Here is a 57671-nt window from a genome sequence, read left to right on the forward strand (position 1 = left end):
CAAAACCATCAAAATTCCTAAAGATAAGATTCGAGAAGTGATCGGTACAGGTGGAAAAGTAATTCGCGATATCTGCGAAACAACCGGGGTTAAGATCGATATCGAGGACGATGGAACGGTCCGTGTTGCGGCTCTTGATGGACAATCCATTGAGTTGGCTTTAAAGCGCATCTATGATATTACAGCTGAAGCTGAAGTAGGGAAAATCTACACAGGAAAAGTCGTAAAAATCGTAGAATTTGGGGCTTTCATTGATTTCTTGAATACTTCTGGACTTGTCCATATTAGTGAAATAGACTCGAAAAGAATTGAAAAAGTAGAAGATGTTTTGTCTCTTGGAGATGAAGTTCAGGTGAAGGTTATTGGTATTGATGATCGTGGAAAAGTAAGATTAAGTATAAAAGCCACTCAGCAAGGAAACAACGACCAAGAATAATCCTTTAAGGGGAATTGAGGAGGATATATGAAATCTTTAAACCCCATTATGTTGGGGGAGAAAGAAGTTCTTCCTCTGATTGAGGGGGGAAAGGGAATCTCTGTATCTAATGGGGAGAGTTCGGGTGCTTGGGCCGCCGCTGGCGGGGTGGGGACTTTTTCTGCTGTTAATGCGGATGCTTATGATGAAAATGGAAATCTAATCCCTATTATCTATCATGGACGTACCCGCAGGGAACGTCACGAAGAGCTCATTGCCTATGCGATCAAAGGAGGAATTGCTCAAGCTCGCATTGCCCATGATCTTCGGAAAGGTCAAGGACTCCTTAATATGAATGTCTTGTGGGAAATGGGCGCAGTAGAACCTATTTTGCACGGTATTTTGGATAAGGTTGGCGGTCTTGTAAATGGGATTACGTGTGGGGCAGGTATGCCCTATAAAATAGCGGAAATTTCTTCTCAATATAAAATTTATTATTACCCAATCGTTTCTTCGGCTCGAGCTTTCTGGGTGCTTTGGCGTCGGGCCTACCATAAATTTCAAGATTGGCTTGGGGCCGTTGTCTATGAAGATCCGTGGCTGGCGGGTGGACATAATGGACTAAGCCGTGCAGAAGATGCTGAAAAGCCCGAACCCCCCTTCGAACGTGTTTTGGCTTTGCGAAACACCATGCGAGAATTTGGATTAGGACATGTTCCCATTATTATGGCAGGAGGGGTATGGTTTTTAAGAGAATGGGTGGATTGGATTAATAATCCAGATCTTGGACCTATCGGGTTTCAGTTTGGAACAAGGCCCTTGCTGACCAAGGAAAGTCCCATTTCCGATGCATGGAAGAAAAAGTTGGTGACTCTTAAAAAGGGAGACATTTTTTTAAATAAGTTTAGCCCCACTGGGTTTTATTCTTCAGCGGTTAATAATAAATTTTTACATAATTTAAAAGCACGATCTGATCGGCAAGTGGCCTATTCCACAGCACCTGTAAGTGATCATGATCAGCCATTTCCCATTGGTCCTAGGCAACGGTTGGTTTACCTTACAAAGCAATGCGTAGAGAAGGCCCGCACATGGATTGAGGCCGGATTTAAAGAGGCATTGCGGACACCAGATTCTACTCTTGTTTTTGTGACGTCAGAGGAAGCGCACCAAATTCATGAGGATCAAGTTAATTGTATGGGGTGTCTCAGTGCCTGTCTCTTTAGTAATTGGTCCCAGAGTCCTGAAGGAACAACGGGCCGCAAAGCAGATCCCCGGTCTTTTTGTATTCAGAAAACGCTTCAAACCATTTCTCATTCAAGCGATGTGGAAGATCAATTGATGTTTTCCGGGCACAATGGGTATAGATTTGCCTTAGATCCTTTTTATAAAAATGGGTTTATTCCTTCAGTAAAAGAGCTCTTGGAGCGAATTCAAACAGGAGATTAAAGTGAAATTCTGGAGTGGGGTCATTGTTTTATTTCTCATTTTCGTGGGATATGGGCGAGAGGCTCCTCCGGTTCTTTTTTATAATCTTAAACAGGAAGAAACAAATGTACGCTTTGGTCCTAGCAACCAATTCCCTGTCAAATTTTCCTTAAAGTGTCGACGATTACCTGTCGAAATCAAACAAGCTCATGAGGAATGGTATAAAATCCAAGATTCCGAGGGAGAAGAGGGTTGGGTTCATAAGAGGATGGTATTTCCAGGGGCGATCGTTTTGGTTACAAAGAAGATCCCTTTAACAAAAGAAAAAAAAACAAGCTCAGCAGTTCTAGCTCATCTTTCTAAAGGGGTGTTGGTTAAACTAAAAGAGTGTCATAACCAGCTTTGTCGAGTAGAACTTAAGATTGGCAAGAAATCCCTCACGGGGTGGGTGCCAGAAAAAAATCTTTGGGGAATTAGTGCTCCTCTCCCTTAAAAATATGCCTATTTTTTGAGCAAAACGACAAAGGCTTAACAGGGTAGTTTCTATTTTTTCAAAAAAGAAGTCTTACTCTCAAACTTATCCACAGAAAGTGTGGATGATTCTTTCATTTAAAAAAAACAAATAATTATTTAAAAATCAGATAATTCAATAGAAAATGTTGCGATAAAAGTAAGTTTACACAAAAAACATGGGGATACGAATATCCCTTATTACTTCTATGTTTTCTATGGTTTCTTTCTTCTCATGGAAAGCATCTTGGTATGATATCTTAAGCAGAGTACAACATAAAAACTATTCAATCAAAAATAGGAGATATTTAATATGTCTGTTGGCGATCGTATCCAAAGCTTAGAGAATCGTCATGAGCGATTGGATGCAAGGATAAGCAGAGAACAAAGACGTCCTCTGCCTGATGTAGACCTCTTAAGAGAGATGAAGATCCGCAAGCTTCGCCTCAAGGAAGAGTTGTTCAGTCTTTTATCTAGATAGTTTTTGTACTCTCCCTAAATTATTCAACCTTGCCGTTTACTTTTAGTAAACGGTTTTTTTCTTAATAATTCCATAAAAAATTTGATCCCGTCAAGAGAAAAGTCTAAGATGACTTTGAATTTATAAGGCATTTTATGAAGATTTTGATGTGCGGAGATATCGTTGGGCGAGCAGGACGGGATGCCATCCTTAAGTATATTCCCTCTCTGAGAAAGCAATGGTCTTTAGATATAGTTGTGGCTAACGGAGAAAATGCAGCCCATGGGTTTGGTATTACGGAAGCGATTTGTGAAAGCCTTTATAAGGCAGGTGTAGACGTTATTACCACAGGGAATCATATTTGGGATCAAAAAGAAATTCTGCCCATTCTTGATAAGGACAAACGTCTTTTAAGACCTCTCAATTATCCCGAAAAATCGCCGGGTCATGGGATGGTGACTGTTGAAGTGCCAGGAGAAAAAAAAGTTGTCGTTATCAATGTGATGGGGCGCCTTTTCATGGATCCTTTGGATGACCCCTTTGCTGCGTTAGACAAGGCACTTTCTACCCATACACTGGGAGGGAGCGTGTCTGCTATTTTGATTGATTTTCATGGAGAAGCATCCTCTGAAAAGATGGCAGCTGGTTATTATGTGGTAAATCGAGCGACAGCTCTCGTGGGGACCCATACGCATGTGCCTACCTCTGACACTCGTATAATGCCAGGTGGATTGGCGTATCAAACAGACTTAGGGATGACAGGAGATTATGATTCCGTGGTGGGGATGCAGAAAACTGTTCCTATTCAACGATTTACAAAAAAGTATTCCGTAGATCGGCTTGTTCCAGCAGAGGGGGAAGCGACTCTTTGTGGTCTTTATATAGAAACAGACGATAAGACGGGCAAAGCTATTCTAGCTCGTCCGGTAAGAGTGGGGGGTCTTTTATCCCAAACTGATGATATTGAGATATAGCAAACGTAAAAGGAAGATTAAATGGCTGGTCATTCCCAATTTAAAAACATTATGTACCGTAAGGGTGCACAGGATGCTAAAAAAGCAAAGACTTTTACCAAGCTCATTCGAGAGCTTACAGTCTCAGCCCGTCAAGGCCCTGATCCTGAATCAAATCCAAGATTGCGTGCAGCGATTATTGCGGCTCGTCAAGCGAATATGCCTAAAGATACAATGGATCGTGCCATTGCACGCGGTGCTGGCCCAGCAGACACAGATAATTATGAGGCCGTTCGATATGAGGGGTATGGCCCAGGCGGGGTTGCTCTTATTGTGGAGGCGCTAACGGACAACCGTAATCGAACAGCGCCAGAAGTTCGAACAGCTTTTTCTAAATTTGGGGGAAGTCTAGGAGAAACAAACAGCGTCAGTTTTCAGTTTCAACATGTGGGGCAAATCGAATATACGGATATCCCTCTTTCTGTTGAAGCCCTCTTTGATCTGGCCATCGAAGCAGGGGCTGACGATGTAGTTCAAGAAGAGGGGGGCCATCAAATTTTTTCCGCTGTAAATGACCTTCATAAAGTCAGAGATTTTTTGTCTACAAAACTGGGGGATCCATCCTCTTGCAAGCTGGTGTGGCGTCCTTTGAATCTGGTAAAGGTAGAAGGAGAGACAGCTCGTTCTCTTTTAAAGTTGATTGACTTATTGGAAGATAACGATGATGTGCAGGCTGTGTTCTCGAATTTTGACATTGATCCATCTGCAGTGGAGGGGCTGTTTTCATAGATATACTCAGAGTTATTGGGATTGATCCTGGCTTAAGAATAACAGGATGGGGTATTATTGATCTCAAAGGATCTCATCTAACCCATATTGCTCATGGCATCGTTTGCTCTAAAGAGACCTCCTCTCTAGGAGATCGATTAAATCAGATTTATGAGCAGTTGAGTAGAATCATTGATACCTATAAGCCTCAAGAGGCTGCGATTGAGGAGGTTTTTGTTAATAAAAATCCTGAATCGACCTTAAAGTTGGGAATGGCACGAGGAGTATGCATGCTGGCCCCTTCTCATCAGGGGTTATCTGTGTCAGAATACAGTGCAAATAAAGTAAAAAAAGCTGTGGTGGGTGTAGGTCATGCCGACAAGAATCAAATGAAGGCGATGATCAATATCCTTCTCCCAGGCTGTTTAGCTGAAAAGGATGCAGCAGATGCCCTGGGGGTTGCCATTTGTCATAGCCATTTAAGGAACATGAGAGAGTTAAGTGCCCACCATGATCGCAAAGTTAACTGGAAGCCTTGATAGTCGATATGATACGTCCGTTGTGATTGATGTAAACGGTGTAGGATATGCTCTACTCTGTTCACAAAACACTTTACAGGATCTCCCAGGAGAGGGCGCCGCATGCGTTCTATTTGTAGAACCATTAATTAGATCCGAATCCATCACTTTATTTGGCTTTTCCAGCGAAACTGAACGTTCTGCTTTTAGACTTCTTCTCACCGTTCAGGGGGTAGGAGGAAAGGTTTGTCTGGCGATTCTGTCGGTCTTGACACCGCTACAGATACAAAACAATATTTTATCTCAAGATCATGTTCCTTTTACCCAAGCGGATGGTGTGGGTCCTAAGTTGGCCCAGAGAATTGTGCGAGAACTAAAAGATAAGGCGAATTTTTCTGGAGAAAAAAGCAGCTTAAATTCTGCCCTAAACACTCCCTCTTCTTTACATCCGGAGGCAGTGTCAGCCCTTATTAATTTAGGGTATAAAAAACAAGATGTTTTGGAAGCGATTCATCGGGTTATGGAAGGGAAAGATCAATCTTTCTCTTTAGCTCAGATTATTCCTCTGGCTCTTAAACAGTTAGCGGGTACCTAAATGGATCGATTGATTTCCCCGGAAAGCCTTTTTGAAGAAGAAAAGATACCCTCCCCTTCTTTGCGCCCTTTAAGGCTGGTTGATTTTGTGGGACAACTTCAATTACGCCAAAATTTGGAAATTTTTATTAAAGCAGCACGGGGACGTTCGGAAGCTTTAGATCATATCTTGTTTTATGGACCGCCAGGGTTGGGCAAGACGACGCTGGCTCAAATTGTGGCGTGTGAATTGGGGGTTGGATTCCGGGCAACGTCAGGTGCTATCATTGCACGCGCGGGAGATCTGGCCGCTATTCTGACAAATCTGCAGCCTTATGATGTGTTGTTTATTGACGAAATTCATAGACTGAACCCTGCTGTGGAAGAAATTCTTTATCCTGCGATGGAGGATGGAAAATTAGACCTCATGATTGGAGAGGGACCTTCTGCAAGATCTATCCAGATTGATCTTCCCCCTTTTACTTTGGTTGGAGCAACAACCCGCTCAGGTCTTCTCACGCGCCCTCTGCGGGAACGGTTTGGTATCCCTCTTGCTCTGTCTTTTTATGAACCGGAGGAACTTGCACAGATTATCCTAAAAGCTTCCACGAAAATGGAGTTTCTCATTGGACAGGAGGAAGCTGAAGAAATTGGGTGTCGAGCGCGAGGGACTCCTCGAGTTGCCTTGCGGCTTTTAAAGAGGGTTCGCGATATCACCTCTGTTTGGGATATAGGCATTGATCGAGAAAAAATAGGAAAAGCTTTGTGTCAATTAGAGATTGATGAAGAAGGATTTGATGCCTCGGATCGACGGTACATGCAAGTGATCGCAGATCATTACCAGGGGGGGCCTGCAGGGGTAGAGACTTTGTGTGCGATTCTTTCCGAGCAGAGAGATGTCCTAGAAGAAGTTGTGGAGCCCTACTTGATTCAAAAGGGATTTATCCAACGTACTCCCCGGGGCAGATTATTAACCAAGACAGCTTTTTCTTTTTTGGGTATCACACCTCCTGCGTCTTTTCAGAACCGGTTAAGTCTGCTGGCAGAAGAAACCATAGAAGAATGATGTCTGATTCAGGCTGTATTCAAGAAAATATTCACTACTTTGAAGTCCGTGTGTATTATGAGAATACGGATGCAGGAGGTGTGGTCTACCATCCCAATTATCTTAATTTTGCTGAACGTGCACGGACAGAATTATTAAGATACTGTGGAATCTCTCAAGAGGAATTAAAGCGTCTTTATGCTTGTGTGTTGGTGGTAGCGCAGTTAAATATTAAATATGAAAAAGCAGCTCGTCTAGATGACATTATTCAAGTTCGTACAGTGCTTGAGGGGGAGTCGAAGGCGTTGTTTGACCTCCATCAATCTCTTTGGGTGGGGGATAAACGGATCGCGGATATGAACGTAAGTGTGGTAGCTGTAGATTCAGAATTATGGCATGTTAAGAGGTTGCCGGAGGAAGTAATCAGAAAAATAAAGGAAAATTTAAATGGTTGATACAAGTTCAGGAAAAGTTTTAGCATCCGGGATAGAGATGACTCAGCATACACACGGCGTTTGGGATTTGTTTTGGCAAGCGGATCTCTTTGTAAAGTTGATCATGCTGGTTCTTTTGGTTAGCTCTTTTATGAGTTGGGCGATTATTATTTCTAAAACAAAACAGTTACTCCCTTTGTTGAAGTCCTCAAAATTTTTGGGTCAGTTGATTCATGAGGCCACCACTCTTGGCCATCTTTCAGAGGGAATTAAAAAGATGAAAAATGAGCCCCTAAATCGTATTTTTGAAGCCGTTGTTAAAGAAATGAGGCAGGGAGGCTCAAAAGAAGACAAGCTTTCTCAAGCGGATCGATTGATGCAATCTGGTATTAGAAATGAGATGGATTCTTTAGAAAGAAACGTCGGATTCTTGGCGACAATGGGATCGGTTACGCCTTTCATTGGGCTTTTGGGGACGGTATGGGGGATTATGAATAGCTTTCAATCCATTGCTATGTCTAAGAACACAAGTTTGGACGTGGTGGCTCCTGGCATTGCTGAGGCTTTAGCCGCTACAGCGTTAGGGCTGTTAGCGGCGATTCCCGCGGTGATTGCCTATAATAAACTTTCCATTTCGTTGGGACACTATGCGGTTCAATTAGAAACTTTTTGTGACCGTCTTTACATTATCTGTGCGCGAGGAGGTAGGTAATGCAAGGAGGGTTTCGTCCTAGAAGAGCCGGACGCTATCATGGAACCTATCGTCCGGTCAGTGAGATTAATGTGACGCCCCTCGTGGACGTTATGTTGGTTTTGCTGATTGTTTTTATGATCTCTGCTCCTTTGTTGACGGTGGGGGTACAAGTGGACTTACCAAAGACTAAGGCCACCAGCCTTAAAGCCAAAGCGGATCCTCTCGTGTTAACGATTACGGGAAAAAAAGAAGTTTATCTCCAAGAGTCTCCCATTCGACTTGGCCAACTTATTGTAAGGCTCAATGCCATTACTCGGCGTAATTATGAAGCTCCTGTCTATATCCGGGCCGACCAAAAACTCTCTTATGGACATGTTATGGAAATCATGGGCTTGCTTAATGAAGCGGGATATACAAAAGTGTCTCTTGTCTCAAATTCATGGCGCAAGGGCGGTTCCCTTCAATGATTGATCGTCAATCTTTTTTGATTTCAGGCGGGATCCACCTTTTTTTTATCATTTTGTTACTGATAGGGTTACCCAGCTTTAGGAAAGAGATCTCTCCCACACGTGTGATTGCTGTTTCCATGGTGCCCATTGATAGCATTACCCAGTCTCCTCAGAAAATGCAAAAAAAAGCCCCGATTCTTAGTGCCTATAAAAAGCCTACGTATAATATGGGAAAGCCTTTGGTTCAAAAAAAAATGCCTGTAGTGAAACCAGAGCCGGCCAAAAAAATCACGCAACTTACCCCCCTGCCCCCAAAGCCTATTCCATTGAAGACATCAAAGCCAGAATCTGAACCCAAGAAATCTCCTAAAGTCTTAGAAGAAAAACCGAAACCAGTAGAAAAAGAAGTAGCGCAAGCGCCTAAGAAGTCAAGTGACCCATTTGAATCGGTTTTGCAATCAGTTCAAGAATTTGACAAACAACCAAGTCCGCAAGAAAAAACAATGGATAACAGAGCCTTTGATGCGGATTTAATTTCAAACAAAATCAGCTTGTCAGAATTGGATGCCCTGAGGCAACAGATTCAACAATGTTGGCTTGTTCCCCCGACAGTAATGGCGGAAAAAGATTTGATGGTAGAGGCGGCCATTGATTTGGACGTACGAGGTACGGTAACAGAGATTAAAATTTTGAACCAGAAAGATGCCAAAAAATTTCGGTCTTTTCAAGAGGCGGTCCAGAGCGTGCGGCATGCTTTACGGGCGCCAGAGTGCTCCCCTTTAAAGCTGCCTCCAGATAAGTATCACCAATGGAAAAAATGTGTTTTACGATTTAGCCCAAGAGGAATTGTCTAAATGAAAAAAATTCTATTTCTTTTATGGTGTGCCTGGATGCCTCTTCTGTTGTATAGCGAGGTGGTGGTTGATATTGATCAGGGGCAGGTAAAACCTTTTCCTCTCGCCGTTCTTCCCTTTCAAGGGAACACCAAGATATCAGAGCAAATTCGGTCTGTGGTGATAGAAGATTTAGAGCGATCTGGTTTTGTTGAGGTATTGGATCCAAATTCTTACATACAGACCAATCTCGACTTGCAGACGACCCCTAGATTTGAAGATTGGAAACTGATCAACAGTCGTGGGTTGGTCGTAGGAGAAGTCTTGGAACGTGGAAAAATTCTAACCGTGCGGTTTAAGTTTTGGGATGTGTATGAACAGTCTCTTTCAGTTGAATTTGAATTCAAGACAGACATGAAACATTGGAGACGTATTGCTCACCTAACGGCTAATAAAATTTACAAGGTGATTACGGGGGAAGAAGGGTACTTTGATACGCGTATTATCTATGTATCAGAAAGGGGGCCACAGAAAAAACGCATCAAACGTCTTGCTATTATGGATCAGGATGGGGCGAATCATAAGTATTTAACCAATGGGGACGCTTCTGTTATTACGCCCCGTTTTTCTCCCAATTCTCAGAAAATAGTCTATATGTCGTATGAGACTCACTTAAGACAAGCAAAAGTTCATCAGCTTGATTTAGAAACGGGAAAAACGTCTTTGGTGGGAATTTTTGAGGGTATTACCTATGCGCCCCGTTTTTCTCCAGATGGGTCTAAAGTCATTATGAGCCAGGCCTATAAAGGATCGTCAAGTCTATATGAAGTGGACTTAGCAACACAGAAAGCTAAGCGTCTGACAACTGATGATGTGATTGATACGTCCCCTTGCTACTCTCCGGATGGGACTGAAATAATTTTCAACTCAGATCGAGGGGGAACAAAACAACTTTATGTGATGAGTTCGACGGGGCAAAATATCCGACGCATTAGCTTTGGCGGGGGGGTATATGCAACCCCTGTTTGGTCGCCAGATGGAGAATGGATTGCTTTTACAAAAGTAGAAAATGGGCAGTTTTTTATCGGCTTAATGAAGCCAGATGGTTCAGAGGAACGATTAATCTCCACAGGATTTTTAGTCGAAGGTCCGACGTGGGCTCCCAACAGCCGATTATTAGTCTTTTATAATCAAGAGCGCTGGGGAAAAAATGGGACAGGTGGAAAAGCCAGTCTTTATACAATTCACGTGAGTGGACGCAACAAAAAAATAATTCAGACACCTGAAGATGCTACAGATCCTGCTTGGTCTCCACCCCTTCCTTTCGACCAAATTTAAATTCCTGCTTGTCTAAGTTCCAAAATCGTATGATCATAAAATTATGAATGAATTATTTTATAAACTTCCTGAGTATTTTATTTACTTTAACGATGAAATATTGTGGGGATATGTTGGCATATCTTTAATATTCTTTTCAATTATTTATTTATCGTTCAAATCCAGATTTCTTCAAGTTGTTCAGTTTCCAAAAATATTGAGTTATTTTTTTCAGTCATCTAAAGAAACCATCACAGATGAACCAGGCACCTCTTCTTTAAAAGTTTTTTTCGCTTCTCTTGGGGGATGTATCGGTATTGGAAATTTGGCTACCGTTGCTGTTGCCATAAAAGTAGGCGGACCAGGCGCTCTGTTTTGGGTGTGTGTTGTATCTTTTTTAGGATCTATTATTAAATATAGTGAAATTTTCCTGGGCCTAAAATTTAGGGTTCGAAACGCCTACAAAGGGTATGATGGTGGTCCCATGTACTATTTGCAAAAAGCCTTTCCCACTCAAAGATGGCTTCCGATTCTCTGTTGCATTTTTTTAGGTATCTACGGAGTAGACATTTATATGTTCACCGTCATCAAAACGTCTTTTGTTGCTAATTTCAATTTAGAAACGACACCCACCATGGTGGTGTTATTGTCTCTTATCATACTCAGTGTTGTGGGGGGTATTCGACGTGTGGGGGCTATTGCTATGTTTTTTCTTCCCGCCTTTATGATCGTTTACGCTAGTATGAGTGTTTGGGTTTTTGTTGAAAATTCTGCCATCTTTCCTGCCATGTTAAAAACAATTTTTATTTCTGCTTTTACCGGTCATGCCGCCATGGGCGGGTTTATGGGCAGCACCGTTCTTCTGACCATGTCTAAGGGAATGTCCAGTGCGGCGTATGCAAGTGATTTGGGATCAGGTCTCGCCTCTGTTTTGCAAAGCGAAGTATCAAGCCAAGATATTCAAAAACAGGCGAGCCTTTCTGTTTTTGTGGTCTTTTTAAATACATTTGTTGTGTGTTTGTGTAGCATGTTGTTGGTATTGGTGACAGGAGCCTGGACATCCCCGATTATGGATGGAGGCCTCTTAATCCAAGAGGCCCTTAATCGTAGTTTTTCTAATATGAACTACTTTATGCCCTTTTTTTTATTTGCTGTAGGATATCCCAGTTTGATTTCGAGTTTATTGGTTGGCGTAAAGGCGGCACGATTCATTCACCCTGTGTGGGGGGCCTGCGTATACTATATTTATGCGGTGTGTGTGTTCATTATCTTTTCTTATTTTAATTCTTACTACGCTCTGATTTTTTTAATCTTGGCCGGGGGATTCCTAAATGCTATGAATATTTTAGGTATCTTGAAACTGCGAAAACATATCGACTTTACTTTGTAGGCCCTCATGAAAAAAAAACTTGGATTTTGGTCTGTTCTCTCTTTAGTGGTGGGAAACATGGTAGGTGTGGGCATCTTTATCATGCCGTCTATATTGGCTCCCTATGGGAGCCTTAGCCTGTTAGGCTGGGTGTTAACCTTAGGTGGGGCCTTGTTTATCGCCCTTGTTTTTTCTAAGCTTTCTTCCGTCTTGCCCTCCGTTGGGGGCCCCTATGCGTATGCACGTGCTGGGTTTGGAGATTTTATTGGGTTTCAAACGGCGTGGACTTATTGGATTTCTCTATGGGTGGGTAGCACAGCTACCATCGTGAGTACGTTAGGATATATATCTATTTTGTGGCCTAAAATTGCCACTGATCCCATCTTTAGTTTTGGGACTGGATTAGGCATTATTTGGGTCTTAACGCTCATTAACTTAATCAGTATTTCCTTTGCGGGACGGTTCCAACTTATTATAACGATCGTTAAATTATTGCCGTTGGCTTTAGTGTTTTTCTTTGCGATTCCCCATGTCAACCTTGAGAATTTTGCACTGATTAATCCCAGTGGAAAACCACCACTGATGGGGCTCATTGAGGTTGGGGCTCTGACCATGTGGGGGTTTATCGGATTAGAATCTGCAACCATTCCAGCTGACTATGTGGAAAACCCTAAAAAAACAATTTCTCGGGCCACTATTTTGGGTGTCCTGATTGTTGGATTTCTGTATATTTCCATCTCTTCCTTGATCATTGGATTGGTGCCCAATGATGTGTTACAGAAATCGCCCGCCTCTTTTGCCTTAGCGGCAGGCACTATTTTTGGAAAGGGGGGAGCTCTCTTTGTGGCTTGTGCTGCGGTATTGGGGGGAGTGGGTTCACTAAACGGATGGTTTTTGATCCAGGCTCAAATCCCCTTGGCGGCAGCACGAGACAGATTATTTCCTAAAAGATTTCAAAAAATAACATCAAATGGAACGCCCATTTTTAGTTTACTATCGACAGCGATCTTGATGTCCGCTTTGCTTTTTATGAATTATAATAAAAACCTAATTCAGACCTTTCACTTTATGGTGACTCTGGCAACTCTTTCTATTTTGATCACCTATCTCTTTTCTGTCTTGTCTGAGCTTATGTTGTTCTTAGAGAAACCTCAGAAATTTCGGAAAAGGGATTTGGCAAAAGCGTTGGCTCTTACTGTTCCCGCAACGGCCTATATTTTGGTTGCCTTGATTGGAGCGGGACAAGAGATTATGATGTGGGGCAGCTTCATGTTCTTTGCCAGCGCGCCTATTTATATTCTGGTGAAATGGCAGAATAGATCTTATCCTTTAACGCCTTGAACAAGAACATGGTTCTTCTTTCCAGCTGATAGACGGAGCGTATGATGACTCTGAAGATGAGTTTCATTGATTATGAAATCTTCTTGGGTAATCTTCTGTCCATTAATAGCGCAGCCATTCCCGCGAATCAAGCGGCGGGCCTCTCCGTTGCTTTGGGCAAGGTGTGCTTGAACAAGCAACGTAACAATGGGGATACCCTCTTCCAAATCCGTTTCTTTTATCTGGATGATAGGCAGTGAGGATTTGAGAACACTGTTCCCTTGAGCATCGACGCCGTCTATTTCTATTTCGAACTGATCCGCTTCAAATAGTGTTTGAATGGTGGCATGGATGGCAGGCAGGGCGTCTCTCCCATGGGCCAAGATTGTGGCTTCATCAGCGAGGCGTATTTTGAGTTTATTCAATTCTGTGCCGGAGAGGTTGGTATGGGCATCGATTTCGGCAACAGAAATATCTGTATAAATCTTAAGAAATTTGAGAACATTCTCATCTTCCACATTCCGCCAAAACTGCCAGTAATCGTAAGGGGATAAATTTTCGGCATTGAGCCAAACAGCGCCCTTTTCTGTTTTCCCCATCTTTTGTCCGCTAGCTGTAGTCAGTAGAGGGCAGGTGAGACCAAAGGCTTCTTTTTGGGCCATGCGACGAACTAAATCTACGCCGCTCACGATATTACCCCATTGATCTGATCCTCCGCATTCCAACATACAATCGTACTGTTTATTGAGGTAAAAAAAGTCATAGGCTTGTAGTACCATGTAGTTAAATTCGAGGAAGGTGAGGGCCTGTTCACGCTCGAGTCGCAGGCGAACACTATCGAAGGTCAACATACGGTTGACAGAAATAAAACGACCCACATCCCGGAGGAGATCAAGATATTTGATTTGTCCAAGCCAGGTATCGTTGTTTAATAGAATGGCCTTATGGGGACCCGAATCAAAATCCAGATACTTTGTGAAGACGCCTTTGATAGTGGAGATATTCTGTGTGATCGTTTCTTCTGTCAAAAGGGGACGTGCTGTGTCTTTCCATGTGGGGTCCCCGAGGCGTGTGGTGGCTCCCCCCATAATAACAATAGGACGATGACCATGACGTTGCGCAATGCGCATGATCATGATTAGCATTAGGTTGCCCACGTGCAAGCTAGGAGCTGATGCATCATAGCCAATATAAAAAGTAATGGATTTTTCAGCAGTTAGAGCATCAAGCCCTTCCAGGTTGGTACCCTGGTGAATCAGTCCGCGGCTTTCAAGCTCTTGTAGAAAAGGAGATGTAAATCTCATAGAGTTCCTTTCAAAGAATCATTTTATATGTATCTAAAATGAGGCGGAGAATCAAGGATTAAGGGTTCAAGTACCAAGAAAGACCCAGCTTGAATTCATTATTAATGAGATTAATTTTTTCGGTTACATTGCCATTGCTTTGATCTTTTATTTTCAAGCCAGGTATGTAATCTAAGATGTAATCACTGCGGAGCGCCAAGTGTCTGGTAATAAAGGTTTCAAGTCCTGCGCCCACCCGTATACCGATTCCGTAAACTTTTTCAGATCCCCCTGCTGTAAAGGAGTGTTGAGTACCGCTGTGTTGGGAAGAATGAGAAAAACTCCCTCCTATCATGCCTATACGACCATAACCGATAGTCCCGTGGTTGAAAATATACCCAGGGCGCGCTGTTAGGGCCCATAACCATTGAAGTTTATTCGAGTATGATTCTGTGGTAGTTCCCCCATTGAGAATGGACTCTGAAATGATAGGCTTCGTCAAATCAAGTTGCAATTCTCCCGCCATAAAAAATTTATCTTGATGGTCGCTATACCCAACAAAGAGACCCCACGCCGGGTCCACTGTTGATCCTTCCCCATCATAGGTAGTGGTGGCACTAGACCCATTAACCCCCGTTACATTGCGATGATTTACGAAGGTAGAAAGACCACTATCAGCTCCAAAATAGAATCCGGTTCCAACACTTTCTTCATAAATGTCTCCCATGGCAGGCCCTGACATGGGATTTAATTTGTATCCTATGCCTAAATTAATTTCATTTAAGAGGGGGCGGTCTTTCTTATAATCTGTACCAGATTTATAATAGAAGGGCTGATAAGTCACCTGAGCTCCTTCCACTCGAACGGACAAGCGATCATTTAAAGCAGACTCAAGACCTAAACCATAAAGGAATCCTGTTCGATTAGTGCGTTGATAAGAGGTGGGGAAAATAATTTCCCCGGTACCTCCTGAACTACTATAAGAAAAATTAGAGCTGTTAGCGCCAAGGCGTGCGTATAATAAACTGGATGGGGAGACGTAATATCCAAGACGTCCTATGATTCCCCAAGTGGTTCTTATTTCAGCAGATGAATCTGTGCTTGCTCCAGAAACAGTGTAGCTTGTTTTACTGTCAGCCCCATAGATTCCAACATTAAATTCAGCTCCTGCGTAAATTTTGTTAATGTCTATTCCATACCCTGCCAACAAGTGAATCCCTCCACCAAAGTTGGAAGTGGAAAGATCGTTTGTGAACGTTGAGTAGGTTGAATGAGAAGCTGTTTGCCCTGCTAGCGAGGCAGCTTTAAGACCAACATAGAATCCGTCCCCAACATTCGTATAAGGAGCAATACCTCCTCGGTAGACAAGGCGGGATACTTCTCCCTCTTCTTTCTCTAAATCATCATAAGAAAGCTCTGACGCAGAAGCATCAATGAGCCAGGTAGGAGTTTTCTTTTCTTTTTGATTCAGATAAACAACAAACCGACCATTCCCTTTGGTTCCAAAAGATTTCTTACCAATAACAGAGGTTCCTTTATCAACTTTAAAAATAAGACTCGTATGTTCCGGATCTGTTTGGTCTAGTTTAAATCCTTCTACAAGACCTGCTTTTTGTTCTGTAACGTTTACGTTATCCCATATCATCTTGGGAAGATGGATGCTGACTTCATTCGTTGTTTTGTTTTCTTGAACATCGAAATTTTTTACCTCAGTCGTCATGAGGCGAATAATCGTATCGTTATTTTGAACTAAAATATTCATGCTTTTAACAAGGTCATTTTCTGGAAACACAGAAAACGAATCTCCCCGATTTAAGAGGGCATTGTTTTGGGTCTTCATAGAGGTATATGTTTCGTTAACTTTGTTCGAATTTGAGATAGTATTGACCGTGGGAACAAAAGATTGATGAGCCAGATCAATTACTAATTTGGGATCAGGCGTTTTTTCACCGATAATGGATGCTTGAACAATGCGTGTCCCTTTCTGTACAGACACTTCTATGCCCACATCTTTGTTCATTGTTATCAGTTTATAGCCTTTAAAAAAACCGAAAGATTCAGAAGAAGAGGGGGCCGGCACCCACTGCGTGATTTCTGTGGGAAGAATATAAATGGTAGAAAAGTCATCATTTTCTTTGATAATGAATTTTGTTTGGCGACTAAGATCCAGAACAAGTCGTGTGTTTTGATTTTTGAATCCTGCTCGGATCCCTTTTATGGTCAGAGGTCCATTGACAGGAGCAGGAGATGGATTCATGGGCGCTTCTGCTACAGGATTTTGAGGAATTGGGGCTTCAGGTGGAAGGGGGGGATTTTGGGAATCTGGCTGTGCATAAAAAGAAAGACTATATTGATTATGTTGATTTTGCACCAATTTACCTGTCACAAGACGTTTGTCCTTTTTAATGACTAAATCTCCTGCTCCATCTTGATAGGGTACGTAAGTATAGCTCAACCCAAGGTTTGATTCCTTTGAAAGAGGAGGAGTCCACTGAGTGTCTTCGGGGAATTCGATGAGAAGAGTTTCATCATCTTCTTGGTCGGGCTCTAGGGAAAAAGCTTCATCAAAGGTAAAAGAAAGGGTGGGGGTCCCTTGGTGGTCAATGATCTTCATATCCTGCACAACAAGGGCACATGCTTCTTCTAAATTGGTAAGGAATACCAATAAAAAAGAAAAATATAAAATAGATTTTATTCTCATTCCCCGCCTGTCTTAATTACATTTTATAGAAAAAAGTCAGTCTGAGCTACAGAAACTTCTGTATACTTCAGAGGAAGAGATATTTGAATTTAGAAAGAGAGAATTTTATGAAAATAAGGAGGCCTATAAAGGCCATCACTCTGTTTCTTTTCGGCCTACTTTTCTGATAATACATGGTTTTTTATTTGGTGATGTAATCTTCTAGAGAGCCGCTGTGTTTTATGATATCAGTAGAGTGTGTCACCATTGCGTCATTCAAATAAAGAAACTTTGTTTCTCATTGATGGATCTGGGTTTATTTTCCGGGCCTATCATGCATTGCCTCCTTTGACACGCCCAGATGGAATGCCTGTGGGAGCTGTTCTAGGATTTACCAACATGTTGGTAAAGATTCTAACAGAAATGAACGCGCCTTATGTGGCGGTTATTTTTGACGCAGGAAGGCGCACATTTCGCAATGAAATCTGCCCAAACTATAAGGCAAACCGTCGCGAAACCCCGGAAGATCTTATTCCTCAATTCCCTCTTATTCGTCAGGCATGCACAGCTTTTGGAGTGCCCTTGGTTGAAAAAGAAGGGTTTGAGGCTGATGATATTATAGCGACTTATGCTGTGGGGGAAAAAGATCGTGACATTATGATCGTATCATCTGATAAAGATTTGATGCAGCTGGTATCAGAGAGGGTAAAGCTCTATGACCCCCTTAAAAATAAAATCATTGATCAAGAGGGGGTGCACGAGAAATTTGACGTAGGACCCAAGCAGGTCATAGATGTTCAAGCCCTCGCAGGAGACAGCTCAGATAACATTCCTGGTGTGCCTGGGATCGGCATTAAGACAGCGTCTTCTTTGATTCAAGAATTTGGCACCCTCGAAAACTTACTTGATAAAGCGCGCACTATTAAACAAGAAAAGCGCCGAGAAGCCCTGATAAACTTTGCAGATCAGGCGCGTTTGTCAAAACAATTGGTGACGCTACATACAACTGTGCCCGATCTTTTACCTGTCGACCGTCTAAAAATAACAGAAATTCATCCAGAAACTGTTCTTCCTTTCCTAGAAGAGCAAGGGTTTCGGAGTTTGAAAAAAAGATTGTTTAACGAAGAGAAAATAGAGAAAAAACCACAGGCGCTACAAAAAGCAACACACTCTTACGACCTTATTTTAACCGCTTCTCAACTTGAGGGATGGATCGGCAAGATCAAAGAAGCAGGGGTTGTTGCCGTTGATACAGAGACTAATTCTTTGGATGCAAAATCTGCTCGTTTAGTGGGTGTTTCATTTGCCATTAGAGCTGGTGTCGCCTGCTATATCCCTGTTTCTTTTAACCCCCCTGTGTCTCTCTTAGATCCACAAATGCTGCACTTAGAGATGGGTCTCAATTTGGTTTTAGAAAAAATATCCCCTCTCCTAGCTGACCCCAAAATCATTAAAATAGGGCACAACCTGAAATACGATAAATTAGTTTTAAGGCAATACGGTGTAGAGATCATCAATTATGAAGACACCATGCTTCTGTCGTACTTACAGCAAGGGGGTAGGCATGGATTGGATTACCTTACAGAGCTTCATTTTGGGCATCGTATGGCTTCCTTCAGTGAGGTCGTGGGTGTGGGGAGAAAAGCAGTTACCTTTGATCAAGTGCCTTTGGATAAAGCCTTAGATTATGCTGCATCTGACGCAGATTATACCTATCGACTCTATGACCTTCTGAAACCGCAATTGCGTTCAGAGCATCTAAAAAAACTCTATGAACAGATTGATCTGCCGCTTGTGGATGTCCTGGTGGATATGGAAGATAGGGGAGTGAAAATCGATCCTTCTGTCTTAAACATTTTGACTCGAGAATTAGATAGACGTCTCAGAGATCTGGAAAGAGAAATTCATCATCTTGCGGGTAAGCAATTTAATATAGCCTCTCCGAAGCAATTAGGGGATATCTTATTTGAAACGCTGCATTTGCCCGGGGGGAAAAAAGGTAAAATGGGGGCTTATATGACAGGCTCCGATATTCTAGAGGGTTTAGCAGAACATCATCCTTTACCAGGAAAATTATTAGAATGGCGACAACTTTCAAAACTGAAAAGCACCTATACTGCCACGTTGATAGCACAAATTAACCCTAAAACTAAAAGAGTTCATACGTCTTACGCCATGGCTATCACTTCTACGAGTCGTCTTGCGTCTTCGGATCCTAATTTGCAAAATATCCCCATTCGTACAGAAGAAGGTCGTGAAATTCGAAAGGCGTTTATTGCGAGTGAGGGATGTCGTCTGGTTTCATTTGATTACTCTCAAATCGAGCTTCGATTGTTAGCACACATGGCGGATATCACAACGTTGCAACAAGCTTTTATTCAGAACAAGGATATTCATGCCTTAACGGCAAGTCAGGTCTTTGGTGTTCCCTTGGGACAAGTCTCTTCCGAACTGAGAGGGAGGGCAAAAGCCATCAATTTTGGCATTATCTATGGTATCAGTGCCTTTGGTCTAGCGAAACAATTAAAGATAGATCGGTCGGAAGCTGCGGCTTATATCCAAGCCTACCACAAACAATATCCGGGCATTAAAGCCTACATGGAACGCACCATTGAATTTGCGCGGGTTCATGGGTATGTGGAAACTTTGTGGGGACGTCGATGTTTCGTGCCAGATATTAATTCAAAAAACGGAACTTTTCGATCGTTTGCAGAACGTCAAGCTGTTAATGCCCCGTTACAAGGAAGCAATGCAGACCTTATTAAGAAAGCCATGATAGAGGCTCATATTTTCTTGAAAGGAAAGTATGATACTCGGTTGCTTCTTCAGGTACATGATGAGTTGATTTTTGAAGTTCCTCTCTCTGAAATGGAAATAGTAGAAAAAGCCGTAAAAAAAATCATGGAATCTGTTGAGATACTAAAAGTGCCACTTACTGTAGGCGTAGGACAGGGAACAACATGGGAAGATGCTCATTAGATTTTTCTTGTTTATTTCTACTTGGAGGAGGCTATTCAACGTTCCTGTAATTTTGTAGGGTGACCCCCAAAGTATAACTTGGGGTGAACATGAATAAGTGGGCTATTTGGGCGTGTATTGGTCTTAGTGCATGTAATTTGGATCAAAAAAAGTTTCAAGATCCGATCATCGATCGAGCCCACGAAAGTATAAAAACAGCCTTACTCGAACCGACCAATGAAAGACCCCCACAATTAGCTACTGCTCCTTCTTCTTCAGCAGCGGCTCTGTTGCCAAAAATCCTACAACAAAAAGTTACCATTGAATTGAATGAGTCTAAGGATATTAAAGAAGTTTTTATGGATCTTTGTCGTGCTGCTAAAATTAATGTAGTGGTAGAAAAGGAAATAGAGGGATCCATTTTTTATCATGCAAAATCTCGTCCTCTGATCGAAGTAGTACAGTCTATTTGCGAAATCCTTAATTTACGCTTTCGGTATGAGAAAAATTTACTATATATAGAACGAGATGTTCCCTACTTAAAAACATATGATGTTCAGTTTTTGAACATGAGTCGGGAAACAAAAAACAATGTTTCTATTACCAATAATATTTTGTCTAAATCTTCCACCACGGGGGTGGGGGCAAATGGATCCACCACAGAAATTTCTAGTCGGGCGGAGAATGATTTTTGGGAAGAGTTAAAACATATTTTGAGGAATCTTTTACAGGTTCCAAAAACCCAATTACTAGACGAAGATTCTGAAAAAATAGAAGAAAAAAAGATTCTGCCTTTGCAGGGGCAACTTAAGGATTCCCAGACACAAAATGTCCGTGTTCACGAGAAGAAAAAGATCAAACAAAAAGGCCGACCTTCCTTTGCGATTCATCGTCAAACGGGCCTCATTACTATTTACGGAACTCAAAAAAATCATCATGTCGTAGAACAATTTTTGACCAAGCTAAAAAAGCAAATGGGAAGGCAGATTTTGATTGAGGCAAAGATATTAGAGGTGACTTTAAAGGAGGAGTATAAAAGCGGAATTGATTGGCAACGGATTGGGGAATATGGGCTAGGTAACTATGCGGAAGCCAGTAAAACAAGATTTCAAGGAGACCTCAGTGCCTCTGCTTTGTTTGGTGCCATTGCGCAGAAAACGCCTACAGTGATCACAACTCCCGAAACGTCTCAGGTGATTAGTCTGGGGGGTAGGGGGCATTCTTTGTCCGCCATTCTAAATTTTATGGAAACGTTTGGGGTCGTACGTACTCTGTCTAGCCCGAGACTTACGGTGTTGAATAATCAAACAGCCCTTTTAAAAGTGGCTGAAAATTTCGTGTTTTTTAATGTAACGGGAGAGCGTCAATTTCTAAACTCAGACTCTACCAATTATGGTTCTTTGGTGTCCGCCAACAGTTCTCCCCAAACCATTCCCATCGGATTTGTGATGAGTGTCCAACCAGCCATTGATGTAGAGACACAAGATATTATTATTAATTTAAGGCCAACAATTACACGGTTAATCGATACAAAACAAGATCCAGCCGTTGTGTTGTTAAACCAGTCCCTACAAAATCCCTCTCATCACGTTAAATCTGAATTCCCCGTCATCGCCGTGCGTGAGATGGATTCTATTTTGAGGATCAAATCAGGCACCGTTGCTATTTTAGGGGGCTTAATGATCGAGGGGGCAGAGACTGGTCGTGCAGGAATTCCTGGCACGAGTGAAGGGCCTTTTAGTTTTTTTACCTCTGCCAAGCGCCAAGCAAAAGCAGTCACAGAGCTCGTCATCTTTTTGCGGGCAACAATTTTGGAAGGCGCTCATCCTGATTCCAAAGATCAGCAACTCTATAGGGAGTTTTCTCTAGATTCTCGTCATTTAAATTGGAAAGAAGCCGCATGAAAAAATTAAAAGCTTTTCTGAAAAAGGAGGAGGGGTTCAGTCTTATTGAGATTGCCATTGCTCTTATTGTGCTGGGGCTCGTTATCGGGGGCGTTTTGAAAGGAAAAGAGCTCATCGAAAATGCAAAATTAAATGTGGTGGCTCGTAATATTGATATGTATCGAATGGCGATCCATCTGTTTGTCGATACATATGGTTCTTTACCTGGAGATTTTCATTTAGCATCCGCTCATATTCATCCCAAACTTCGGGATGGACAAAACGATGGTGTTATTAGTGGTCATGGGTTGAATCCTTTGGATGAAGCGGCGAATGTCTGGACCCATCTAGCCCAAGCTGGGCTGATTGGAGATGTGGGTCAGTTTCCAAGTTATGAATACGCGAAGGGGGGACAGGGTGTGCCTCAAGAAAAAATTGGGGGAGTGATCACGCTTCAGCATGACCCCCATCCCGACATGTCGGGACACTGGCTTCTTTTGGGACGCGAGAATGGGTCGAAGGGAGATGGAGCTTTATTGACACCCCAGCAAGCCAGAACATTAGCACAAAAAATGGATAGCGCCGATCCGAATTCCGGTCGAGTACGGGGGTATCATGGCGTGAATGTGTCACCAGAAGATTGTATTAAAGAAGGGAAATTTAATAGTGCCAATACCCAGCCAGCCTGTATTTTATACTTTCAACTTTAAGTCTTATGAAACAATTTTTTCGTGACGTTAAAAACGAAGAAGGATTTGCCCTGGTAGAAGTGGCCATTGCCTTAATCGTGATGGGAGTTTTATTAGGAATAGGGCTTCCTTCTTTTTTGCAGTATCTTCAATGGCAGAAGATTAGAGACACAAAAGAAAAGCAAGAAAAAATTTTCTATAGTGTGGCCAGTTTCGTTCTCCAAAATGGGTTTGTGCCTTTACCGGCAGACCCTTATGAAAAAGGAGAAAATTTTGGGATGTCGAGACCCTCTGCCCAAAAGTCTGAAGATTTGAGAGGTCTTATTCCCTTTAAAACTTTGGGACTCCCTGAAGAGTGTGCTCGTGATGGGTTTAAACACTACTTTACGTACATTGGGGGGGCGCCCCAAAAAGAACAGATAGATGTGTCAAATCAAGCTTCTTTTTGCCAAGTCTTCCCCATCCATTCTTTGGAGGTGGACGAGCGACGCCCCAATGGGGGATTTTCGAAGAGACCACAAAATCTGGCATCTCAAAATCCCATAGTTCTGATCATCATCAGTCATGGGGAAAGTGGGCACGGGGCCTATTACGGTGTTGCGGGAAGTATGAAACAAATCTCAAGATTAGATCAAGCGGGCGCAGACAAACGGCATAACGCATCATCAAGCTTAAGAATTATTAGTCGCGCTTTGTCTCGAAAGCCTCAAGACTTTTTTGATGACATGGTTGTGTGGGTAACCCGCGACAACTTAATGGCCTTTTATGGGAAGTCCCCTTGTCAGGTCTATGAGAAACCAACAGAGTATGGACATGTCTTTATTTGAAGGGGGAAATCGTTTACCTTTTTGGATCTATGTTCTAGCAGCGGGCGTACTTTGGGTTTTGGTGTGGGGCTTAGGCATGGAAAAGATGCCTGTTTTAGAGTCTGATTTTATAGTTGAGGATATGCCACCCTTATCTCTGTCCGATCTTCATTCGCCTCCTCGAGAGACATACTTTACGATTGAGCGCGCAAGCTAGAAATAGCTCGTGTATAGTCCTTAGCTTTGAAGATACTGGTGCCGGCGACTAAAATAGTCGCTCCTTTTTGTACCAGCATTGCTGCGTTTTCCTTCGACACGCCCCCATCCACCGAAATCTGGAACGAAAAACCGTGTTTCTGTTTTTGGCCGTATAACCATTCTATTTTTTCCATCTGATCTGCGATGAATGTTTGACCTCCAAACCCGGGGTATACCGTCATGACCAGAACGAGATCTATGGAAGCCAAATAAGGCTGAAGGGTAGTGATGGGCGTATGGGGATTTAAAGAAAGCCCCGCTTTTTTCCCAAGATTTTTAATTTCTTTTAAGGCTTCCTGTGCGGCGGGTGTTTCTATATGGACAGTTAAATAATCAGCTCCTGCATCGGCAAAGGAGCGCACAAATTTTTCTGGGTTCGTGACCATTAAATGAACATCGAAAGGGAGAGGGGTATGGGGACGGATCGATCGAACTAAATCCGGGCCAAATGTCAAATTGGGCACAAAATGACCATCCATAACATCAAGATGCACAAGATCTGCGCCAGCCGCTGTAATAGCCTTTAGTTCTTGGGCAAGACAACTAAAATCTGCAGATAAAAGAGAAGGAGCAATTTGGGGGTTACACGGCATCATTTGAAGGTCTTTATTCTAACATAGTTGACTTTTCTGAAGGCTCTGCCTATAGAGTTAAAGATCGTTCTGATGGCGGAGTAGCTCAGTCGGTTAGAGCAGTGGAATCATAATCCATTTGTCGGGGGTTCGAATCCCTCCTCCGCTACCATCTTTCGTATTATACTGATCTTCTCAATAAAACCTACGGAAAAAATGTTGCCCTCTCTTAGGAATGCGTATTTAATTAGAGGGGAGAGGTTATCAATGGAAACGTGGATTATCACAGACGGGAAAGTCGGTACGGAAAAACAATGTCTCGCGCTCGCAGAACTTTTGGGAGTCAAAGCAAAGGTTAAAAGAATATCGGCGCGATTCCCCTGGTCTGTTCTTCCTCCTGTTTTATGGCTCAATTCCTTAGAAGCGTTGGATGTACAATCAAAAGAACAACTTGTTGAACCCTGGCCAGATCTTGTGATCGGAGCCAGTCGACTGGCGGCCGCCCCCGTTGCCTTTTTGAAGAAAAAACTGGGCAAAAAAATGACGACCATTTTTCTGCAAAATCCTCATCTTAATTTAAATGCGTTTGATGTGGTGATTGCGCCTCAGCATGATGGACTGTCTGGAAAAAACTTAATTACTATCCAGGGAGCTTTACACAATGTAACGCCATCTCTTTTAAAAAAAGAAGGTATCAAATGGGCTCGTATTCTTCCAAAAGATTTCCCCAGACCTTGGGTGACAATATTGCTGGGAGGAAATAGTCGGCATCACACAATGGATCTGGATACCATGGAGTACTACGGGTCAGAATTGCGGCATCTGGTCCAGAGAAACCCCATGAGTTTTCTTATTACGGCATCGAGACGTACCCCGCCGGAAGCGGTGCAGGCCTTTAAAACCGCTCTCGGCGATTCACATGTGTTTTTATGGAATGGATTAGGTGACAATCCTTATTATGGGTTTCTTGCCTTGGGGGATTTTATTTTGGTAACGAATGATTCCGTTTCCATGTTGTCAGAGGCAGCATCTGTAGGTAAGCCCCTGTATACCCTAAACTTAGAGGGAGGCAGCCGTCGATTGGACAAGTTTCAGGAAGACTTGATGGCTCAGGGGATCTGTCGTCCCTTTGAAGGAGAGCTGGAAACCTGGGACACAAAACCAGTGGATGCGCAAGCAACTCTTCTTCAACAACTGAAAAAAAAGATAAAAGTCTTGACTTAAGTGAAAAATTTTTATAAAAGGAAGTTCCTTTCTGAAAATTTTTCTTTTATAACAGATGTGTATGCCCTTGAATGTTGAGCAATTCTCTGTTTTGCGTCTTATCCGTACTCACCACATTGGTCCTCAGACTCTTTGGAAGCTGATGGCACAGTTCCACTCAGCTGCCTCGATTGTGGAAAATTGGCCAGAGATTCAGGCCAATATGAAACGCAAAATAGACTTAGTTTCAGAAAAAATCGTTATCACTGAAATAGAAAAAACTTTCAAAAGTGAGGCTCGGTTTTTATTTCATTCTGACCCTTCTTACCCTGCGTCTTTACACAGCGTGGCTGACCGACCCCCTGTTTTAAGTTTCAAAGGGACCCTCGCTTTATTGGCTCAAAAAAAAGTAGCCATCGTGGGGGCACGAAATGCGTCGTCCCACGGATGTCGGTTGGCCTATCTGATGGCAAAAGAGTTGGGCAGGTTTGGGTGGCGTACGGTCTCTGGGTTGGCCCGGGGGATTGATGCGGCGGCTCATCAAGGAAGTTTGGAAAGCGGAACGATTGCTGTTCTTGGGAATGGGATACAAACTATTTATCCCGAGGAAAACAAAAAATTATATGAAGAGATTACAGAAAAAGGGCTTTTATTAAGCGAATTTTCTTTTGATACACAGCCCCACATGGGGAATTTTCCCAAAAGGAATAGATTGATATCTGCTCTTGTTCAGGGCATCGTTGTGGTGGAAGCAGCCCATCAATCGGGATCTTTGTTAACAGCACAATATGGGTTAGAAATGGGAAAGGATATTTTCGCCGTGCCTGGTTCACCCATGGATCCTCGGTGTTGCGGATCCAACCGTCTGATTAAACAGGGGGCCGTTTTGACCGAGTCGGCGCAGGATGTTTTAGAGATTCTTGATCAAGGGCAATGGGTTCCCCATTATAAAGAAAATAGAGAGAAGAAAAAAAAGATTTTGGCGTCAGAGAAGAAAAATGAGTCTTCCATTTTAGATTTTTTAAGCACAGTTCCCCTCTCTGTGGATGAGTTAGCCGATTTAACGCAGTTGCGCATGGATCAACTTTCTTCTCTCTTAACGGACTTAGAGCTTGAGGGGCAAATTATGAAACATCCTGGCAATAAAGTATCTCGTGTCTTGCAGGGTTAGAGTTTATAGATTATAACCTCGATAAATTTAGAAAGCATGATTTATGAATGTTGTTGTCGTTGAGTCTCCTGCCAAAGCGAAGGCTATTAATAAGTATTTGGGAAACGAGTATACCGTTTTGGCCAGCTATGGCCATATTCGAGATCTGCCTTCAAAGCAAGGGTCTGTGGATCCTGAACACAAATTTCGGATGAAATGGGAGCTCAGTAAGGGAGCCGAGAAACATATTCAAAAAATTGCCAATGCCGTGAAAGAAGCAGATACCCTTTATCTGGCAACAGACCCCGATCGTGAAGGGGAGGCCATCGCGTGGCATATTTGTGAAGTTCTTAAAGAAAAAAAGCTTTTGGATAAGATTAAGATTTATCGCAGCGTTTTTCACGAAATTACCAAAAAAGCTATTCTCGAGGCGATTGAACACCCGCGCACCTTAAACCAAGAATTGATTCACGCCTATTTAACCCGGCGAGCACTGGATTATCTGGTTGGATTTACCCTGTCTCCTGTGTTGTGGCATAAATTACCCGGCAGCAAATCCGCCGGACGTGTTCAATCGGTGGCGCTAAGGCTTATTACAGATCGGGAGCGAGAAATTGAGGCGTTTAAGTCCCAAGAATATTGGACTATAGATGTAGCGTGTCTTTCCAAAGATAACAAATCTTTTCTCTCGCGCCTTTCGGAATTTAACGGAGAGAAGGTTCAAAAGTTCTCTTACCCCTCAGAGGCTTCTATAAAGGAAGTGATCCAAGCCATTGAAGCTCAGAATTTTTCTATTGATAGGCTGGAAAAAAAACGGGTTCAACGAAACCCATATCCGCCTTTTACCACGTCTACTTTGCAGCAAGAGGCCTCTCGCAAGCTAGGGCTAAGCGCTGCACGGACCATGCAACTTGCTCAAAATCTTTATGAAGGGGTGTCAATCGACGGGGAGACGGTGGGATTGATCACTTATATGCGTACGGATAGTGTGAACTTGGGGGCTGATGCTGTGGGTCGGATGCGAGATTTTTTGGTAAAGTCTTACGGAGAAGAGTATATTCCAGAAAGTCCTCGCTTCTACAAAAGCAAAGCTAAAAATGCACAAGAAGCCCATGAAGCGATTCGTCCTACAGATATTTTCCATTCTCCAGAGAAGGTAGCCGCGTTTTTGGGTAAGGATCATTTGAGGCTTTACGAGCTGATTTGGAAGAGGGCGCTCGCTAGTCAAATGAATAATGCTCAGCTTGACCAGACAACAGCGCATCTGGCGTCAGACGATCGACAAATTCATCTAAAATCCACCGGATCGATCCTCGTTTTTGACGGATTCTTAAAGCTCTATCGGGCAGGTCGGGATGAAGGAGAAGAAGATGAGAATAAAGAAAGCCACCTGCCTCAATTGACAGAAGGAGATCCCATAACAAAAGAAAAAATTCTGCCAGAACAGCATTTCACCCAGCCTCCCCCTCGTTTTTCAGAAGCCAGTTTAGTGAAAAAGTTAGAAGAGCTGGGCATTGGACGTCCATCAACATACGCCAGCATTCTGCAGGTTTTGCAAGTACGACAATATGTAAAACTTGAAAAGAAACAATTTATTCCAGAAACACGGGGCCGTCTCGTTTCTTTATTTTTAGCCCACTATTTCGCGCGATATGTGGAATATGATTTTACCGCACGCATGGAGGATACCTTAGATGAAATTTCGCGCGGAGAAGGGAGCTGGGAAAAGACTTTAGAAAAGTTTTGGGTGGACTTTACTCAGACCGTCAGTCAAACAAAAGATCTTAAAATTTCCCAAGTGCTTGATATGCTGGATGAAGAGTTATCAGAGGTCATTTTCCCGAAAGGGGAAGACGGGAAACCTTCCAAACTTTGCCCCTCGTGTCGCACGGGACATCTTCATTTGAAATTAGGGAAATATGGTGCCTTCTTAGGGTGTGATGCGTATCCTACATGTAAGTACGTACAAAAATTGATTGATAATAAAAGCGAAGAGTCTGAAGAGGAGATCTCAACGGAAGGGCTGGAATATCCAAAGGCATTGGGTAAGAATGAGAACACGGGTTTAGAAGTTTCCTTGAGGAAAGGACCTTATGGATTCTATATTCAAGAGGAGTCAAAAACAGCTAAAGAAAAACCAAAACGAGTATCTCTTCCAAAAGGACTGCTGCCTTTACAGGTGACCTTAGAAAAGGCAGTAAATCTTTTAACGTTGCCACGGGAAATTGGGGTACATCCTGAGACGGGCGAAAAGATTCTAGCGAATATTGGTCGGTATGGGCCCTATATAAAGTATCAAGATGCGTTTGTTTCCGTAAAGAACGAAGATATTTTGGTTTTATCCTTAAAAAGGGCTCTTGAGCTTATTGATGAGGCTGCCAAAAAGCCCAAAATAAAAAAGTTTTCTCAAAAATAAAGCAAGGTCATTTCTGGTTTTTCCTTTTTAAATCCTTTAAGATGAAGAAAGGAACCCATGTCCATATATAAAGCCAAAAAAAAATCTAAAATTCCCTCTAAAGAACAGGTTGTTTCTTATCTAAAGGCTTTAGATCATCTCCCTGATAAGCGTGAAATTTGTCGACATTTTCATATTAAGGGAGGACCGGGAAAAATAGCTTTGAAGAGTTTACTCAAAGAATTAAAAGAGGAAGGGCTCTATTCCGAGTCTCCTTCCCTTCCCTCTTCCGAAGAGTGTGTTTTGAATCCCGCCAAGCCGTTAACCGACTCTTTTAAACAGGAAGGGGAGGGAAAAGAAGGGGATATTTGCATAGGACAAATTTCTAAGACAGCAAATGGCGTGCGACTGATGCCAACTTTTAAAAAAAATAAGCAAGTTTTTGAAATTAAAGGAGCAGGGACTTTAAAAGCAGAAATGATAGGCAAAGTTTTTAGAACAAAAATTCTGCAGATTCATCCCCCCGTTGTGGAACTCATTGAAGAAATCGGGACAACTGACAAAATTAGTTTGATTTCTGCCCATATGGCTCGGCTGCCCATGGTCTTTCCGGACCTAGTTTTAAAGGAGTGTCAAAGTTTTAAAGTACCGAGTTTGGAAAACAGGCAAGACGTACGTTCAACTCCTTTAGTTACAATTGATGGAGCAGATTCTCGCGATTTTGATGATGCTGTCTGGGCTGAACCAGATCTAGACCCCAAGAATCCAGGGGGGTGGCACTTAATCGTCGCCATTGCAGATGTGGCACATTATGTTGTGCCGGATTCGCCAGTGGATAGAGAGGCGTTGAATCGAGGGACATCAACTTATTTCCCAGATTATGTTATCCCCATGTTGCCGGAAGCCCTCTCTAATGAGTTATGTTCTTTAAAACCAGAGGAAGATCGAGCGTGTGTGGGGGTCCACTTGTGGATTACAGCAGACGGAGAGAAAATTCGTCATCAATTTTTTAGAGGTTTGATGAGATCTGCCGCTCGATTAACGTATGAACAAGCGCAGAGAATCCATGAAGGCCAAACAACCACCGTCATTGATAAAAAAGTAATCAATAGTTTATATAACGCTTACTATGCTTTAGAGAAAGCACGTCGGAAACGGGGTACTTTAGAAGTGGATAGTATTGATCCGCAGGTTATCTTAAGCTGCAATGGGGCTATTCAAGATTTCATTATTAAGACTCGGTTAGATAGCCATCGTCTGATTGAAGAATTTATGATCCTTGCAAATGTCGCGGCAGCAGAATTTTTAGAATTGAATAAAATGCCCACTTTATATCGGGTACATGATAAGCCGGACTCTGAAAAAATAGAAGAGTTGCGTCGGACATTGGCTGTTTTGAAAACAAACTACACCGGCCCTTTAAAAAATCCTGGAGATTTTACGGTGTTGTTAGAAATGGTAAGGGACACCCCTTATAAAAATATTATTAATGAGCTTGTTCTGCGTTGCCAAAGTCAGGCTGTCTATTCTTCAGAGAACATTGGCCATTTTGGGTTAAACCTAACTCATTACAGTCATTTTACGTCCCCTATCCGTCGCTATCCCGATTTACTCGTTCATCGTGGTATTCTCTCTCTTTTGGGTTATGAAAAAGACGGCCTCTCAAAGAGCAATGCTCAAGACATGGCTTTTTTGGGACGAGAGACATCTCATAAAGAGAGACGCGCAGAAGGGGCAGAACGAGATGCTATGGATCGTTACATGACCCAATATTTAGCGCCTCGGGTGGGAGAATATTTTAAAGTTTATGTGTCAGGGATTAGCAAGGCCGGCCTTTTTGTCACTCTCCCTGATATTGGGGCAAGTGGGCTTGTGCCCATGAATCGCCTGGGGGACGATTACTATATGTATCTTGAACGTCCTACCCGGCTTGAAGGACGTCGTTCTCGAAAGAAGTTTTCCTTCGGAGATCTTCTGAAAGTAAAGCTTTTGGATGCGGATCTTGTAAAAGGACGTCTTACCTTTGAATTGGAACCAGAACGAAAAGAAATCAACCGTTTCGTAAAAAGAAAAAACAAATACCCCAAATAGTACCGCCTCCTCTTCCGACGTGGGGTTCAAGAGCGAGTTTTAAAGCAAGAGTCTATGGCCTCAACAATGCCCGCACAAATGGCTTCTTGGTGAGAAGGACTTGTTAGCAAAAGGGCCTCTTTTGGATTGGATAGATAACCCAGTTCAATCAGAATAGAGGGAAGATCTGCCGATTTCAGAATAAAAAAGTCTGCAAATCGATGGGGTTTGCGTAATAAGAAAACGCGATCTCTTAATTTACTCATCAAGCATTGGGCAAATTTTATGGAGAGGTTCATTGTTTCCCGCTTAGTCAAATCAATAAGAATATTGGCAACCTCAGGAAGTTCAGACTGTAAGTCGATCCCCATAATTAAATCAGCTTTATTTTCTTTTTTTGCAAGATGCTCTGCTTGTTTGTCAGACGCCACAGTGGAGAGGGTGTAAACAGACAGACCGCGCGTGTCGCTTCCATCACAACTGTCTGCATGCAAAGAAATAAACAAGTCTCCTTTGGCAGCACGGGCATTTCTGAGTCGTTGGGCCAATGTCATAGACGTGTCGGCTGTGCGTAGGAGAACAGTTGTATACCGTCCTGTTTCGTTCAGTTTCTGACTTAATCGTTTGGCAACGGCTAAAGTCACGTCTTTTTCATGGATTTTTCTGATACCAGTAGTGCCTGGATCTTTTCCTCCATGGCCCGCATCAATAATAATTTTCTTTTTTTGAATGGGTTGTTGTTTTGTGGTAGGGGAGGCTTGTGGCTGTGATATGGCCGTTATTTCTTTTAAGTCGATCACGTAACGATAAGAAAGGTGGCTGTTGTTGGGAGGAATCCAAAAAGTGTTATGAACTATAAAATCTTTCCTAAAATGGAAGAAAAAAACCGTTTTTAGATTTTGTGGCTCCTTTTTTATAAATCGGATGTAATTCGATTGGTTTTTGATCGTGAAAGGGGCAGATGGCGCAGAATTAAGGGTTACAGAGAGCGTGCGGAGATCGAGTTTATAGGAAACATCTTCCTGTTCCGAGACGTCAAAGACAATCCGAATAGCTTTTTCAGTGTGGTCTGCTGTGCGAACACTCAATAGAGAAGAATAGCTGCCAAGCGTCGGTAAAAAAATAAAAATCAAGAATATGAGTCGAAAAAGGGTCATCCGGTGTTTTATGACTTTAAAAATTTTGCCTCTATGCTTATATTGATATATATAGAGAATTGTAGGATCTTATTGATCACATGGTACACACTGATGACTTTTTGGTCAATGTGAGTATTGGCAGTGTAAGATCTTTATAATGAAAAGATTAGAAATTTTATGAAATTAAATCAATGGAGCTTAATTAGCTCTATACTGTATTCAACCAATTTTATTAAGCAGCATAAGATGCGTCTTTTGGTATCTGCTTGCTTAAGAACGGAGTTTATAAATTTATGGCTACACAACGTATGCTTATTGATGCGACGCAAACAGATGAAGTTCGCGTGGCACTGGTTAAGGATGAGTCCGAGTTATTGGATTTTGACTTTGAGTCCCAATCAAAAAAATCTATTAAAGGCAACATCTATCTTGGAAAAATAGTTCGCATAGAACCATCTTTACAGGCAGCCTTTGTAGAATATGGTCGGAACCGTCATGGGTTCTTGGCTTTCACAGAAATCCATCCAGATTATTTTCGTATTCCTGTGGCGGATCGAGAAGACACGGTTCAAACGCCAAGTACTGACGAGGCCGTGCCGGAAGGAGGGGGAGAGCCTTCTCCCTTCAATGAGGAATCTGGTTCAGAACATCCTTTGGAGGAACAAACCAAAGAGGTTTCTGCTGAAGAGTCAGCAGAAGAAAGTCGACGCAAGTACACGCTATATCGTAATTATAAAATACAAGAAGTTATTAAAAGTCGACAAATTGTCTTAATTCAGGTTGTGAAAGAAGAGCGGGGGAATAAAGGGGCTGCTTTGACAACTTTCATTTCTCTTGCTGGTCGATATAGCGTTTTAATGCCTAATGCTTTGCATTCAGGGGGGATTTCTAGAAAAATTACGGAGAACGATGATAGGAAGCGGTTAAAACAGCTTATGGTTGATCTTGCTGTCCCTGAGGGGATGTCTTTGATTGTTCGAACAGCGGGGCTGAATCGCACAAAAAATGAGATTAAAAGAGATTATGCTTATTTGATTAACCTCTGGTCTAAAATTCGCGAAAAGACACTCAGCGCAACGGCGCCGGAACTTGTTTACGAGGAACCTAGTTTAATTCGTCGTGTTTTAAGAGATGTCTACACACCCGACATCCATGAGATTTTGGTTGAGGGGGACGAGGGATATAAAGAAGCGAAAGCTTTTATGAAGATCTTAATTCCAAGTCATGTAAAGCGGGTTAAACAATATAAAGAAAAAAACCAGACGCTTTTTAAAAAGTACAATGTAGAAACCCAAATTGAGCAAATTTTTTCTCCTCAGGTGAAATTAAGATCGGGGGGATACCTCGTTATTAATTCCACAGAGGCTTTGGTGGCAATCGATGTGAATTCTGGGCGCGCGACCCGCGAACGTCATATTGATACAACAGCCTTGAAGACAAATTTAGAGGCTGCTGAGGAAGTTGCACGTCAAGTTCGTATCCGTGATTTGTCTGGTCTCATTGTTATCGACTTCATAGACATGAGTGATATTCGCCACAATATCTCTGTAGAGAAACGTCTCAAAGAATCTCTAAGTATGGATAGAGCGCGTATTCAGGTAGGCCGTATTAGTCAGTTCGGACTTCTTGAAATGTCACGACAACGCCTCAGAAGCAGTATTTTAGAGGCAAACTCATCACGGTGCCCCTATTGTGCTGGCTCTGGTTTGATGAGATCAAAAGAATCACTTTCGGTACAACTTCTAAGAATTTTGGAAGAATTAATCAGTGCAGGCTCAGAGAGTGACGGACATCTTACAGTGAGATTAGAATCTTCTCTTGCTTTCTTTCTTTTAGGTCATAAACGCCGAGAACTGGAAGCTTTAGAACAAAAAAGAGCTCATTTCTTTGATTTAAAGCAAGATGACACCCTAGGGTTTGGTGGGTTTAAAATAGAAAATAAAGACGGAGAATTCATTGCAGATTCTGCCGGTATCCCTCCCGGGGAGCCTGCCTCTCATCCTCATAGAAAAAATAGCAATAGTGGCGGCCATAAGAGTGGTGTGCAGTCCCATCAGAAAAGAAAACCTTCTGGAGAGGCAACGTCTGGGGACATTTCTCCCAAAGAAGATCTTGCTCCAAAAGAAGGTACAACAGAGGGGGCTGTTCCGACTGAAGAGACCTCAGGAGATCATCATCAGCAGCAGGAAGAAAAAAGACAGGGACGTAATCGACATCGACGCAATAGACGTCGCAATCAACGTTCTCCACGTACTTTTGAAAGAGCAGAAGGGGACAACAGTCCTATAGACGTACATTCAGAGGTAGTTCCTTATCAAGAGGCTTTGCCTTCCGTCGTTGAAAAGTCTTTTAATGTGGCAGAAAAAATAGAATTTAAGGAAAAAAATGGTAATAAAGTAGAAGATTCTCATAACCCTAAATCGGGATGGTGGAAAAAACTATTAGACTAAAACTAAAGGTTTTAAAAAGAAAAATTCAAAAATTTCTTTGGCAACCTTACTGTTGAGTTTGATTGAAATTTCAATTTTTGTTATTTCTTTGAGGATACTTTCCATTTCTTCTTGAGACCAAAGAAATAATTGTTTTTTAAAGGTGCCTTGTTCATGAAACAACAAGGGAGGGGTTAGAATTTTTATGCTTCGTTCAAGAGGATTCCCTGAATTTAATTCAGATTTGACATGATGAAGGCGACTCAAAGAGAGGGTCAACATGCGCAAAACAGAAATATAAGAAGTGGATTCATCCAGTCGGTTCATACAGGTGATCAACTTTTTTTTATCCCTCTCTAAAAAAGAATCTACTAAGTCAGAAGCCTCTGTTTGACCTGAAAAAGAAATAAGATTCTTTAGGTCGGCCATTTCAAGTATTTCTTTAGAACCCATATAAGTGAAAATCTTTTCCAGTTCACTCTTTAGGGTTTCGGGGGATGAATGGAAAAAATTTCCTATTTGACGGATAAGCTCAGAAGATGTTTTTTTACGGCGCTGTGTAAAAATATTTCTTATTTCTTTTTCTAATTCTGCGGAGGAGAGATCATAACAGGGGATACTAAAAAATTGAGGATGACCTTCGTACAATTTCCTTAATTTTGAAACTGGTTTCAAGTAGTCACGTGCATGAAGAAGGAAAAAAGGGGCTGACTGAGAGTCAAGATCTTCTACGAGAGGAACTATTTTATCAGTTGCCTGAGTAATAATAATGATTTCTGGGCCAGAAAAAAAATCTTTGGTAAAAAAGAGACTCAAGTCTTTCTTATTCTCAAGAACAAGATCTTGGGGGATGGTTCGCGGTTGAAAGCCAATGATGGTGGGATTGTTCTTAAGGAAGCAATCCATTTTTGATTGGACCCAAAACTCTGAGTTCCCATAAAACAAAAGAGATCTGGTTTCCCCCAAAGGATCTTTACATAGTTTAAAAAAAGAATCAGGGGATAATTTCATTCTAAGAGTTTCTATTTTTTCTAATTTTTGTCCAGTGTGCCCAATTATTTTTTTGCAAAAAAAGAAGCCAAATGAAGGCGAATATTTTGAGCGGCTTCTTCTACCAGACGTCTTTTAGCGCTCTTTTCTTCTATGAAATTTGAATAGGGGACGGTAAAAGAAAGCACATAATCCACCGATATAGTTTCGTTTGTGGAGAAGAGAGTCTTCCCAGTTCTCAAATCAGATAAGGTTATACTATACGTTAAATCAATGGCTTCTTGACTTGCTGTGGCATCTTTTTGAATAGCGACCCCTCTTGCCGCAAAGGTAAGATCAGTTGAAAGGGTGTAAAGAGGATGGCGGGCGGGGCCATATGGTGTTAATAGGGTGGATAATTGATTATGCAACAATTGCCCTTCTCGATTGGGGATGGTTTGAATCTTAATATGGTTTAGGTGATACTTCACTTCCCTTGAGCTTTCTTTATAGAGAGGATGGAAGCCACACCCATTCAATAAAAAAATGGCACAAATGCCTAGGATAAATTTATGAGCAAACAATGTTTATAATCCTATTCGGGACAATAATAACTTTTTTGACTTGTTTCCCCTCAACCAGTCTTTGAACGGTGGGGAGCTCAAGAGCAAGGGTTTCAAGGGTTTCTTTTTTTTGTTTAGAAGATACATGGACCGTCCCCCTTAACTTGCCATTAACTTGCACAGCGAGGGTTATTATATCATCTTTCAGAAAGGTGTCATCCGCCTTCGGCCAAGGAGTTTTAATCAAAAAAGAATTCTCTTTCAGGAGTGTTTGCCAGGCCTCTTCACAAAGGTGGGGAATAAAAGGCGAGAAAAGTTGAATGAGGATCCGAATGCTCCAGTGAGCAATCCATCGATCAGATTCTTCTTGTAAATTCAGGCTTTCCATTTGGTTTGAGAGCTCGCGTAAACGTGCAATGGTTTTGTTGAAGTGGAATTGGTCATAGTCACGTGAGACCGCCTCAACGGTTTTATGAGTTTCTTTCTCCACTTCTTGGGCGCATTTGGAGAAATCGTTTGGTTTTACTGCGGGACATTCATGTCGACTAATTTTCTCAACAAGGGCCCATAATTTATTCAAATAACGCCACGTGCCCTGTAATCCCGTTTCAGTCCATTCAAATCCCCGATCAGGAGGAGAATCAGACAGAATAAAAAGACGGGCTGCATCTGCGCCAAATTCTTCAAGAATGTCAGAAGGATCTATCGTGTTGTTTTTGGATTTGCTCATTTTTTCAGAGGGACCCTCCGTGACGAGGAGCCCTTGTGGTGAGTAGAGTTTTCCCTCTTTGTGAACCACTTCATGAGGATAAATCCACTCCCCATTTTCTGCATGATAAGTTTTATGGGCAACCATTCCTTGGGTCAGCAATCCCTCAAAGGGTTCTTTCAAATTTAAATATCCACATTTTTTAAGAGCGCGCATAAAGAAGCGAGAATATAAAAGATGAAGGATCGCGTGTTCTATCCCTCCAATATATTGGTTTACGGGCATCCACGACTCAACAACATTTTTATCAAAAGGCATAGAATTGGTTGGATGCGGAGAGCAAAGTTTTAGGAAATACCATGAAGATTCAAAAAAAGTATCGAATGTATCCGTTTCACGCGTCGCGCTTTGGGCACACGTTGGACATTTAACGTATTTCCATGTGGGATGGTGGTCAAGAGGGTTGCCTGGAATATCAAAACTCACATCTTGGGGCAATGTTACTGGCAAATCTTTCTCAGGTACGGGGACAATGCCACATTGATGACAATAAATAATGGGAATAGGGCATCCCCAGTAACGTTGACGAGAAATTCCCCAATCTTTTAACCGATACAGAACAGTTCCATATCCTATTTTTTGTTCTTCTAACTTTTCAATCACTCGTTGAATAGCTTCGGGAACGGTCAAACCATTCAGAAAAGAGGAATTCACCATAATTCCTTCTTCCAAAGAAGCTGCTTTTTCCCTAAGGGAGGGTAGATCTCCGTTAGGTAGGGCGATTACAGGTAAGAGGTCTAGGTTATATTTCTTCGAAAATTCATAATCGCGCTGATCATGGGCTGGAACCCCTATGACTGCACCGGTGCCATAATCCATCAAAACATAATTGGCTACATAAATAGGAATAGAGCGGGTGTCATCAAAAGGACAAAGAGCTTCTAATTTTGTTCTTACTCCCTTTTTTTCAGCTGTATCAATCGCCTTTTGGCTTGTTCCTAAAGCATCGCATTCTTTTACAAAGGCAGCTAATGTCTCATCTGTTTTGGCCAGCTCAAGGGCTAAAGGATGGTGACAGGAAAGCGCAATAAAGCTCACCCCAAATAAGGTGTCAGGACGTGTAGTATATACCCGAAGGGCCTGCGATTGATTTTTGATGGCATAATTGATATAGGCTCCATGAGATTTACCAATCCAGTTTTTCTGCATGGTGATGACTTTTTCTGGCCATTTTTTTAAATCATCCAATGATTGTAAAAGGTTTTCAGAGAAATCACTAATGCGTAGGAACCATTGGGACAAAAGTTTGCGCGTTACAGGAACACCAGATCTCCACCCTTTCCCATCAATGACTTGCTCGTTCGCCAAAACCGTTTGTTCTTCTGGATCCCAGTTGACCCACGATTCCTTTCGATAGGCTAATCCAGCTTTGTAAAATTCTAGAAAGAATAATTGTTCATGTTCGTAATAAGAGGGATCACAAGTAGAAACTTCTCGAGACCAATCAATGCTCAGTCCCAGACTGTTGAGTTGCTCTTTCATTGTCTGAATATTGAGATTGGTCCATTCGAGGGGGTGTGTTTTATTCTTGATGGCAGCATTCTCAGCGGGGAGACCAAAAGAATCCCACGCAAAAGGGTGTAAGACATTAAATCCTTTTGCCCATTTATAGCGGGCAATCACATCTCCAATGGAATAATTGCGAACATGCCCCATATGAAGACGACCCGAAGGATAAGGCATCATTTCCAGAACGTAGTACTTTGAAGGATCGGTGTCTTTGGCCTCAAAAAGATTTTTCTGGGCCCAAACAGACTGCCACTTAGATTCTACAATGCGAAAATTATAGGCTTGAGACATGAGGTATTATTCGATTTCTGTCGCTACTTTTAATTCTCGAGCCCGAGAGAGGATCGTCTCTTCAAATTTAAGAAGGGTATCGCGATCCAGGGGGATGCTAATCCACTCACCTCGTGTGTTTTTCTTTTCTCGGAATATAGCAACTTGTACGCCTTCAGAAGTTAACGCTCGACCCGTGATCATAATTTCTATTTTTAATCTTTCATTTGGTGTTTCAGGGGAAGAGTACCAGTCAGTGATAATAGTACCTCCAAAGGGATCTGTGGATTTTTTAGGGAGAAAGGAAACTGTTTCCAAAGAGGCCTTCCACAGATAGGTGTTAACCCCGATGCCGTAAGTTTCATTTTTTTTCTTAGCTGTGGTAAAAAGAGGTTCTGCTAATAAGTGACCCTTTGTTTTGTCTTCCCGTCGCTCACGTTTGTTTTTAGGCTCCTTCCCGAGCGTTTTATCCGCCAGGCTGGGGAGAGATAGTATAAGAATACTAATCACCGAAAGAGTTTTTATAATCATTTTCTATTCCTGTCTTGAGTTTGAAGAAAATATATACGTATTAAAAAATAGCTTCAAGGGAAACATCAGAATTGTCAGCAGGAAGATATGGCATTTTTCAACTCATCATAGATATGAGGATTTGAAGCAAGGATGGAATCCCCTGTTTCAGGCTTTTCCCCCCCATCTATTTCAGATACCATGCCGCCAGCTTCCCGGACAAGGAGAATACCTGCTGCCACATCCCAAGGTTTTAATCCAGGCATAAAATAAGCTTCGGATTTTCCGGCTGCCGTATAAGCTAAAGATAAAGCAGCAGATCCCAAACATCGAATAACGGAGGTGTTTTCTGTGAGAATAGACCAAGTGTTTTGGAAAAAAGAACCGTGTTTTTGATAGGGATCATGATGATCCGTTATAATCAAAGCATCCATTAAAGCAGAACGACTAGAAACACGAAGGTAGTCTCCGTTGAGAAACGCCCCCTTTCCTTTCTCGGCCCAGAATAAATCACCTCGCAAAGGATCGTAGGTTACCGCATGTTTTATCTGTCCCTTTTCAGAGTGGGCAATAGTGACACAAAACCCTGGCAATCCATGTAAAAAATTGGTGGTTCCATCTAAGGGGTCAATAATCCATTGATTGTCTTTGTCCTTATTTTCTTCTGCGCCACTCTCTTCCATCAAAAAACAATAGTCAGGACGGGCATTTTTTAAAACTTCATAGATCAATTTTTCAGATCTTTGGTCAGCAATGGAAACAAAGTCCGCAGGGCCTTTTTTGGCAATTTGTAGTTTCTCGACTTCGTTGAAGTCGCGAATAAGACTGCGGCCTGCTTTTTCAGCAGCGTCGATCATGACATTTAAAGTGGCGGATGTGGTGAGAGTGCGATTACGATACATTTATTTGGCTTTTTCCACATAGGTTCCATCTGCCGTGTTAACGACAATTTTTGTTCCTGTTTCAATATGAGGGGGCACCATAATCCGGCGACCGTTTTCCACAATGGCGGGCTTATAGGATGAAGAAGCTGTCTGACCTTTAATAACGGGGTCTGCTTCTGTCACTTCCATGACAAGGGTTTCGGGAAGTTGAACGGTAACAGGTTGGTTATCGTGAATGGAAAGTTTCACAATCATACCGTCTTTTAGAAAATCATGTCCTTCTCCGATAAAATCTTGTTCTAAAGAGACTTGGTCATAAGTTTCCAGATCCATAAAGGTGAATTGATTCCCTTCAGAAAACAAGAATTGATATTCTCTTTCTTCTAACGTCACGCGTTCAACCGTCTCGCTTGAGCGGAAGCGCTCGTTCAGCTTGGTTCCAGTGCGCACTTCTTTGAGCTCTACTTGTAAATAAGCTCCCCCTTTTCCGGGTTTGGTATGCATGGTTTTGACAGCGACCCACAAACGTCCTTGGTGTTCAATAACATTCCCTAATTTAATTTCGTTGCCTGAAATTTTCATTGTTTATCCTTGACTTTTATACACATCGACTATCTTTTCTATCAAAGTCAGAGATTCCTGTCGAGGGCGTTGGAACAAATTGCGTCCCATGATAGAGCCAAATCCTCCTCCGTCATGAATCGCTTTTACCTCCGTTAAGAGATTTTTTTCCGATTTTTGGTCTCCTCCAGAGAAAATCACAAGGCGGCGCCCATTAAAACAACTACGGACCACATAGTGAATCCGGTCTTTCAAAGTTTCAAAGGGGATATGGTATGATTCAAAGGCTTCTTTATCTGGTTTTTTCTCAAGATAAGCAGTGGGAACTTTTACTTTCACAATATGAGCTCCCAAAAGACAGGCCATGTGGGCTCCATAACTGACCACATCAAGAGCTGTTTCTCCCTCTTTCGATAGGCTTCCTCGAGGATAGGACCAAATGACCACGAACAAACCAGCTTTGCGGGCCTGTAGGGACAGGTGTTGAATTTTTTCAATCATGGCATAAGAATAACGAGAGCCTGGATAAAAAGTGAGCCCCACCCCATGGCACCCGAGGCGAATGGCGTCTTCCACAGAGGCGGTCACGGCTTGATCGGGCTGATCTAAGTGAATGAGGCTGTTCCCACTGTTCAGTTTTAAAATGGTTGGAATCTTTCCTTTGAACGTTCTGGCCCCGGATTCTAACAATCCTAAGGGGGCGGCGAAGGCAGACAAACCAGCTTCAATCGCTAATTCATAATGGTAGTGGGGATCGTACGCCCCAAGGTTCATGGCAAAGCTTCGGGTAGGGCCGTGCTCAAACCCTTGGTCAACAGCAGAGATGATCAGTTTCCCCGTGCCTCCTAGGGCTCCATGATAAAGAACATCTTTGAGACGTCCTAGGGTTTCGGGTGTGTCTGCTTCATAGAATTTCAAAATTTCACTTGGGCCCATATGACTCATGTGCTTTTCCTTAAATTGATACAAAACAATTGGGTCACATCTTACTTTGTCTTGGCTAGAATAGCAATCTTAGGAAGTAATAAAGAGCACGGAAGAAGGCAGACACGCTTCAGTTGACAGCCCGATTCATTTCAGAGCTTCTTTTATTTTTAACAAATCCATCCATACATCTTTTTTCTTACCCGGGCTACGCAGCAAGTAGGCAGGGTGGTAAATGGCCATGGTGGGGATGGGGTGGGCAAGGCCATCGGATTTATATTCCAGCCACTTGCCGCGCAATTTCGAGATCCCTTCGTTTGTTTTGAGAAGGGTCTTCACAGCCGTTCCTCCCACCAAAATGAGAACTTTTGGGTTGATAAGTTCAATATGGCGCTCTATAAAAGGAAAACATGCCTCTAATTCCTGTTGGGTGGGTTGGCGATTACCGGCAGGGCGCCAAAAAACAGTATTCGAGATATATAAATCTTTTTCTCTGTCGAACCCGGCGCATTTAAAAGCTTGGGTTAAAAGCTGGCCACTCATGCCCACAAAGGGTTTGCCCTGTCGATCTTCGTCAGCACCTGGCGCTTCTCCCACGAGCATAAGGGGGGCTTTTGGGTTGCCATCTGAAAAGACGAGATTTAGGGCTGTCTTTTTTAAAGAACATCCCTCAAAGGAATCGAGCATTTTTTGTAAGTCTTCAAGAGAGTGCACGTGGGATAAAGATCCTCTTTTTTTTGATGTAGCCATCTTCTCGACCGTAGATTTTGTACGATCTAGGGGGGTGTTGGATAAAATCTCAGTAATCTCGAGAGTTGTTAGAAGAGAGTCATTTGTCATCTTAGAAACTTATCATAATTTAGCTGTTTGAGTATTCGTATTTCTCTCGCGTTTTGTTTGTAATTGCAAGTCTTGAGCATGAAGATAGAGAGGGTCTTTCTTATCAAGATGATGAAGGGCTCGGCTTACTTGTTCATCTGCCTCGGCCCACTTTGATAATAGAACAGCTTTTTCTGCTAAGGCAAGAGCCATGGCACCCATTTTATTGAGTCGGCCATAGACGATGGAAAGGAGGTGCCAAATCGTAATATTGTTGGGCTCTTTTTCGCGGGCCTCTTCTAAAAGTTTTCTGGCTTCTTGAAGGGTCGTGGGTGTATTCGAGGCAATGAGACACTGGGCAAGCCCCATTTGAAATAAAGCTTCTTTAGGTTTCAAAGCAAGCGCCTGTCTATAATTCTCAATAGCTGGATTTATTTTCCCATTTTCATAGTAAATTTGGCCCTTTAATTCGTGGTAATAAGGATTTTGGGGGGCTTGTTTCACAAGGGAATCTAAAGTTTTGATGGCCTGATCGATCTTGCCTTGACGATAGTACGCAATGGATTGAGCATATTTTTCCAAAGGGGTCGTGCCCGCATTCTTCTGTAAAATACTTTCTGGCGGAAACAAGAAAGCTTCGAGTTTTGTTTTTAAGATATGGTAGTTTTTTACCATGATTTCAGGCAGAGGTTTGTGGCAGGAAAGTTTAAGCTGTGCCCTTACTGTTTCTAACCGATCTTTTGTCAGGGGGTGCGATCGAATATACGGGTCTTGTAAAGAGCTGCTCAGAAATTCTTGGCCCAACAACTTGTCAAAAAAAGTCGCCATTCCCTCAGCGGGCCAACACAAAGCATTTAAATATTTAAGGGCGGCCTGATCGGCGGAAGCTTCTTCTGCGCGGTTGTAACTTAAAAGAGAATAAACGTTAGAGATGTTTGACCCGGTTGCAACAGCGGCTCCCAAATCTGGCCTATTTGTTAAAATACCGAGGGCAATGCCTGCGGCAACAGATAAAATATTCGCTTTCTGTGTTTGATCTAAATTTTCAATCATCCGAATAATATGCCGCCCCTCAAGATGTCCTATTTCATGGGCCAAGACGCCCAGAACTTCCTCAAGACTGGTTGTGTGTAATAAAAATCCGGAGTTAAGAATAAGAGTCGTATTAATCGTCGCTGCAGCATTGATGTCCCTATTAATCAGAATGATGAGATTGAGGTCTTTTTTATTGAGGTGTGCTTTCTCAAGAATCGGGTCGATATAGCTTCGCAGGATGTCTTCTATTTCCGCATCTCGAATGACTGTTCCCTCCTCGAAAGCAGCCGTTGCTTGGGTGAAAGTCAAAAGAAGGGTCAGGAAAAGAAAAGCCTTAATCATTTTCTCATTCTAATTTTTCAGAGTGAGGAATACTACCCTTTTATTTCCGGGAGGAAAGTTTAGGTGGTGTATATCGATAGATATCGTAAAGACGATTGCCCCAGCGAGGAAATCTATGAGACATGGGGTTTCCGTGAGCGTCTAAACGAGGAGAAAATCCCAATTTTGTCATGAGTATTTTGGAAGGTGTATTATCAGGGACAATAATGGCTTCTAAGATTTGATTCCCAAAGATAGATTTGTGAAACTTCATTAAAAACTGACCCAACTGTTTGCCCAATCCTTTATTCCGATAAGGGGGTAAGAAAGCAAAGTACAACTCTTTGTAAGGCTCCTCTCGTGTGGAATTTTGAATACCTCCAAACCCCATGATTTTTCCCTCTGGGGACACAATAATGAAACCAAAAGTCAATTGAGGATCTTTAATACCAAGACTTTCCAGATCGTTAAAAGTTTGCCAATTAGCAAGGTAATATGCATAGGTATTATCAATGGATTTATCTGGCCATAGGGTACCATCCCGCATGGTACGGCAAGTATCTGCATCTTTGAAAATAGTATACATTGCTTTTTTATCTTGGGGATTTCCTGTCACAGGTCGGATAATAGCTTTTGTGCCATCTTTTAGGTTGACGGTGAGGGTTGTATCAATACTCCACCCCAGTAAGGGGAGGAAAAACAGCGATACAGCAACTATTAACGATTTAAAATTCATATCCTAATTCTATAACCTGAAGTTCAAAGAAGATAAATATAAATAATGTAGCCGTTTCATTTCTCTTCTTGAATACTTGATGCTCTCTAAGATGACCCCACATGTTAAACTTAGAAAAGAAAGAATCATTAAGCTGGAACATAAGAGGGCTGTCGGAAGGCGCGGCACGAGACCTGTCTCGATGTAAGTGAAGACAAGAGGTAAACTTAAGAAGAAGGCAACACTTGTTAAGAAAAAGGAAATAATTCCAAAAAACAAAAAAGGCCTCAATTCTTTAAACAAGAAAATCATTCGTCTTAAAATTAGAAAACCATCAGACCATGTTTTTAGTTTGCTAACGGATCCCTCGGGGCGTGTTTGATAGGATGTATTGATTTCTTTTACAGGGAGATTAAGATCAAGGGCATGGACACTTAATTCTGTTTCAATATCGAAGCCTGAGGTCATAGCAGGAAAGGATTTGACAAACCTGTGGGAAAAAACTCTATACCCCGAAAAAATATCTTTAAATTGGCTATTGAAAAAAAATCTCAAGATCCAATTAAATAAATGGTTTCCCCAATTATGGTTTACGGGATAAGCACTTTTGGGGGCTTGACGCACCCCTATCACCATATCCAGTTGCTCTGTTTGTAGGGCAGAGATCATGGCTTGCACCTCTTTCGGGTTATAGGTGTCATCCCCATCTACCATAATATAGATGGTTGCTTGTACCTCTCGGAACAGTCTACGAACAGCGCTGCCTTTACCTTTCGTGGGCTCATGCAGGACCAATGCACCTGCTTTCCGAGCAACCTCTGTTGTGCGATCTGTTGAGTTGTTGTCGCAAATAACAACCAATAAATTAGGAACGGCTTTTTTAAAGTCTTCAATAACCTTCTTAATGGTCAGTTCTTCGTTATAACAAGGAACAATGAGGGCAATGGTTTGTTGTTTGGCGGTCATTTATGTTTATGATCCATGAATAAAGTTAGGGTGGAAAGAAAAAGTATACAAAGACAGGGCCAAAAACTCAACGCGTACCGTCCGAGGCCGGCTTGGGTGCAGGCGATGGCAATGAACCCGGCTTGGAGTGTTAGGGCGGAAAGGGTTCCAAGAACCAGGGGGTTAGAAATAGGTTTTTTTCTAAATTTATAGATTAAGGATAAGAGAGGTATCAAGAGGGACAAAATAAAACCAAGGCCTAACATCATTCGAATTCCGTACACAATGAACGGATTTCCCAGTTTTTGATTAAATTTGTGGCGCATCTCAGGTTCTTGATAGGTTCCCATGATGGGAAGGGGGGTGTGGGTTTCAAGGTAGGACTTAAAATCACCATCTTCCTGATAGGTGCAAAGGTCCCCTAATTGCCATAAGGCCCAGTAATTCATCCAAATATCCCCGAGATAAGCTTTGGGAGAGCCTTTAATCAAAGATATGGCAGCTTTTTTCCAAAAATCATCTTGTTCACTGGGGGGAAGGCTTGGTGTTTCGGAGCTGACACGCTGACGAATCGTATCATAGTAAGGACTCGTGAGCAGATATTTTAGGTGTAGAGAGGGTGCTTTATTTAGAACAAGCTGTACGGCAACAGATTCTTTTCTTGTGTTTGGAAAAGGGCTGTTAAGGACGTCCTCCGTTGGGATGGCGATTAATGCTTTTCCTATAAGGTTATGCCCCAAAAAAGCCTCGGTTTTAAAGAACCCATGTCGGAAAAATTGTGCTGTGCTGCCCAAGAGCAGAAAAGAAGCAATAACAAAAAATCCTATGATCACTTGTTTAGAGAGTTTTTCTTTTAAGGAAGAGCCTTGAAAGAAGGAAAGGCCAAGAGGCAAAAGGCATAGAATAATGGACAAAGGGCGTATGAGCGCAGCCATTCCGACGACAAGGCACAGACCATAATAATATTTAGTTTCCTTTGACTGAGACGCTTTTATGGTGAGGGCAAGTCCCATCATGAGAAAGGATTGTGCGGGGGAATCTGTCAAAAGGGAGAACGAAAGTTTTGCGAAAGGAATGTTAAACAGCAGAGCGAAGAGTAGGATGATTGATAAGAGGGAGGATCGCGTCATTTGCAAAAATGAAGCACTCAGAAAGTAGGCAGAAAAACAGAAAAAGAAAATTTGCAGAGAAGGAATGGGCTCATATGAATGAAAGAGAAAATGGATTCCCTTTAAAAACAGCGGGTATCCGAGAGAGCGTTGCGAAGAAAAATTGATATAACCTAGGGAATCTGGTTTCAACAGGGATTCGTCACAAAAGAGCCATAGATAAACAAGGCCCAATAAAAAGGAACATATTCCTAAAACAAAACGAAAATCGTTTTTCTTTTGTAAAGACCAAAAAGCGTGCATCTGTTGATAAAATAGTCTAGTTTTTATTCTTAATAAAAGAACCATGAAAGATTTTCCGAGAAAAAGCAAGATGTCTTTAATTGTACTGGGTATTGAAACGAGTTGTGATGAAACGGCTGCGGCGGTCGTAACGAAAGAAGGGGCTATTCTTTCTAATATTGTTTTTTCCCAAATTAAGGACCATGTTCCTTTCGGGGGTGTTATTCCTGAAGTATCGGCTCGAAATCATCTCTCTGCCCTGCGGCACATTGTTTTAGAAGCCATGAGCCAATCAGGTATTTCTTTTGATCAGCTGGATGGTGTGGCGGCGACTTGTGGGCCCGGATTGATAGGAGGCGTATTGGTCGGAGCGATGATGGGAAAGTCCATCGCGGCTTTTCATCAAAAGCCTTTTCTGGCCGTGAATCACCTAGAGGGACATGCATTGACAGCCAGACTAACAGATAAAGTCAAATTTCCTTACCTCTTATTATTGGTCTCAGGGGGGCACACCCAACTTATCCATGTCCTTGATGTGGGCAACTATAAAGTATTGGGGACGACCTTAGATGATGCGGTGGGAGAGTGTTTTGATAAGGTAGCAAAAATGTTAGACTTGCCTTATCCAGGAGGTCCCGCTCTTGAGAAGATCGCTGAAACGGGAAATTCAAAACGGTTTCTTTTTCCGAAACCCTTGTTCCATACATCTGCCTGTGACTTTTCGTTTTCCGGTTTAAAAACAGCTGTGAGATACGAGATTGAAAAACTCAAACCGATGGATGATGTAACAAAGGCAGATGTGGCTGCGTCTTTCCAGGCAGCAATTGTTGGGGTATTAGAGAAAAAAGTGACGTTAGCTCTGGAAAAAAACAGTGATTTAAAAACTTTTGTCGTTGCAGGAGGAGTGGGCGCCAATACATCCATTCGTCTTGCGTTGCAAGGGGTATGTCGTTCACAGGGGATTTCTTTTGTGGCCCCTCCCATTTCTCTCTGTACAGATAATGGAGCCATGATTGCTTGGGCAGGGCTCGAGCATCTTCGTAAAGGGGATATCTCTCAACTTGATTTTATGCCCAGGCCCCGGTGGCCCTTGGCGCCCTCTTGACCTTAGTCGTTGCTCCCCCCTTTTTTTTTGAGTACACTCTTTTAAGAGGAGTTGGCAACAGGGGGTATGACAAAAGTTTTTCGATTTTTTCCCAGGTTTTTTGTCCCAATTTTTTTTCTTTCCGTGGTTTTTTCAAACACTAGTTTTCCCACCACGTATCATATCCAAAAGATTAAAGAGAGAGGCTATCTGATTGTGGCCATGATTGATCAGGATGATTCCCCTTATGCTATGAAAGATCTTAAAGGTCAAGCTGTTGGCATTGATATTGGTTTGGCCAAAGATATTGCCAAGGATCTCGGGGTAGAATTGCAAATTCTAAGGTCTGCAGCAACCCATGATGAGGTTGTCGAGCAGGTTTTTCAGGGAAAAGCGGACATAGGGATTTCAGAGTTAAGTATCACCTTAGCGCGGGCAGAAAAGATTAATTACTCTAATCCTTACGTTTTGGTAAAAAAAGCGGTTCTTCTCAATCGTGGGCATTTTTTTCATTTAAGGAAAAACGCAGAGGAAAGCCTTCTCTCATTTTTGACAGGTGACCATAAGCTTGGCGTCAGAAAGGGCAGTTCATATGTTGGGTTTGCTAAATTTCAATTTCCTCAAGCAAAAATCGCGGAATATCCAACCAAAAGAGATTTGATGGATGCATTGGACAAAGGGCTTATTGCTGGGGTTCTTTGGGATGAGTTTGAGTTAGAAAGTGCGCTGCTGTCACTCAGGGAGGGGCCTCTACGGTATATCGCTGTTGTGATGGATATTCCTCCAGATCAAGTGGCAATGATCTTACCAAAAGATGATCTGAATTTTTTGCGATGGATAAATGCCTTTTTAGAATTAAATAGAGAAACCCTCTACATAAATGATTTGTTGAAAATGTATTTTACTCACTTAAAACAAATAAAAGTGGATGTCTAGATGACAAAAAATTTTAGATTCTTTTCTCAATTTTTCGTCCTGGTTCTCTTTCTGTTGGGGGGGGTTCCACTTTTCAGTTTTTCAAAGACACACTCTGTCCAACCCGTTCCGGATTCTATCCAAAAGATTAAAGACAGAGGGTATCTGATCGTCTCCATGATCAGAGAAGACGATCCCCCTTATGTGATGAAGAACCCTCAAGGACAGATGATCGGTATTGATATCAGTCTAGCGCAGGATATCGCGAAAAACATGGGGGTAGACTTGAAAATCTTAAGAACGGCGACAACCTATGATGACGTTGTTGAGCAGGTTTTTCAAGGAAAAGCAGACATAGGCATTTCAAATCTCAGCATTACCCTGGGGCGCGCAGAAAAGGTTAATTATTCAAGTCCTTATGTGTCATTAAAAAAAACAATTCTTCTCAATCGTGGGCATTTTTTTCGCACAAGGCAAAGAGAAAATGATAGCCTCGAGTCATTTTTTCAAAAAGGTCATAAGCTTGGGGTGATGAAGGGGAGCTCCTATGTGGAATTTTCCAAGATGTATTTCCCAAAGGCGGAAATCGCAGAATACCCAACGAAAGAGGATTTGCTCCACGCTCTGGATACCCAACAAATTGCAGGGGTTTTTTGGGATGAATTCGAGATGGAAAAGGTGATTTTCTTAAGCCCAGGAGGTCCTATACGATATTTTGTCGTTAAGATGAATGTTCCCTCAGATAAATCGGCAATGGTTTTGCCAAAACAAGATCTAGATTTTTTGCAGTGGGTTGATACTTTTTTAGAATTGAGCAGAAGAACTTTTAAAATACAGGATGTATTAAACATGTATATGGCCCACTTAAGAGAAAAAAAGTAAAATCCCAAAGGTCAGGTTGGTTTTGAGTGGGAACTCGGCCATTATTTGAGAAAGTTGTTCTGGCGGCCCTGGTCCTGCTGACCTTAATCATTGCTCCTCCCTTTTTTTTTGAGTACACTCTTAAGAGGGATTGGCAACAGGGGATATGACAAAAAGTTTTCATTTTTTTTCTAGGTTGTTTATCTTTACGCTTTTTCTTTCCGTGGTTTTTTCAAACACTAGTTTTCCCACCACGAATTATATTCAAAAGATTAAAGACAGAGGGTATCTCATTGTGGCTATGATTGGGCATGATGCTCCTCCCTATGAGATGAAGAATTCCCAAGGTCAAGCTATTGGCATTGATGTGAGCTTAGCCAAAGATATCGCCAAGGACCTTGGGGTAGAATTACAAATTCTAAGAACGGCAACAACTTATGATGAAGTTGTTGAGCAAGTTTTCCAGGGAAAAGCAGACTTAGGAATATCGAATCTCAGCATTACCTTGGGGCGTGCAGAAAAGGTTAATTATTCAAGTCCTTATGTGTCGTTAAAAAAAACGGTCCTTCTGAATCGTGCCAATTTTTTTCGCACAAGGCAAAGACAAGATGATAGCCTCGAGTCTTTTTTTCGAAATGGTCATAAGCTTGGGGTGATGAAGGGGACTTCCTATGTTGAGTTTGCGAGACTTCAATTTCCCCAGGCAGAAATCGTGGAATATTCAAACGAGGATGAGTTGATTAAAGCGTTGGCTGTTCGCCAGATTGCGGGGATTTTTTGGGATGAATTTGAGTTGGAGCGAATACTTATTTTGTATAAAGAGGGGCCCATACGATATATCGCTGTTGTGATGGATGTTTCTTCAGATAAAGCGGGCATCGCTGTACCAAAAGGAGATCTGAATTTTTTGAGATGGATTAATACTTTTTTACAGCTAAACAGAAAACCTCTTGAAATATCTGATTTGTTAAAAATACATCTGTCCAATTTGAATAAAAAATAGGAGCTTGAAATGAAATTAACGCAAAATAAGTTTGTTAATCCTTTAAACATGTTTTTAGCAGTTGTCTTAGGCATCTGTGTGGGTGTGTTTTTCCCTTTTTTGACGCGCAGCGTCGAGGGAGTTAATGGCGTTCTTTCTAATCTGCTCACCATGTGTGTGATTCCCATTGTAGTTAGTTCGTTGATTGTAGAAATCGGATCCTTTTTGAGATCTACGCAGCGCTCGAGTATGAAAAAATTTGCTCTCATTAGCGTTGCAGCCGGTTTAGGTCTTTCCCTTTTTTCGGCAGGAATGGGTGTTCTTTTTCAACCAGGAAAGCATATTAGTTTTGACAAAAAATCAGATCTTTCCTCAAAAGTTCTTGAAGAGGCCATCATTGAGCGTGCGCCTAACCAGCCTATCGAGACGCTGCGCCAAGAAAACTTTTTCGATTTTTTTGAAAAAGCGGTTCCCAAAAATATTTTTGGAGCCTTTACCGATAACAAAACTTTTCAGATTATCTTATTTACCATTATTTTTGCGATTTCTTTGTCTCACTGCCCTAAAGCACCAGTTTTAGAAAACTTTTTTGAGGCGACGAGGGATGCCTTTCTAAAGATATTCTCCTATGGCCTCTTCTTTCTTCCCGTTCTAGTGTTTACATCCACCTCTTTATCTATTTCTAAAATAGGATTGTATGTTTTTCTAGATATGCTGCCCTTCTTACAGATTATATTTTTACAATTTGTACTTGTTTTTTTAGGCAATTTGCTCATCCTCCGGTACAGATTGAAAATCCCTATCCTGTCTATTCTTAAAGATTTACAAAACCCGGCCTTGATTGCCTTTAGTGGATCAACGCTGGCGGCGACAATTCCGACCCTTTCTTTTTTTAAGAATACCGGGGAAAAGGGTCAGCAATTCATGACCATTGTCACACCGATCGCGATGTTTTTGAACCAGTATGGAAGCATCATTTATTTTTCTTTTTCTTGTTTTTTCATTGCGCAGGTATATGGACATCCATTCTCTTTTGAGGAGGCCCTTTTTATTATTGTTATTTCTGTTGTTGGAGGGATGGCAGTAGGTGCCAATGATGGCATTAGAGGCGTTTTGCTCATTTCTATCTTGGATCCTGTGCACGTATCGGCAGGACAGCTTGTTTTAATTTTGGCGGGCCTTGATTTCTTGGTGTCGCCGTTTATTTCCATGATAACGGTTCAAACCAATATCACGATTCTTTCCTTTCTTTCAGAACAGAGGAAAAGAGCTATCTTGACGACTTAAAGAGAGTAAACCTATTCTTTCTCGGGATGAAAAAGAATAAACACACGATGCTAAAAATGGCAACACAAGCACTGTATTTAAAGGCATAGATGGATCCATAATGCTCCCAGATAACACCTGCTATTTTGCTGGCGATCATGATATCTAAACCCATAACAATGTAGAAAATACCAAAAGCAGTGCCTCGAATATGTTTTGGAGCATGGTCTGAGACCATGGAGACAAAGATGCTTTGAGTTGTTCCCATCTGAGCGCCCCAGAAAAAAACACCTAAATAAATCAATAAAGGAGAAGTCCCATAAATCATGCAGATATTTGCAAGCAACATGAAAGAGAATCCTATTAACAGAATGTTTTGCCTCTGAAAACGATCAGAGAGGGTACCAATGGGAAAGGCGCTGAGAAATTGACCCATATTAAACATGAGCATGACAAGAGAAATGTACGTAATATTAACACCAGCTTCGGCCGCTCGGAAAGTTAAGTAAGATTCTCCAAAATGGGACAGCTCATAAACAAAAAGAAGAGCAATAATGCTCCAGTATTCTTTTTTGAGTTCCAAGAGAGATCGCCAGTGGAATTTCCTTTTATGGTTTGGTTTGTTGAGTTCAATCAACGGGGTTGCTGTGGGCTCTTTAACGCCAAAGATGAAAAGAATTAAGGCAATCAAAGCGGGCACAAAGGCACATAAAAACACAAAGCGGATATCATTATTTGTCACCGTCATGATCCAAACAACCAAGGCCGCTCCTATGACGGATCCAGCTGTCTTTAATGACTTAGATAACCCATAAGAACTGCCTCTTTTGTCTTTGGGAACAAGGTCTCCAATCAAAGCATCTCGAGGGGTTGCTTGCAGTCCGTTCGTTATGCGATCCAAGGATCTAATGAAAATAACAAGTCCTACAGAAGAGGAGAGTGCAAAAAGAGGTTTCACGAGGGCCGACAATCCATAGCCAAACCCGAGCACCACTTTTCTATTTTGTAGGATGTCACTAATAGAGCCAGCGACGATGCGCATGGCATAAGAGACAAATTCCACAAAACCATCAATAACACCGACGGTATGTTCTGAGACGCCCAGCTCTGTCTTCATAAAGAGGGGCATTTGGCTGAAAACCATAATGGTAGACAAGTTAATGAGAAACCCGGTAAGGCCTAAAATCCAAATACTGGTAGGAAGTTTAGAAAAAAATTTCTTCACTGAATGTATGCCTAGTCTAAATTTGAGATTTTTTGAGCTTAGTCTTCAATCACAACAATGGTACGTCCGCGTCCCCTTTTACTGGAGGCAGGCTTCTTTGACTTAGAACTCTGACTCCCTTCGGGAGAAAGATCAGGCACAATACGAGAACGTCCCTTCGAACCCATCATCACAAGAACTCTTTGTCCGACGGAAAGCTGAGAATCCTTTCCTTGCACGATGGTCAGGATGCGACCATCTCTGAGCTCTACGGAATATTCAATACCATCTTGGGATTTTAATCCCTTTTCTAGTAACGAACCCCCAACTGCACCGGCAGCAGCACCCAGAACGGCCCCAACAACGTGTCCACTTCCATGGCCTACTTGAGACCCTAGAAGTCCACCCGCGAGTCCTCCGCCCAACAACCCTACTTTGTTGTCTTCCAGGCTATCCCCCCCTTGCACTTTAACGGCGCGGGAAGAGATAATGACACCCTTGTATGTATGTTTAACAGAACCAACATCATCCTCAGAATATTCATTGGAAGAGATGTTTTTGGCACAGTTGCTTAATAAGAGAAGAGCAGAGAGACTGAATACAATTAGTTTTTTCATTTTTTCCATCGTATATTAAAAAATAATAATCGCATATTTCCATAAATAGTCAATAGTTTCTCGTTGTAAAAAAAGAAGAAAATATCTTATGATAAAGAAAGCAGGGAAGGTCATAATGATGAAAAAAATATTATTGTGTTTGGTTTGTTGGGGATTTTCTCTAATTGCAATGGCAAGATATACAGCTTTTGAGTGCAAAAATCTTAACACCTATGTAGGCTACTTGAAAAAAAGCAAGAAAGACATCTTATTAAGTCATCCTAAATGTAATGCAGCAGCGTTGAGAACGGCTCTCAAAAATGAGCACACCAAAAAAAAATGGATCAACGAAATTGAGCAGCCCTACCAAGAGTATTTCGGACACCCTTCTGGGATTTTCCGGGATTGTGAGAATTGTATCTCTAAAGCTCCTTTTTACAGGTTGCCCTCCAAAGAAGAACGGCAGTCCGAGGGCTATGTCCTTGTTCTTTCTGTTGATGGAGGGGGCGTAAGGGGACTCATTCCCGCAAAAATACTGGAACATATCGAAAAACAGACTGGGGTGAAAGTGTCTGACATTTTTGATGTATTTGCGGGCACCTCCACGGGAGGATTAATCGCGCTTTATCTAAACATGCCCACAGAAGAGGGTAATGCCAAATATAATGCAACAGAATTGGTAGAAATGTACCAGAAGATGTCTTCTAAAATTTTTTCCCATTCTAGTTATGTGCGAAAAATAAGAGGGACTGGAGGATTTTTTACCTCTCGATATTCGGCAAAGCCTTTTGAGCAACTCCTTAAAAAATATTTCCGGAATGTCACCATGGGCCAAACCGTGAATCCTGTTTTGGTGACATCCGCGAATATAAAATACAGAAAATCTCTTGAGTTTAGCACCCTCAATCTCCGGCAGCGAAAGGTCTTTTTGTGGGAGGCGGCGCGTGCAACAAGTGCAGCACCCACTTATTTTAAGCCCTATAGTAATCTAAATACACAATATTTTTATCCTGATCGATCCAGAGAACGAGAAGTAGATCCTGAAACTGGAGAATTGAAACCTCTCCTGCCGGAAAGAGTCAAACTGATTGATGGAGGGGTTGGCGTGAATAGTCCGTCCCAATCAGCCATTGACCTGGCCCGCACAATATATCCCAACAAGAAAATACTCCTTGTATCCCTTGGAAATGGCATTTATCGCGGTAAAACCAAGTTCAAAGGATCTGGTGTTTTCGGAGGAGGCGCTTTTACCCTGACAGACCAAGGGCCTAATTTGGCGGGTCTCTCAGAAGGGATGTTGGATATTCCTTCCGATTATCAGGAAGAGAAAGCAAAAAGGGACCTATTTCATCATGGGGGGACTTATATCCGCATCGAGCCAACGCCAGAAAAAGACCCAAAATATGACATCCCTTTAGATGACGGATCTCCAAAAGCCATGGAAAAATTAAGCAGAATTTCTGAAAAAATGATTAAGGATAATAAGGAGTTGAAACGGCTTTTGGTTTTATTACCCTCATATCTTCAGTTGAAAAGAAAAGGAAAAGAGGCCCAGCAGGATCTCTCAGAGAGCCAAAAAACCTTCCGAGCAAAACAAGCGTTTTTCGAAAAGAGAGCAACGAGGTCATAAAAACGTCCTATTTTTAAGCTTTTGATCTCTACTATGAGAATTGAATATTAGGTCTTAAGATCCCCCTGTACGTTGCTGAAGCTCTTCAAATCTTGAGAAGAGCTGTCCTGACATACTCTTCAGGTGCTCATACTGCTGTTCTAGTTCTTGATTTTGTTGTTCTAATGCCGTTGCCTTTTGCTTTAGATCTTGAAGCTCGGATTCTTTTAATTTTAATGTTTGTTCTTGGTTGCCAAGCTCTCTTTTGAAGGAAGCAATCTGGTTTTCTTTGGTAGTTAGTTCTTCTATTGAAAATTCTTCCTGTCCCTGTCTCGTAGTAACTTCGTCTCTTAACTTCTGAAGGTCGTTTGATTGTTGTCTGACGAATTGCTTTTCCTTTTCTAATTGAGTTCTTAAGTCTTCTATTTCTTTTTCAGCCGCCGATTGCTGTTCTTTAGATTGTGCATCCAACGTTGCTCTTGATTGGCGAACGACTTCTAACTGGCGTTGGAGATTCGTCAGTTTCGTATCGAAGTCGATATTTTGACTCGTCATTGCTGTAAGCTCTGCATTGGCTGAAAGTAAAGCGCGTCTTAATTCTTCTACTTTTGGTCCGTCATTTTGAGGGATATTAAGTTGCTGTTGCAAGTTCGAAATAATCTGCTGCTGTTCTTCTACTTTCTTCTTCAACGTTTTTCGGCCTTGCAGGTAACCATTTAATCTATGATTCAATTTTATTTGTTGTTGAAGAAGGGTTTCTTGTTTAGAGAGGCGATCTTTCAGTTCTTTAATTTCCAGGGATAGAGTGGACTCTCTAGCCTTAACAGTCGTTAAAATAGACTTAAATTGGCTTCGTAAAGCCTTCGAGTAATCCTTTTTACTCTCAGAACGTCCTTTCACATAGCCTCTCACAGCACCCCAGGCAAGCTGTGCACGTCTTTTTTTCATCTCTGCAACACGACGAGATAAGTTTCTGTTTTCTTCTAAAGTCTGTTGCTCTGCGGCCGTTCTTTTTCGAAGTTCTTCCTCGGCTTCTCCTTTTGCAGTTTCAGCCGCTGATAAAGAAGATTTGAGTGTGGCCAACTCAGATTGGAGAGCCTCGATTGTTGCCTTATTCCCAGCTTCAAGTTGCTGTAAGGAGTTTTGTAGTTGTATATTAGCCTGCTGCGCTGCTTGAAGTTCACGAAGTCGGCTTGAAGACCTGCTCATACTGAGATGAGATAACTTTTCCATTCTTTCTAAAAGCTTCGTATTTTTACTTTCTAAGGAACGAATCTTTGCTTGGTTTTCTCCCAGTGCCTTTTCGAAAATCAACCTGCTCTTGCGTTCTGATTGTGCATCTGTTTGATGGGCAGTAGAGTGACGCTTAAAGATTTCCATTTGGGTTTGGAGATAATGCTCCCTTCCTTTTACTTTTCGAAGTTGATTGATTAAGAAGGATTGGGCTGCGGTAAGCTGTTGAATCTGATAATCAACCGCTTTTAGGGACATCCCCCTTTCCTCTATTTGAGGGGAGTCTGTCAATGGATCTAAGCGAGAGGTGGGGCTTCGTTTAGATTCCCTTTTTGGTAAAATAGAAGAAGAGGGGGGTAGGGTTTGTTGAGGAGAAGGAATTTCTTCTGGTGGTAAAAAGCTTGCCTTAACAGCAGATCTTCTGAATGGTATTGGGTTTCTCGATGAAGGCACCGAGACAGAAGGTTGTTCACGACGCGGGGCATCAGAGAACACACGTCGCCAATTCCCTTCGCCCCACCTTTGTCCTTTATCTTGAGGGTGTCGCTCATAGGGTATTTGCTCCCATCTTCCTCTTGCAGAACAATACTTTTTAACTTTAGGAAAATTATATCTCTTGTCTATTTTCCTGTTGTCCCAAAGAGTCTGGCAAGATAGACTCCCGTTTTTTAATTGCAACAGAATTTGATCTTCTGGGGTTTTAGGGTCTATAGAAGAGGAAGGAACAGAAGCGAGAGTAGAAGTAAGAGGTTGAGAAGAAGTACAATACCGTTGAACATCGGGTAAATCATAGTCGAAAACACCCTCTATAACGCTTGCTCTTCCTCGTTTTTTATCTTCGAAAAGACCCTGACAAGAAATATCTCCCCGTTTCAAATAAGTAACAAGAAGAGATCCCCGATTTTTCTGAGTGTCCTTAACATCTCCTTGGCAGAGAGAACCAACTATTAATATAGAAGACCATATAAATAAGATTTTTTTTGTCATACCATCCCCTGTTTACTAATACGAGAATAAGTCACTTTGAATAATAATTCAATGACTGTTAATTTTAATTTATGCGTGCGTTCAGTTTGGTGGCGATCGAGCAAAGAGATGTCTCTGGCTGATGTGCAGTCGCATATAAAATCCGTTTTAC

The 57671-nt window shown here is 42.0% G+C and carries 52 protein-coding genes and 1 tRNA gene (2 of these 53 running past the window's edge); 33 read left to right on the forward strand and 20 right to left on the reverse strand.

The window, feature by feature from the left end:
- From A2621_00855 to A2621_00930, 16 genes are all read left to right on the forward strand, one after another.
- Nucleotides 1-436: the end of a polyribonucleotide nucleotidyltransferase gene (locus tag A2621_00855; protein OFW89462.1), read on the forward strand. Its footprint begins 1661 nt before the window's first position; only the last 436 of its 2097 coding nucleotides appear in the window; the start codon falls outside the window, past its left edge; the stop codon is at nt 434-436.
- 27 nt (nt 437-463) lie between these two features.
- Complete coding sequence (locus tag A2621_00860) at nt 464-1861, forward strand: 2-nitropropane dioxygenase (GenBank protein OFW89463.1); 1398 nt, start codon at nt 464-466, stop codon at nt 1859-1861.
- Between the two features lies 1 nt (nt 1862).
- On the forward strand, nt 1863-2333 hold the full coding sequence (locus tag A2621_00865) for a hypothetical protein (GenBank protein ID OFW89464.1): 471 nt from the start codon (nt 1863-1865) through the stop codon (nt 2331-2333).
- Between the two features lie 330 nt (nt 2334-2663).
- Nucleotides 2664-2831 carry a DUF465 domain-containing protein gene (locus A2621_00870; protein OFW89465.1) on the forward strand — a complete coding sequence of 56 codons (168 nt, stop codon included), beginning with the start codon at nt 2664-2666 and terminating at the stop codon, nt 2829-2831.
- Nucleotides 2832-2965: 134 nt separating this feature from the next.
- The gene (locus A2621_00875) at nt 2966-3784 is read left to right on the forward strand and encodes a metallophosphoesterase (GenBank protein ID OFW89466.1); all 819 of its coding nucleotides are present in this window, start codon (nt 2966-2968) and stop codon (nt 3782-3784) included.
- Nucleotides 3785-3805: 21 nt separating this feature from the next.
- Nucleotides 3806-4552: a transcriptional regulator gene (locus A2621_00880; GenBank protein OFW89467.1), complete on the forward strand. Its 747-nt coding sequence runs from the start codon at nt 3806-3808 to the stop codon at nt 4550-4552.
- Entirely contained in the window at nt 4549-5070 is a 522-nt protein-coding gene (locus A2621_00885; GenBank protein OFW89468.1) for a crossover junction endodeoxyribonuclease RuvC, read from the forward strand. The genes A2621_00880 and A2621_00885 overlap by 4 nt, the downstream gene beginning before the upstream one ends.
- Nucleotides 5042-5644, forward strand: a complete 603-nt coding sequence (locus tag A2621_00890; GenBank protein OFW89469.1) for a Holliday junction DNA helicase RuvA — start codon at nt 5042-5044, stop codon at nt 5642-5644. The genes A2621_00885 and A2621_00890 overlap by 29 nt, the downstream gene beginning before the upstream one ends.
- Nucleotides 5645-6688: a Holliday junction DNA helicase RuvB gene (locus tag A2621_00895; GenBank protein ID OFW89470.1), complete on the forward strand. Its 1044-nt coding sequence runs from the start codon at nt 5645-5647 to the stop codon at nt 6686-6688.
- Nucleotides 6685-7122: a hypothetical protein gene (locus A2621_00900; protein OFW89471.1), complete on the forward strand. Its 438-nt coding sequence runs from the start codon at nt 6685-6687 to the stop codon at nt 7120-7122. Before A2621_00895 ends, A2621_00900 begins: the two co-directional genes overlap by 4 nt.
- A gap of 37 nt (nt 7123-7159) precedes the next feature.
- A complete protein-coding gene (locus A2621_00905; GenBank protein OFW90102.1) occupies nt 7160-7813 on the forward strand; it encodes a hypothetical protein in 654 nt (217 codons plus the stop codon).
- Nucleotides 7813-8262 carry a protein TolR gene (locus A2621_00910; protein ID OFW89472.1) on the forward strand — a complete coding sequence of 150 codons (450 nt, stop codon included), beginning with the start codon at nt 7813-7815 and terminating at the stop codon, nt 8260-8262. The genes A2621_00905 and A2621_00910 overlap by 1 nt, the downstream gene beginning before the upstream one ends.
- A complete protein-coding gene (locus tag A2621_00915) occupies nt 8259-9098 on the forward strand; it encodes a hypothetical protein (protein ID OFW89473.1) in 840 nt (279 codons plus the stop codon). The genes A2621_00910 and A2621_00915 overlap by 4 nt, the downstream gene beginning before the upstream one ends.
- On the forward strand, nt 9099-10415 hold the full coding sequence (locus tag A2621_00920) for a Tol-Pal system beta propeller repeat protein TolB (protein OFW89474.1): 1317 nt from the start codon (nt 9099-9101) through the stop codon (nt 10413-10415).
- A 43-nt stretch (nt 10416-10458) separates the two neighbouring features.
- A complete protein-coding gene (locus tag A2621_00925) occupies nt 10459-11784 on the forward strand; it encodes a hypothetical protein (GenBank protein ID OFW89475.1) in 1326 nt (441 codons plus the stop codon).
- A 6-nt stretch (nt 11785-11790) separates the two neighbouring features.
- Nucleotides 11791-13104 carry a hypothetical protein gene (locus A2621_00930; protein ID OFW89476.1) on the forward strand — a complete coding sequence of 438 codons (1314 nt, stop codon included), beginning with the start codon at nt 11791-11793 and terminating at the stop codon, nt 13102-13104.
- On the opposite strand, the gene A2621_00935 is transcribed toward A2621_00930, so the two are convergent.
- Nucleotides 13086-14387 (reverse strand): tyrosine--tRNA ligase, encoded by a 1302-nt coding sequence (locus tag A2621_00935; GenBank protein ID OFW89477.1) that lies wholly within the window; start codon nt 14385-14387, stop codon nt 13086-13088. The two genes, A2621_00930 and A2621_00935, sit on opposite strands and share 19 nt — an antisense overlap.
- A 58-nt stretch (nt 14388-14445) precedes the next feature.
- A complete protein-coding gene (locus A2621_00940; GenBank protein OFW89478.1) occupies nt 14446-17067 on the reverse strand; it encodes a hypothetical protein in 2622 nt (873 codons plus the stop codon).
- 237 nt (nt 17068-17304) lie between these two features.
- Between A2621_00940 and A2621_00945 the strand changes: the two genes are divergently transcribed.
- The 5 genes from A2621_00945 (at nt 17305) to A2621_00965 (ending at nt 23599) form a co-directional block, all read left to right on the forward strand.
- A complete protein-coding gene (locus A2621_00945; protein ID OFW89479.1) occupies nt 17305-20025 on the forward strand; it encodes a DNA polymerase I in 2721 nt (906 codons plus the stop codon).
- 89 nt (nt 20026-20114) lie between these two features.
- Nucleotides 20115-21908, forward strand: coding sequence for a hypothetical protein (locus tag A2621_00950; protein ID OFW89480.1), 1794 nt, complete (start codon nt 20115-20117; stop codon nt 21906-21908).
- Nucleotides 21905-22597, forward strand: a complete 693-nt coding sequence (locus A2621_00955) for a hypothetical protein (protein ID OFW89481.1) — start codon at nt 21905-21907, stop codon at nt 22595-22597. The genes A2621_00950 and A2621_00955 overlap by 4 nt, the downstream gene beginning before the upstream one ends.
- 5 nt (nt 22598-22602) lie before the next feature.
- A complete protein-coding gene (locus A2621_00960) occupies nt 22603-23403 on the forward strand; it encodes a hypothetical protein (GenBank protein ID OFW89482.1) in 801 nt (266 codons plus the stop codon).
- Complete coding sequence (locus A2621_00965) at nt 23384-23599, forward strand: hypothetical protein (GenBank protein OFW89483.1); 216 nt, start codon at nt 23384-23386, stop codon at nt 23597-23599. Before A2621_00960 ends, A2621_00965 begins: the two co-directional genes overlap by 20 nt.
- Here A2621_00965 and A2621_00970 read toward each other — a convergent pair.
- Complete coding sequence (locus A2621_00970) at nt 23577-24233, reverse strand: ribulose-phosphate 3-epimerase (GenBank protein ID OFW90103.1); 657 nt, start codon at nt 24231-24233, stop codon at nt 23577-23579. The genes A2621_00965 and A2621_00970 overlap by 23 nt on opposite strands.
- A gap of 74 nt (nt 24234-24307) precedes the next feature.
- Between A2621_00970 and A2621_00975 the strand changes: the two genes are divergently transcribed.
- From A2621_00975 to A2621_00995, 5 genes are all read left to right on the forward strand, one after another.
- Nucleotides 24308-24384: transfer RNA gene (locus A2621_00975), tRNA-Met, on the forward strand.
- Nucleotides 24385-24479: 95 nt separating this feature from the next.
- Nucleotides 24480-25436 carry a hypothetical protein gene (locus tag A2621_00980; protein ID OFW89484.1) on the forward strand — a complete coding sequence of 319 codons (957 nt, stop codon included), beginning with the start codon at nt 24480-24482 and terminating at the stop codon, nt 25434-25436.
- A 55-nt stretch (nt 25437-25491) separates the two neighbouring features.
- Nucleotides 25492-26586, forward strand: a complete 1095-nt coding sequence (locus A2621_00985; GenBank protein ID OFW89485.1) for a DNA protecting protein DprA — start codon at nt 25492-25494, stop codon at nt 26584-26586.
- A gap of 43 nt (nt 26587-26629) precedes the next feature.
- On the forward strand, nt 26630-28981 hold the full coding sequence (locus A2621_00990) for a DNA topoisomerase I (GenBank protein ID OFW89486.1): 2352 nt from the start codon (nt 26630-26632) through the stop codon (nt 28979-28981).
- Between the two features lie 57 nt (nt 28982-29038).
- Nucleotides 29039-31051, forward strand: coding sequence for a hypothetical protein (locus A2621_00995; GenBank protein OFW89487.1), 2013 nt, complete (start codon nt 29039-29041; stop codon nt 31049-31051).
- Between the two features lie 26 nt (nt 31052-31077).
- Here the strand turns inward: A2621_00995 and A2621_01000 are convergent, their stop codons facing one another.
- Nucleotides 31078-32187 (reverse strand): hypothetical protein, encoded by a 1110-nt coding sequence (locus A2621_01000; GenBank protein ID OFW89488.1) that lies wholly within the window; start codon nt 32185-32187, stop codon nt 31078-31080.
- Nucleotides 32188-32477: 290 nt separating this feature from the next.
- Between A2621_01000 and A2621_01005 the strand changes: the two genes are divergently transcribed.
- Entirely contained in the window at nt 32478-34619 is a 2142-nt protein-coding gene (locus A2621_01005; protein ID OFW89489.1) for a hypothetical protein, read from the forward strand.
- On the opposite strand, the gene A2621_01010 is transcribed toward A2621_01005, so the two are convergent.
- The 12 genes from A2621_01010 to A2621_01065 form a co-directional block, all read right to left on the reverse strand.
- Nucleotides 34611-35609: a hypothetical protein gene (locus A2621_01010; GenBank protein OFW89490.1), complete on the reverse strand. Its 999-nt coding sequence runs from the start codon at nt 35607-35609 to the stop codon at nt 34611-34613. The two genes, A2621_01005 and A2621_01010, sit on opposite strands and share 9 nt — an antisense overlap.
- Before the next feature lie 44 nt (nt 35610-35653).
- Nucleotides 35654-36151, reverse strand: a complete 498-nt coding sequence (locus tag A2621_01015) for a hypothetical protein (protein ID OFW89491.1) — start codon at nt 36149-36151, stop codon at nt 35654-35656.
- Nucleotides 36138-38699: a leucine--tRNA ligase gene (locus tag A2621_01020; protein ID OFW89492.1), complete on the reverse strand. Its 2562-nt coding sequence runs from the start codon at nt 38697-38699 to the stop codon at nt 36138-36140. Before A2621_01020 ends, A2621_01015 begins: the two co-directional genes overlap by 14 nt.
- A gap of 6 nt (nt 38700-38705) precedes the next feature.
- The gene (locus A2621_01025) at nt 38706-39203 is read right to left on the reverse strand and encodes a hypothetical protein (GenBank protein ID OFW90104.1); all 498 of its coding nucleotides are present in this window, start codon (nt 39201-39203) and stop codon (nt 38706-38708) included.
- Nucleotides 39204-39283: 80 nt separating this feature from the next.
- Complete coding sequence (locus A2621_01030) at nt 39284-40090, reverse strand: hypothetical protein (protein ID OFW89493.1); 807 nt, start codon at nt 40088-40090, stop codon at nt 39284-39286.
- On the reverse strand, nt 40091-40654 hold the full coding sequence (locus A2621_01035; GenBank protein ID OFW89494.1) for an elongation factor P: 564 nt from the start codon (nt 40652-40654) through the stop codon (nt 40091-40093).
- Nucleotides 40655-40657: 3 nt separating this feature from the next.
- Entirely contained in the window at nt 40658-41578 is a 921-nt protein-coding gene (locus A2621_01040) for a fructose-bisphosphate aldolase (GenBank protein ID OFW89495.1), read from the reverse strand.
- Between the two features lie 126 nt (nt 41579-41704).
- A complete protein-coding gene (locus A2621_01045; GenBank protein OFW89496.1) occupies nt 41705-42397 on the reverse strand; it encodes a hypothetical protein in 693 nt (230 codons plus the stop codon).
- 12 nt (nt 42398-42409) lie between these two features.
- Complete coding sequence (locus tag A2621_01050; protein ID OFW89497.1) at nt 42410-43753, reverse strand: hypothetical protein; 1344 nt, start codon at nt 43751-43753, stop codon at nt 42410-42412.
- A 40-nt stretch (nt 43754-43793) separates the two neighbouring features.
- Nucleotides 43794-44468, reverse strand: a complete 675-nt coding sequence (locus A2621_01055; protein OFW89498.1) for a hypothetical protein — start codon at nt 44466-44468, stop codon at nt 43794-43796.
- Between the two features lie 9 nt (nt 44469-44477).
- Nucleotides 44478-45413: a glycosyl transferase gene (locus A2621_01060; protein ID OFW89499.1), complete on the reverse strand. Its 936-nt coding sequence runs from the start codon at nt 45411-45413 to the stop codon at nt 44478-44480.
- Nucleotides 45410-46873 carry a hypothetical protein gene (locus A2621_01065; protein ID OFW89500.1) on the reverse strand — a complete coding sequence of 488 codons (1464 nt, stop codon included), beginning with the start codon at nt 46871-46873 and terminating at the stop codon, nt 45410-45412. Before A2621_01065 ends, A2621_01060 begins: the two co-directional genes overlap by 4 nt.
- Nucleotide 46874: 1 nt before the next feature.
- Here A2621_01065 and A2621_01070 point away from each other — a divergent pair, with 1 nt between their 5' ends.
- The 5 genes from A2621_01070 (at nt 46875) to A2621_01090 (ending at nt 51912) form a co-directional block, all read left to right on the forward strand.
- Nucleotides 46875-47888: a tRNA (adenosine(37)-N6)-threonylcarbamoyltransferase complex transferase subunit TsaD gene (locus A2621_01070; protein OFW89501.1), complete on the forward strand. Its 1014-nt coding sequence runs from the start codon at nt 46875-46877 to the stop codon at nt 47886-47888.
- A gap of 66 nt (nt 47889-47954) precedes the next feature.
- On the forward strand, nt 47955-48803 hold the full coding sequence (locus A2621_01075; GenBank protein ID OFW89502.1) for a hypothetical protein: 849 nt from the start codon (nt 47955-47957) through the stop codon (nt 48801-48803).
- On the forward strand, nt 48804-49664 hold the full coding sequence (locus A2621_01080) for a hypothetical protein (GenBank protein OFW89503.1): 861 nt from the start codon (nt 48804-48806) through the stop codon (nt 49662-49664).
- A gap of 145 nt (nt 49665-49809) precedes the next feature.
- Nucleotides 49810-50646 (forward strand): hypothetical protein, encoded by an 837-nt coding sequence (locus A2621_01085; protein OFW89504.1) that lies wholly within the window; start codon nt 49810-49812, stop codon nt 50644-50646.
- A gap of 9 nt (nt 50647-50655) precedes the next feature.
- On the forward strand, nt 50656-51912 hold the full coding sequence (locus tag A2621_01090) for a hypothetical protein (GenBank protein OFW89505.1): 1257 nt from the start codon (nt 50656-50658) through the stop codon (nt 51910-51912).
- Here the strand turns inward: A2621_01090 and A2621_01095 are convergent.
- Entirely contained in the window at nt 51896-53125 is a 1230-nt protein-coding gene (locus A2621_01095; GenBank protein ID OFW89506.1) for a hypothetical protein, read from the reverse strand. The genes A2621_01090 and A2621_01095 overlap by 17 nt on opposite strands.
- A 29-nt stretch (nt 53126-53154) precedes the next feature.
- Nucleotides 53155-53721, reverse strand: a complete 567-nt coding sequence (locus A2621_01100) for a hypothetical protein (GenBank protein ID OFW89507.1) — start codon at nt 53719-53721, stop codon at nt 53155-53157.
- A gap of 79 nt (nt 53722-53800) precedes the next feature.
- Here A2621_01100 and A2621_01105 point away from each other — a divergent pair, with 79 nt between their 5' ends.
- Nucleotides 53801-55321, forward strand: a complete 1521-nt coding sequence (locus A2621_01105) for a hypothetical protein (protein ID OFW89508.1) — start codon at nt 53801-53803, stop codon at nt 55319-55321.
- Between the two features lie 54 nt (nt 55322-55375).
- On the opposite strand, the gene A2621_01110 is transcribed toward A2621_01105, so the two are convergent.
- Both A2621_01110 and A2621_01115 read right to left on the reverse strand, forming a co-directional pair.
- A complete protein-coding gene (locus A2621_01110) occupies nt 55376-57520 on the reverse strand; it encodes a hypothetical protein (GenBank protein ID OFW89509.1) in 2145 nt (714 codons plus the stop codon).
- 64 nt (nt 57521-57584) lie between these two features.
- Nucleotides 57585-57671 carry the 3' portion of a hypothetical protein gene (locus A2621_01115; GenBank protein OFW89510.1) on the reverse strand. Its footprint extends 222 nt past the window's final position, so only the last 87 of its 309 coding nucleotides appear in the window; its start codon lies off the right edge, out of view; it ends in the stop codon at nt 57585-57587.

It is taken from the genome of Alphaproteobacteria bacterium RIFCSPHIGHO2_01_FULL_41_14 (genome assembly GCA_001767855.1).
Taxonomy (GTDB): Bacteria; Pseudomonadota; Alphaproteobacteria; order UBA7879; family UBA5542; genus 2-01-FULL-41-14.

Bases quoted from the DNA above. Each gene is read 5' to 3' on its own strand.
- A2621_01070 (OFW89501.1), top strand. From the start codon at position 46,875: ATGTCTTTAATTGTACTGGGTATTGAAACGAGTTGTGATGAAACGGCT.
- A2621_01090 (OFW89505.1), top strand. From the start codon at position 50,656: ATGAAATTAACGCAAAATAAGTTTGTTAATCCTTTAAACATGTTTTTA.
- A2621_01040 (OFW89495.1), bottom strand. From the start codon at position 41,578: ATGAGTCATATGGGCCCAAGTGAAATTTTGAAATTCTATGAAGCAGAC.
- A2621_00965 (OFW89483.1), top strand. From the start codon at position 23,384: ATGGACATGTCTTTATTTGAAGGGGGAAATCGTTTACCTTTTTGGATC.
- A2621_00960 (OFW89482.1), top strand. From the start codon at position 22,603: ATGAAACAATTTTTTCGTGACGTTAAAAACGAAGAAGGATTTGCCCTG.
- A2621_00910 (OFW89472.1), top strand. From the start codon at position 7,813: ATGCAAGGAGGGTTTCGTCCTAGAAGAGCCGGACGCTATCATGGAACC.
- A2621_00890 (OFW89469.1), top strand. From the start codon at position 5,042: ATGATCGCAAAGTTAACTGGAAGCCTTGATAGTCGATATGATACGTCC.
- A2621_00905 (OFW90102.1), top strand. From the start codon at position 7,160: ATGACTCAGCATACACACGGCGTTTGGGATTTGTTTTGGCAAGCGGAT.
- A2621_01075 (OFW89502.1), top strand. From the start codon at position 47,955: ATGACAAAAGTTTTTCGATTTTTTCCCAGGTTTTTTGTCCCAATTTTT.
- A2621_01060 (OFW89499.1), bottom strand. From the start codon at position 45,413: ATGACCGCCAAACAACAAACCATTGCCCTCATTGTTCCTTGTTATAAC.
- A2621_00940 (OFW89478.1), bottom strand. From the start codon at position 17,067: ATGAGAATAAAATCTATTTTATATTTTTCTTTTTTATTGGTATTCCTT.
- A2621_01105 (OFW89508.1), top strand. From the start codon at position 53,801: ATGATAAAGAAAGCAGGGAAGGTCATAATGATGAAAAAAATATTATTG.
- A2621_01050 (OFW89497.1), bottom strand. From the start codon at position 43,753: ATGATTAAGGCTTTTCTTTTCCTGACCCTTCTTTTGACTTTCACCCAA.
- A2621_01000 (OFW89488.1), bottom strand. From the start codon at position 32,187: ATGACCCTTTTTCGACTCATATTCTTGATTTTTATTTTTTTACCGACG.
- A2621_00935 (OFW89477.1), bottom strand. From the start codon at position 14,387: ATGAGATTTACATCTCCTTTTCTACAAGAGCTTGAAAGCCGCGGACTG.
- A2621_01085 (OFW89504.1), top strand. From the start codon at position 49,810: ATGACAAAAAGTTTTCATTTTTTTTCTAGGTTGTTTATCTTTACGCTT.
- A2621_00930 (OFW89476.1), top strand. From the start codon at position 11,791: ATGAAAAAAAAACTTGGATTTTGGTCTGTTCTCTCTTTAGTGGTGGGA.
- A2621_00985 (OFW89485.1), top strand. From the start codon at position 25,492: ATGTGTATGCCCTTGAATGTTGAGCAATTCTCTGTTTTGCGTCTTATC.
- A2621_00995 (OFW89487.1), top strand. From the start codon at position 29,039: ATGTCCATATATAAAGCCAAAAAAAAATCTAAAATTCCCTCTAAAGAA.
- A2621_00895 (OFW89470.1), top strand. From the start codon at position 5,645: ATGGATCGATTGATTTCCCCGGAAAGCCTTTTTGAAGAAGAAAAGATA.
- A2621_01110 (OFW89509.1), bottom strand. From the start codon at position 57,520: ATGACAAAAAAAATCTTATTTATATGGTCTTCTATATTAATAGTTGGT.
- A2621_01035 (OFW89494.1), bottom strand. From the start codon at position 40,654: ATGAAAATTTCAGGCAACGAAATTAAATTAGGGAATGTTATTGAACAC.
- A2621_00950 (OFW89480.1), top strand. From the start codon at position 20,115: ATGAATAAGTGGGCTATTTGGGCGTGTATTGGTCTTAGTGCATGTAAT.
- A2621_00875 (OFW89466.1), top strand. From the start codon at position 2,966: ATGAAGATTTTGATGTGCGGAGATATCGTTGGGCGAGCAGGACGGGAT.
- A2621_01055 (OFW89498.1), bottom strand. From the start codon at position 44,468: ATGAATTTTAAATCGTTAATAGTTGCTGTATCGCTGTTTTTCCTCCCC.
- A2621_00955 (OFW89481.1), top strand. From the start codon at position 21,905: ATGAAAAAATTAAAAGCTTTTCTGAAAAAGGAGGAGGGGTTCAGTCTT.
- A2621_00990 (OFW89486.1), top strand. From the start codon at position 26,630: ATGAATGTTGTTGTCGTTGAGTCTCCTGCCAAAGCGAAGGCTATTAAT.
- A2621_00915 (OFW89473.1), top strand. From the start codon at position 8,259: ATGATTGATCGTCAATCTTTTTTGATTTCAGGCGGGATCCACCTTTTT.
- A2621_01020 (OFW89492.1), bottom strand. From the start codon at position 38,699: ATGTCTCAAGCCTATAATTTTCGCATTGTAGAATCTAAGTGGCAGTCT.
- A2621_01045 (OFW89496.1), bottom strand. From the start codon at position 42,397: ATGACAAATGACTCTCTTCTAACAACTCTCGAGATTACTGAGATTTTA.
- A2621_00925 (OFW89475.1), top strand. From the start codon at position 10,459: ATGAATGAATTATTTTATAAACTTCCTGAGTATTTTATTTACTTTAAC.
- A2621_01010 (OFW89490.1), bottom strand. From the start codon at position 35,609: ATGAAATTATCCCCTGATTCTTTTTTTAAACTATGTAAAGATCCTTTG.
- A2621_01100 (OFW89507.1), bottom strand. From the start codon at position 53,721: ATGGAAAAAATGAAAAAACTAATTGTATTCAGTCTCTCTGCTCTTCTC.
- A2621_00860 (OFW89463.1), top strand. From the start codon at position 464: ATGAAATCTTTAAACCCCATTATGTTGGGGGAGAAAGAAGTTCTTCCT.
- A2621_00880 (OFW89467.1), top strand. From the start codon at position 3,806: ATGGCTGGTCATTCCCAATTTAAAAACATTATGTACCGTAAGGGTGCA.
- A2621_01080 (OFW89503.1), top strand. From the start codon at position 48,804: ATGACAAAAAATTTTAGATTCTTTTCTCAATTTTTCGTCCTGGTTCTC.
- A2621_00870 (OFW89465.1), top strand. From the start codon at position 2,664: ATGTCTGTTGGCGATCGTATCCAAAGCTTAGAGAATCGTCATGAGCGA.
- A2621_00920 (OFW89474.1), top strand. From the start codon at position 9,099: ATGAAAAAAATTCTATTTCTTTTATGGTGTGCCTGGATGCCTCTTCTG.
- A2621_01005 (OFW89489.1), top strand. From the start codon at position 32,478: ATGCTTATTGATGCGACGCAAACAGATGAAGTTCGCGTGGCACTGGTT.
- A2621_00970 (OFW90103.1), bottom strand. From the start codon at position 24,233: ATGCCGTGTAACCCCCAAATTGCTCCTTCTCTTTTATCTGCAGATTTT.
- A2621_00900 (OFW89471.1), top strand. From the start codon at position 6,685: ATGATGTCTGATTCAGGCTGTATTCAAGAAAATATTCACTACTTTGAA.
- A2621_00980 (OFW89484.1), top strand. From the start codon at position 24,480: ATGGAAACGTGGATTATCACAGACGGGAAAGTCGGTACGGAAAAACAA.
- A2621_01030 (OFW89493.1), bottom strand. From the start codon at position 40,090: ATGTATCGTAATCGCACTCTCACCACATCCGCCACTTTAAATGTCATG.